Source organism: Nonomuraea sp. NPDC050680 (genome assembly GCF_040654555.1).
Taxonomy (GTDB): Bacteria; Actinomycetota; Actinomycetes; order Streptosporangiales; family Streptosporangiaceae; genus Nonomuraea.
The window spans coordinates 399753-457423 of the sequence record NZ_JBFAIF010000005.1 but is presented as its reverse complement, the minus strand read 5'-3'; the positions used below and the strand labels follow the sequence as shown (position 1 = coordinate 457423).

At 70.5% G+C, this 57671-nt stretch carries 51 protein-coding genes (2 of these 51 cut by a window edge); 16 read left to right on the top strand and 35 right to left on the bottom strand.

The window, feature by feature from the left end:
- The 4 genes from AB0H88_RS22025 to AB0H88_RS22010 form a co-directional block, all read right to left on the bottom strand.
- On the bottom strand, positions 1-808 hold the beginning of the coding sequence (locus AB0H88_RS22025; RefSeq protein WP_357647159.1) for an SDR family NAD(P)-dependent oxidoreductase. The gene continues 3053 nt to the left of window position 1, outside the view; the window shows 808 of its 3861 coding nt (coding positions 1-808); the start codon lies at positions 806-808; the stop codon falls past the left edge of the window.
- Positions 805-5517: an SDR family NAD(P)-dependent oxidoreductase gene (locus tag AB0H88_RS22020; protein ID WP_357647156.1), complete on the bottom strand. Its 4713-nt coding sequence runs from the start codon at positions 5515-5517 to the stop codon at positions 805-807. Before AB0H88_RS22020 ends, AB0H88_RS22025 begins: the two co-directional genes overlap by 4 nt.
- Before the next feature lie 84 nt (positions 5518-5601).
- Positions 5602-6423 (bottom strand): ABC transporter permease, encoded by an 822-nt coding sequence (locus AB0H88_RS22015; RefSeq protein ID WP_357647154.1) that lies wholly within the window; start codon positions 6421-6423, stop codon positions 5602-5604.
- Entirely contained in the window at positions 6413-7249 is an 837-nt protein-coding gene (locus AB0H88_RS22010; protein ID WP_357647152.1) for an ABC transporter ATP-binding protein, read from the bottom strand. Before AB0H88_RS22010 ends, AB0H88_RS22015 begins: the two co-directional genes overlap by 11 nt.
- A 295-nt stretch (positions 7250-7544) precedes the next feature.
- Here AB0H88_RS22010 and AB0H88_RS22005 point away from each other — a divergent pair, with 295 nt between their 5' ends.
- The 3 genes from AB0H88_RS22005 (at position 7545) to AB0H88_RS21995 (ending at position 10265) form a co-directional block, all read left to right on the top strand.
- Positions 7545-8261, top strand: a complete 717-nt coding sequence (locus tag AB0H88_RS22005; RefSeq protein ID WP_357647150.1) for a phosphotransferase — start codon at positions 7545-7547, stop codon at positions 8259-8261.
- Positions 8258-8737, top strand: a complete 480-nt coding sequence (locus AB0H88_RS22000; RefSeq protein ID WP_357647148.1) for a DUF1707 domain-containing protein — start codon at positions 8258-8260, stop codon at positions 8735-8737. Before AB0H88_RS22005 ends, AB0H88_RS22000 begins: the two co-directional genes overlap by 4 nt.
- Positions 8738-8807: 70 nt before the next feature.
- Positions 8808-10265: a lanthionine synthetase LanC family protein gene (locus tag AB0H88_RS21995; RefSeq protein ID WP_357647146.1), complete on the top strand. Its 1458-nt coding sequence runs from the start codon at positions 8808-8810 to the stop codon at positions 10263-10265.
- A gap of 121 nt (positions 10266-10386) precedes the next feature.
- Here the strand turns inward: AB0H88_RS21995 and AB0H88_RS21990 are convergent, their stop codons facing one another.
- The 9 genes from AB0H88_RS21990 to AB0H88_RS21950 are packed head-to-tail and all read right to left on the bottom strand — an operon-like array spanning position 10387 to position 19551.
- Positions 10387-11643 carry a phospholipase D-like domain-containing protein gene (locus tag AB0H88_RS21990; protein ID WP_357647144.1) on the bottom strand — a complete coding sequence of 419 codons (1257 nt, stop codon included), beginning with the start codon at positions 11641-11643 and terminating at the stop codon, positions 10387-10389.
- A 53-nt stretch (positions 11644-11696) separates the two neighbouring features.
- Positions 11697-12725 (bottom strand): dipeptide ABC transporter ATP-binding protein, encoded by a 1029-nt coding sequence (locus AB0H88_RS21985; protein ID WP_357647142.1) that lies wholly within the window; start codon positions 12723-12725, stop codon positions 11697-11699.
- A complete protein-coding gene (locus tag AB0H88_RS21980) occupies positions 12703-13779 on the bottom strand; it encodes an ABC transporter ATP-binding protein (protein ID WP_357647140.1) in 1077 nt (358 codons plus the stop codon). The genes AB0H88_RS21985 and AB0H88_RS21980 overlap by 23 nt, the downstream gene beginning before the upstream one ends.
- Positions 13780-13781: 2 nt before the next feature.
- Positions 13782-14684 (bottom strand): ABC transporter permease, encoded by a 903-nt coding sequence (locus tag AB0H88_RS21975; RefSeq protein ID WP_357647139.1) that lies wholly within the window; start codon positions 14682-14684, stop codon positions 13782-13784.
- Complete coding sequence (locus tag AB0H88_RS21970; RefSeq protein ID WP_357647137.1) at positions 14681-15607, bottom strand: ABC transporter permease; 927 nt, start codon at positions 15605-15607, stop codon at positions 14681-14683. Before AB0H88_RS21970 ends, AB0H88_RS21975 begins: the two co-directional genes overlap by 4 nt.
- The gene (locus AB0H88_RS21965; RefSeq protein ID WP_357647135.1) at positions 15604-16656 is read right to left on the bottom strand and encodes a LacI family DNA-binding transcriptional regulator; all 1053 of its coding nucleotides are present in this window, start codon (positions 16654-16656) and stop codon (positions 15604-15606) included. The genes AB0H88_RS21970 and AB0H88_RS21965 overlap by 4 nt, the downstream gene beginning before the upstream one ends.
- 33 nt (positions 16657-16689) lie before the next feature.
- Complete coding sequence (locus AB0H88_RS21960; protein WP_357647133.1) at positions 16690-18237, bottom strand: ABC transporter substrate-binding protein; 1548 nt, start codon at positions 18235-18237, stop codon at positions 16690-16692.
- Positions 18238-18251: 14 nt separating this feature from the next.
- Positions 18252-18581, bottom strand: coding sequence for a hypothetical protein (locus tag AB0H88_RS21955; protein WP_357647131.1), 330 nt, complete (start codon positions 18579-18581; stop codon positions 18252-18254).
- 7 nt (positions 18582-18588) lie between these two features.
- Positions 18589-19551 carry a DUF6772 family protein gene (locus tag AB0H88_RS21950; protein ID WP_357647129.1) on the bottom strand — a complete coding sequence of 321 codons (963 nt, stop codon included), beginning with the start codon at positions 19549-19551 and terminating at the stop codon, positions 18589-18591.
- Between the two features lie 460 nt (positions 19552-20011).
- Here AB0H88_RS21950 and AB0H88_RS21945 point away from each other — a divergent pair, with 460 nt between their 5' ends.
- The 3 genes from AB0H88_RS21945 (at position 20012) to AB0H88_RS21935 (ending at position 22475) form a co-directional block, all read left to right on the top strand.
- Entirely contained in the window at positions 20012-21010 is a 999-nt protein-coding gene (locus tag AB0H88_RS21945) for a winged helix-turn-helix domain-containing protein (RefSeq protein WP_357647127.1), read from the top strand.
- A 77-nt stretch (positions 21011-21087) separates the two neighbouring features.
- Complete coding sequence (locus AB0H88_RS21940) at positions 21088-21378, top strand: hypothetical protein (protein ID WP_357647125.1); 291 nt, start codon at positions 21088-21090, stop codon at positions 21376-21378.
- Complete coding sequence (locus AB0H88_RS21935) at positions 21375-22475, top strand: transglycosylase SLT domain-containing protein (RefSeq protein ID WP_357647124.1); 1101 nt, start codon at positions 21375-21377, stop codon at positions 22473-22475. The genes AB0H88_RS21940 and AB0H88_RS21935 overlap by 4 nt, the downstream gene beginning before the upstream one ends.
- Positions 22476-22563: 88 nt before the next feature.
- Here AB0H88_RS21935 and eccB read toward each other — a convergent pair whose 3' ends face one another.
- Complete coding sequence (gene eccB / locus AB0H88_RS21930) at positions 22564-23961, bottom strand: type VII secretion protein EccB (protein WP_357647122.1); 1398 nt, start codon at positions 23959-23961, stop codon at positions 22564-22566.
- Positions 23962-24211: 250 nt separating this feature from the next.
- On the opposite strand from eccB, the gene pta reads away from it, so the two are divergent.
- On the top strand, positions 24212-26290 hold the full coding sequence (gene pta / locus AB0H88_RS21925) for a phosphate acetyltransferase (protein ID WP_357647120.1): 2079 nt from the start codon (positions 24212-24214) through the stop codon (positions 26288-26290).
- A gap of 66 nt (positions 26291-26356) precedes the next feature.
- Here the strand turns inward: pta and AB0H88_RS21920 are convergent, their stop codons facing one another.
- A complete protein-coding gene (locus AB0H88_RS21920; protein ID WP_357647118.1) occupies positions 26357-26809 on the bottom strand; it encodes an ATP-binding protein in 453 nt (150 codons plus the stop codon).
- Between the two features lie 200 nt (positions 26810-27009).
- Between AB0H88_RS21920 and AB0H88_RS21915 the strand changes: the two genes are divergently transcribed.
- From AB0H88_RS21915 to AB0H88_RS21905, 3 genes are all read left to right on the top strand, one after another.
- The gene (locus tag AB0H88_RS21915) at positions 27010-27849 is read left to right on the top strand and encodes a helix-turn-helix transcriptional regulator (RefSeq protein ID WP_357647116.1); all 840 of its coding nucleotides are present in this window, start codon (positions 27010-27012) and stop codon (positions 27847-27849) included.
- Positions 27834-28049 carry a DUF397 domain-containing protein gene (locus AB0H88_RS21910; RefSeq protein WP_357647114.1) on the top strand — a complete coding sequence of 72 codons (216 nt, stop codon included), beginning with the start codon at positions 27834-27836 and terminating at the stop codon, positions 28047-28049. Before AB0H88_RS21915 ends, AB0H88_RS21910 begins: the two co-directional genes overlap by 16 nt.
- A 238-nt stretch (positions 28050-28287) precedes the next feature.
- Positions 28288-28776, top strand: a complete 489-nt coding sequence (locus AB0H88_RS21905) for an NUDIX hydrolase (RefSeq protein ID WP_357647112.1) — start codon at positions 28288-28290, stop codon at positions 28774-28776.
- An 87-nt stretch (positions 28777-28863) separates the two neighbouring features.
- Here the strand turns inward: AB0H88_RS21905 and AB0H88_RS21900 are convergent, their stop codons facing one another.
- A complete protein-coding gene (locus tag AB0H88_RS21900) occupies positions 28864-29250 on the bottom strand; it encodes a hypothetical protein (RefSeq protein WP_357647110.1) in 387 nt (128 codons plus the stop codon).
- A 56-nt stretch (positions 29251-29306) separates the two neighbouring features.
- Positions 29307-30698, bottom strand: coding sequence for a type VII secretion integral membrane protein EccD (eccD, locus tag AB0H88_RS21895; RefSeq protein ID WP_357647108.1), 1392 nt, complete (start codon positions 30696-30698; stop codon positions 29307-29309).
- Positions 30699-30828: 130 nt separating this feature from the next.
- On the opposite strand from eccD, the gene eccCa reads away from it, so the two are divergent.
- The gene (eccCa, locus tag AB0H88_RS21890; protein ID WP_357647106.1) at positions 30829-34830 is read left to right on the top strand and encodes a type VII secretion protein EccCa; all 4002 of its coding nucleotides are present in this window, start codon (positions 30829-30831) and stop codon (positions 34828-34830) included.
- A 230-nt stretch (positions 34831-35060) separates the two neighbouring features.
- Here the strand turns inward: eccCa and AB0H88_RS21885 are convergent, their stop codons facing one another.
- The 9 genes from AB0H88_RS21885 to mycP all read right to left on the bottom strand — a co-directional run bounded on the left by AB0H88_RS21885 (position 35061) and on the right by mycP (position 41316).
- Positions 35061-35981 (bottom strand): hypothetical protein, encoded by a 921-nt coding sequence (locus AB0H88_RS21885; RefSeq protein ID WP_357647104.1) that lies wholly within the window; start codon positions 35979-35981, stop codon positions 35061-35063.
- A 102-nt stretch (positions 35982-36083) separates the two neighbouring features.
- Entirely contained in the window at positions 36084-36515 is a 432-nt protein-coding gene (locus tag AB0H88_RS21880; RefSeq protein ID WP_357647102.1) for a hypothetical protein, read from the bottom strand.
- Complete coding sequence (locus AB0H88_RS21875; RefSeq protein ID WP_357647100.1) at positions 36515-37246, bottom strand: hypothetical protein; 732 nt, start codon at positions 37244-37246, stop codon at positions 36515-36517. The genes AB0H88_RS21880 and AB0H88_RS21875 overlap by 1 nt, the downstream gene beginning before the upstream one ends.
- Positions 37247-37304: 58 nt before the next feature.
- Positions 37305-37643 (bottom strand): hypothetical protein, encoded by a 339-nt coding sequence (locus AB0H88_RS21870; RefSeq protein ID WP_357647098.1) that lies wholly within the window; start codon positions 37641-37643, stop codon positions 37305-37307.
- A 2-nt stretch (positions 37644-37645) separates the two neighbouring features.
- Positions 37646-38986 carry a hypothetical protein gene (locus AB0H88_RS21865; RefSeq protein ID WP_357647097.1) on the bottom strand — a complete coding sequence of 447 codons (1341 nt, stop codon included), beginning with the start codon at positions 38984-38986 and terminating at the stop codon, positions 37646-37648.
- Positions 38987-38994: 8 nt separating this feature from the next.
- Positions 38995-39384, bottom strand: coding sequence for a hypothetical protein (locus tag AB0H88_RS21860; protein ID WP_357647095.1), 390 nt, complete (start codon positions 39382-39384; stop codon positions 38995-38997).
- 8 nt (positions 39385-39392) lie between these two features.
- Positions 39393-39692, bottom strand: coding sequence for a WXG100 family type VII secretion target (locus tag AB0H88_RS21855; protein ID WP_357647093.1), 300 nt, complete (start codon positions 39690-39692; stop codon positions 39393-39395).
- A 28-nt stretch (positions 39693-39720) separates the two neighbouring features.
- Entirely contained in the window at positions 39721-40047 is a 327-nt protein-coding gene (locus tag AB0H88_RS21850; RefSeq protein WP_357647091.1) for a WXG100 family type VII secretion target, read from the bottom strand.
- A gap of 96 nt (positions 40048-40143) precedes the next feature.
- The gene (gene mycP / locus AB0H88_RS21845) at positions 40144-41316 is read right to left on the bottom strand and encodes a type VII secretion-associated serine protease mycosin (RefSeq protein ID WP_357647089.1); all 1173 of its coding nucleotides are present in this window, start codon (positions 41314-41316) and stop codon (positions 40144-40146) included.
- A gap of 135 nt (positions 41317-41451) precedes the next feature.
- On the opposite strand from mycP, the gene AB0H88_RS21840 reads away from it, so the two are divergent.
- Genes AB0H88_RS21840 through AB0H88_RS21830 form a run of 3 tightly spaced genes read left to right on the top strand, consistent with a single transcriptional unit; the run spans position 41452 to position 45070 of the window.
- Positions 41452-42102: a hypothetical protein gene (locus tag AB0H88_RS21840; RefSeq protein WP_357647087.1), complete on the top strand. Its 651-nt coding sequence runs from the start codon at positions 41452-41454 to the stop codon at positions 42100-42102.
- Positions 42099-43310, top strand: a complete 1212-nt coding sequence (locus tag AB0H88_RS21835; RefSeq protein ID WP_357647085.1) for a hypothetical protein — start codon at positions 42099-42101, stop codon at positions 43308-43310. Before AB0H88_RS21840 ends, AB0H88_RS21835 begins: the two co-directional genes overlap by 4 nt.
- Positions 43307-45070 carry a protein kinase gene (locus AB0H88_RS21830; protein WP_357647084.1) on the top strand — a complete coding sequence of 588 codons (1764 nt, stop codon included), beginning with the start codon at positions 43307-43309 and terminating at the stop codon, positions 45068-45070. Before AB0H88_RS21835 ends, AB0H88_RS21830 begins: the two co-directional genes overlap by 4 nt.
- Here AB0H88_RS21830 and AB0H88_RS21825 read toward each other — a convergent pair whose 3' ends face one another.
- Both AB0H88_RS21825 and AB0H88_RS21820 read right to left on the bottom strand, forming a co-directional pair.
- The gene (locus AB0H88_RS21825) at positions 45071-46531 is read right to left on the bottom strand and encodes a hypothetical protein (RefSeq protein ID WP_357647082.1); all 1461 of its coding nucleotides are present in this window, start codon (positions 46529-46531) and stop codon (positions 45071-45073) included. It lies immediately after the preceding gene.
- Positions 46532-46626: 95 nt separating this feature from the next.
- The gene (locus AB0H88_RS21820) at positions 46627-47568 is read right to left on the bottom strand and encodes a DUF5996 family protein (protein ID WP_357647080.1); all 942 of its coding nucleotides are present in this window, start codon (positions 47566-47568) and stop codon (positions 46627-46629) included.
- A 140-nt stretch (positions 47569-47708) separates the two neighbouring features.
- On the opposite strand from AB0H88_RS21820, the gene AB0H88_RS21815 reads away from it, so the two are divergent.
- Positions 47709-47945, top strand: a complete 237-nt coding sequence (locus AB0H88_RS21815) for a TrfB-related DNA-binding protein (RefSeq protein ID WP_357647078.1) — start codon at positions 47709-47711, stop codon at positions 47943-47945.
- Positions 47946-47959: 14 nt separating this feature from the next.
- On the top strand, positions 47960-48676 hold the full coding sequence (locus AB0H88_RS21810) for a hypothetical protein (RefSeq protein WP_357647076.1): 717 nt from the start codon (positions 47960-47962) through the stop codon (positions 48674-48676).
- Between the two features lie 107 nt (positions 48677-48783).
- Here the strand turns inward: AB0H88_RS21810 and ilvA are convergent, their stop codons facing one another.
- From ilvA to AB0H88_RS21775, 7 genes are all read right to left on the bottom strand, one after another.
- On the bottom strand, positions 48784-50034 hold the full coding sequence (gene ilvA / locus AB0H88_RS21805; protein WP_357647074.1) for a threonine ammonia-lyase IlvA: 1251 nt from the start codon (positions 50032-50034) through the stop codon (positions 48784-48786).
- Between the two features lie 200 nt (positions 50035-50234).
- The gene (locus AB0H88_RS21800) at positions 50235-52658 is read right to left on the bottom strand and encodes a transglutaminaseTgpA domain-containing protein (RefSeq protein WP_357647072.1); all 2424 of its coding nucleotides are present in this window, start codon (positions 52656-52658) and stop codon (positions 50235-50237) included.
- Positions 52646-53767, bottom strand: a complete 1122-nt coding sequence (locus AB0H88_RS21795; RefSeq protein ID WP_357647070.1) for a DUF58 domain-containing protein — start codon at positions 53765-53767, stop codon at positions 52646-52648. The genes AB0H88_RS21800 and AB0H88_RS21795 overlap by 13 nt, the downstream gene beginning before the upstream one ends.
- Positions 53764-55929, bottom strand: coding sequence for a hypothetical protein (locus tag AB0H88_RS21790; protein ID WP_357647068.1), 2166 nt, complete (start codon positions 55927-55929; stop codon positions 53764-53766). The genes AB0H88_RS21795 and AB0H88_RS21790 overlap by 4 nt, the downstream gene beginning before the upstream one ends.
- Before the next feature lie 101 nt (positions 55930-56030).
- Complete coding sequence (locus AB0H88_RS21785; RefSeq protein ID WP_357647066.1) at positions 56031-56453, bottom strand: YbaB/EbfC family nucleoid-associated protein; 423 nt, start codon at positions 56451-56453, stop codon at positions 56031-56033.
- Positions 56454-56629: 176 nt separating this feature from the next.
- Positions 56630-57436 carry an alpha/beta fold hydrolase gene (locus AB0H88_RS21780; RefSeq protein ID WP_357647064.1) on the bottom strand — a complete coding sequence of 269 codons (807 nt, stop codon included), beginning with the start codon at positions 57434-57436 and terminating at the stop codon, positions 56630-56632.
- Between the two features lie 32 nt (positions 57437-57468).
- Positions 57469-57671 carry the final stretch of an aminotransferase class IV gene (locus tag AB0H88_RS21775; RefSeq protein ID WP_357647062.1) on the bottom strand. The gene runs 595 nt beyond the window's last position, so 203 of the gene's 798 nt are visible here — the last part of the coding sequence; the start codon falls outside the window, past its right edge — the gene reads right to left on this strand; the stop codon is at positions 57469-57471.

Sequence of the window (57671 nt, the reverse complement as noted above, 5' to 3'; positions counted from 1 at the left end):
GGATGACCGCGTGGATGACGTCGCCGTCCTTGAGCGCGTCGGACATGCGCTTGAGCGCCACCGTGCCGACGCCGCTGCCCATGACCGTGCCGCCCGCCTCGGCGTCGAAGCTGCGCACCCGGCCGTCGGGCGACATGATCCCGCCCTGCTCGTACAGGTAACCGGCGGGCTGGGGGAGGGGCGTGAACGCGCCGCCCGCCAGGGCGATGTCGCACTCGTACGTCAGCAGGCTCTGGCAGGCCAGGTGCACCGACACCAGCGAGGTGGAGCAGAAGGTCTGCACGGTGACGGCCGGGCCGCGCAGCCCGAGCTTGTAGGAGACGGTCGAGGCCAGCGAGTCGCGCTCGTTGCCGGTGGCCATGAGCAGCGCGCCGCCCGGCTGGCCGGCGAGGTGCTGGATGTTCTGGACGATGTAGTCGGGGAAGCCGCAGCCGGCGAAGACGGCGACCTGTCCCGGGGTGTCGGTCGGGCAGTAGCCGGCGCTCTCCAGCGCCTCCCACGAGCATTCGAGGAACAGCTTGTGCTGGGGGTCCATCGTCTCGGCCTCGCGCGGGTTGATCCCGAAGACCGTGGCGTCGAACTGGTCGAGGCCGTCGATCGGGCCGCCGACGCGGACGTAGCGCGGGTCGGCCACCTTGCCCGGCTCGACGCCCGACTCGGCCAGCTCCTCGTCGGTGATCTCGCGCAGCCCCTTGATCCCGGCGAGCACGTTGCGCCACAGCTCGCCGACGCTGCTCGCCCCCGGAAAGCGACCGGACATCCCGATCAGGGCGACCGCCGAGTCGTAATCCGTCTCAGTGTCCGTCATGATGCCGCCTTCCCGCGGAGCATGTTGCGTCGTTGTTCGATGCGGGACCGCCGCTGGTCAAGGGCCCCGAGGGTCTGCTGGTCCTGCTCGCCCCCCGAGGTCGCGGCTTCGGCGAGCGAGGCGACCGTGGGCGACTGGTAGAGGATGTGCGGGGGCAGGTAGGACAGTTCGAGGGCCTTGCGGACCTCGGCGATGATCTCCATGCCGAGCAGCGAGTTGCCGCCGAGCTCGAAGAAGTTGTCGTGGATGCCGACCTGTTCCAGACCGAGCGCCTCCGCCCAGACCGCGGTGATGGCCCCCTCGGCCGGTGACTGCGGCTCGACGTAGGCGGTCGACAGCTCGGGCCGCGGGTGGCGGCCGAAGGCATCGCGGATCTTCTTCACCGTGGCCTGGTGGCTCTCGATCGACGAGCGGCGGCTCATCGCGACCAGCGGGGCGAAGTCCTGCGTCGAGGTGATCACGTGGGCCTCGCCGCTGGCCAGCACCCGCAGCAGCGTCTCGTAGCCCTGGTCGAAGGTGATGCCGAAGTTCTCCCGGTACCAGGTGAAGTAGTGCTTGGAGCCCTCGTCGTAGTTCTCCAGGCCGTCGGTCCAGCCGTTCCAGGTCCACTCGCACCAGTCGATCGCCGTCACGGTCACGCCGGGCAGCGGGTCGCTGAGCGCGTACGCGTCGAGGAAGGCGTTGGCCGCGCAGTAATCGACCTGGCCGGCGCCGCCGCCGGTAGCCGATGTGGTCGAGGAGAACAGAGCGACGAAGTCGACCGGCACGTCGCGCAGCGCCTCGCCGATGGCCAGCGTGCCGGCCACCTTCGGCGCCAGCGTCCGCTGGATGTCGGCGGCCGTCTTGAACTGCATCAGGCCGACGGCCGGCACCCCGGCGCAGTGCAGCACGCCGTTGAGCTCGCCGAACGTCTCGATCGCCGCGCCGACCGCCCGCCGTACGTCATCGGGCTGGGAGACGTCACCGGCGACGGTGATGACCTCGATGCCCGCGGCCTCCAGCCGCCGCAGCCCCTCGATCCGCCTGCGTACCTCGTCGGCGGTGCGCTCCGAGGCCAGGATGGGGCCCCACTGGTCCTTGGGCGGCACGGGGGTGCGGCCCATCAGGACCAGGCGGGCCTGGTAGTGCTCGGCGAGCCGTTCGGCCATGGCCAGGCCGATGCCGCCGAGGCCGCCGGTCACGAGGTAGGTGCCGCCCCGGCGTACCTGGGCCTTGGGGGCGTCCTGGTCGATGCACGAGGCGTCGAGCACCTCGTACTCCGGGACCCAGCGCCGGCCACCGCGCAGCCCCACGACCTGGTCGGCGGGTTCGGCGCGCAGCTCGGTGAGGAGGTCGCGCGGCGACGACACCGTGTCGATGTCGATCAGGCGGGTGCGGACCCGCGGGTACTCGACCGGGATCAGGCGGGTCGGGCCGAGCAGGGTGCCGCGCTCCGGGATGACCCGGTCGCCGGGGAGCACCCGCTGGCCGCCGACGGTGACGATGTCGAGCGACCACCGCGTGATCCCCATGTCGCCCGCGGCCCGCGCGAGCGCGACCAGGGTGTGCAGGCCGCGCCGCAGGCACTCGTCGGTCGAGTCGGGGCTCTCCTCGGCGGTCCACAGGTGTACCACGCGCTCGGGCTGGAAGTCCCGCTCGGCCAGGGCCCGCAGCGCGCTGACGGCGTCCTCCGGCGAGCCGGGCCGGATCACCAGGCCGTCGGCCTCGTCGGCGAACCGCTCGCCGGGACGGATCAGCACCACCTGGTGCCCCGCCGCCTCCAGGTGGGCGCGCAGCGTGTCGGCCAGCGTGTCGGCCCGGCCCGCGTCGGTGTAGACCAGCCAGCGGCCCGCCTCCTCCTCGCGTGCCGGGCGCGGCGCGGTCTGCCGCCAGGTCGGCACGTTGATCCAGCGCTCGTCGGGCAGCCGGGGCAGGGCGTTCAGGATGCTGGTGGGGTCGCTGTCGTCGATCGCGGGCGCGCCGGTGCTCGCCGCGGTCTGGTCGATCTCCAGCCAGTAGTCCTGGTGCTCGAAGGGGTAGGTCGGCAGCGGGATCCGGCCCGGCGCCCAGCCGGCGTGCAGCGCCGCCCAGTCGACGGAGACGCCGGCCAGCCAGAGCTTGCCGACGGCCGTGGCGGTGGCGGCGTGGGTGTCGAGGCGGTCGTTCGCGGCGGGCAGCGTGGTGACGATCAGCGGCCACTGGGCGCGGTCGCACTCCGGGTGGCCGCGGGTGAGCGCGCCGAGCGACTGGCCGGGGCCGATCTCCACCAGGGTGAGGTCGCCTGTGCCGAGCACGTGCGCGAGCCCGGCGCCGAACTCCACGGTCTCGCACATGTGCCGGGACCAGTAACCGGGGTCGGTGACGACGTCCGCGGTGGCCAGGCGGCCGGTGACGTTGCTGACGTACGGGATGACCGGGGGGTGCAGGGTGACGTTGTCGCTGATCCAGGCGGTCAGCTCGGCGGCCACCGGCTCCAGCATCCGGGAGTGGAAGGCGTGCGTGGTGTCCAGGCGGCGGCAGCCGATCTTCGCCTCCACCAGCAGCGCGCCGGCCGCCTCGACCGCTGCTACGGGCCCGGCCAGGACGAGCTGTGAGCCGGTGCGCACCGCCACGTCCAGGTCGCGGGTCAGCAGGTCGCCGAGCACCGCGCGCAGCCGCCGCTCGTCGGCGGCCACCGCGAGCATGGCGCCCTCGGGCTGCGAGGTGATCAGCTTGGCCCGGTAGGCGACCAGCCGCAGCGCGTCGGGGAGCGAGAGGACGCCGGACAGGCAGGCGGCCACGTACTCGCCGAGGCTGTAGCCGACCATGATCTCGGGGGCGATGCCCCAGCGGATGAGCTGGCGGGCCAGCGCGTACTCCGCCACGAAGACGGCGGGCTGGATCAGGTGCGCCTCCACCGTGGAGCGTGGCGCCGCATCGCCGGTCCGGCCCAGGAGCCGGGCCAGGTCGCCGCCCGTGTCCTGGCGCTCGGCGGCCACGAAGACGTCGGACAGCTGCGCGGCCTCGGTGAGGCCGAGGACGGTCAGGCACTCGTCGACGTCGTCGCGGAAGGCGGGCTCGTCGGCGTAGAGCGCGGCCACCATGCCGGGGTACTGCTCGCCGACCCCGGCGATCAGGAAGCCGACCCGGCGGCCCACGGTCGCGTCGTTACGGCCCAGCCGCCCGGCCGGGTCGGCCAGCAGAGTGGCGGCGCGGCCGGTCGAGTCGGCCACGACGACCCTGCGGTGGTTGAAGACCTTGCGGCCGACCTGCAGCGTGTAGGCGACGTCGCCGAGCTCGAGGTCGGAGTCGATCTCCAGCCGGTCGGCGAGCCGGACGCAGGCGTTCTCGGCGGCCGACTCGGAGCGGGCCGACAGCGGCAGCACCTGCCAGCGGCGAGACCGCTCGGGGCGCCGCTCGGGGCGCGGGGCCTCGGTGATGATGGCGTGCGCGTTGGTGCCGCCCATGCCGAGCGAGCTGATGCCCGCGATCCGGGGCCGGTCGTCGTCACGCGGCCAAGGGGTGACCTCGGAGGTGACGCGGAACGGGCTGCTGTCGAAGTCGATCTCCCGGTTCGGGGAGGTGTAGTGCAGGGTGCCCGGGATGCGCTCGTTGCGCAGGGACTGGACGACCTTGATGAGCCCGGTGACGCCGGAGGCCCGGTCGAGGTGGCCGACGTTCGGCTTGATCGAGCCGAGCAGGCAGTACTGCTTGTCCTTGGTGGGCCCGAAGGCGCTGGTCAGGGCGGCCACCTCCATCGGGTCGCCCACCTCGGTCGCGGTGCCGTGCGCCTCGACGTACGAGATCTCCGACGGGTCGACCCCGGCCCGCTCGATCGCCCTGCTGACGCACCTGCGCTGCCCGTCGATGCTGGGCGCGAGATAGCTGAACTTGAGCGCGCCGTCGTTGTTGATCGCGGAGGCGCGGATGACGGCGAGCACGGTGTCGCGGTCGGCGATCGCGCGGTCGAGGCGCTTGAGCGCGACCACGGCGGCCCCGTCGCCGAACATGCTGCCCTTGCCCTCGGCGTCGAACGTACGCACATGGCCGTCGGGCGACTCCTGGCCGCCCTCCTCCCACAGGTACCCGACCCGGTCGGGGATGCGTACGGACACGCCGCCGGCCAGCGCGATCTCGCAGTCGCCCCGGCGCAGCGCGTCGCTCGCCAGGTGCACGGCGACGAGGGAGGTCGAGCAGAACGTCTGCACGGCCACGCTCGGGCCAGAGAGGTTGAGGCGGAAGGAGACGTTCGTGGTGAGCGCGTCCTTGTCGTTGCCGATCATCAGGGCGGACGGGTCGATGCCCATCTCGAACGCCCTCAGCCGGGTGAGCAGGTAGCCGCTGATGTTGGTGCCCGCGAACACGCCCACGCTGCCCCGCGCGTCGGGCGAGCCGTACCCGGCGGCTTCGAGGACCTCCCAAGCGACCTCAAGGAAGATCCGCTGCTGGGGATCGGCCAAGGTCGCCTCACGCGGGTTGTAACCAAAGAATCCGGCGTCGAATCCCCGGATGTCCTCGAGGATCGGCCGGCTCCTGACATAGTTCGGCTGCTGGAAGGTCGCCGGACTGACCCCCGCGTCGATCAGCTCCTGGTCGGAGAATCGGGTGAACGATTCCACACCGGTGCTGATGTTGCGCCAGAACGTTTCGACGTTGTCCGCCCCGGGGAATCGGCCGGCCATGCCGATGATCGCGATATTCGACTCGTCCGCCGAGTGTTTCGAGTCGCCGGGTGAATGCTGCTGATCCATCAACATGCCTCAATTCACTACATGTCACTGAATTACCGACAGAAAGGTGAGCGACCCGCGGCCACCTGGCCGCGGGTCGGCTCTTCAGAGCAGGTGTCCGCGCCCCCAGCCGCGCGTGAGCCTGCGGACGGCGAACGTGCCGGCGACGAGGCCGATCGCCAGCAGGACCCCGGCCGGTGCCAGGGTGCCCGCCGCGTCTCCGCGGACCGCGGCCTGCATCATCGTCAGGGCCCAGTAGCCGGGCGAGATGTGCGCGGCCACCTGGGCCCACTCGGGCATGATGCTCAACGGCACCAGGGCGCCGCCCAGCGAGCTGAGCGTCAGGGCGCCGACGTCGGAGATCACGCTGAGCTCCCCGTGGCTGCGGACGATCGTGGCCAGTGCCGCGCCGATCGAGAGCAGCGCGAAGGCCCAGATCGCGATCGCGAAGACCACGTACTGCGGGGCCCTCGGGATCGGCAGCCCGATGACGAGGCAGCCGTACACCAGCAGGATCGACTGCTGCACGACCATCACCACGAAGATCGGGATGGTCTTGCCGAGCAGCAGCTCGGTCGCCGGGGCGCGGCTGGCGCGCAGGCGGTCCCAGGTGCGCCAGGTGCGCTCGACGAGGATCGCGTTGCCCGCGATGGAGATCGCGAACACCGAGAACATCACCATCAGGCCGGTCGCCACCTGCGTGGCGCCGCCTTCGACGGCCCGGACGTACAGCGGCTTGAGCACCAGCATGAGCACCATCGGCATGGCGACGTAGCTGATCATCTGGCCCGGGTCGCGCAGCCGGATGAGCGTGTTGTGCTTGGCCAGCGCGCCGATGCGGTACGCGGCGCCGCGCAGGTTGTCGAGCAGGCCGGTGGGCGGCGGGGGTTCGACCCGGTGCTGGGTGTGCGGGGTGTCAAGGAGCATTGCTGACCGCCAGGGATCGGTAGAGGTCGTCGAGGGAGGGGTTGCGCACGTCGACGGTGCTGATCGGGCGGTCGGCACGGCTGAGCAGGTCGATCAGGGTGTTGGCGGGGTGGGTCGTCGAGACCGTGATCTCCTCTTCGTTGTCGAAGGTGAGCTGCACCTCGCCGGGCAGGCCGTCAACCAGCTCCTCGTGGGTGCCCCTGGCGATGACCCGGCCGTCCCTGACGACCGCGATCGTGGCCTGGAGCTCGGTGAGCTCGGGCAGGTAGTGGGTGGTGTAGACGACGGCGGCGCCCTCGCCCGCGCGCTGCTTGACCACGTCGAGCATCGCCTGCCTGGTCTCCAGGTCGGCGCCGGCCGTCGGCTCGTCGAGCAGCAGCAGCGCCGGCCGGTGGATGAGCGCGGTGGCCGCCTGGGTCCTGCGCTGCTGGCCGCCGGACAGGACCGCCGCGTGCCGGTCGATGAAGTCGGACAGCCGCAGGGCGGCCACGATGTCGTCGATGGCGGTGGTGAGCGCCTGGCCACGCAGCCCGGCCAGCTTGCCGAACAGCTCCAGATGCTCCCTGACGCTGACGGACGGGTAGAGCGCGATGTGCTGCGGTGCGACGCCGACCTGGCCTTTGACGCCGGACGGCGGCTTACCGTCGATGGTGACGTGGCCGCCGTCCGGACGGGTCAGGTACGACACGATCTCCACGAAGGTCGTCTTGCCCGCGCCGTTGTGCCCCACGAGCCCGACGATCTCGCCCGCGGCCACGCTCAGGCTGAACTCGTCGAGGGCTCTGACCGGGCCATAACACTTGACAAGATCGATTGCCTCCAGCAATGTGTCACCTCCTCCAGTATTCACACCGAATGCGACGTCTACCCTTTGTCGGAAATTAATCGGTTGAATACGATTAACTGGGTGTTGCTGGCAACGATAGCGGGAGCCGGCCCAGGTGGCCGATGGCAGGAAGTGGCAGGAAAGAGTAGGCCACTGGCCGGCGGCGGGGTTTGGCTGCCATAGCTGGTAAGTCCGCACTATGGACCCGCTGTCATCAAATGACGGTAATTAGCTGCCAGTGCACCGGTTATCGCACAACTAGAATGACTCATCTTTACCGCATAATCTGACCACCATGCGTGTGGGAACGTTGCTCGCGGCAGGGCAGGACTGCGACGTGTACGAGGCCGGGACCGGCAAGGTGATCCGGCGGGCCCGCGACGGCCGCAGCCTCGAACGCGAGGCGTCGGTCATGCGGCACGCCCGAAGACAGGGCTTTCCGGCGCCCGAGGTCTTCGACGCCGACGGGGCCGACATCCTCATGGAGCGGATCGTGGGCCTCAGCGTGTCGCGCGAGGCCACCCGGCGGCCGTGGCGCGCGCCCGCGTACGGGCGCCTCCTGGTGGAGCTGCTCCAGCGGCTGGCCACCGTACGCGCGCCCGGCTGGCTGCCCGCCGCCGAGGGTGCGCCCGGCAACAACCTGCTCCACCTGGACCTGCACCCCGGCAACGTGCTCGTCACCGCCGACGGCCCCTGGGTCATCGACTGGGCGAACGCCGGCCGTGGCGCGCCGGCCGCCGACGTGGCGTGTACCTGGCTGATCATCGCCGCCGCCCCCATGTCCGGACCGGTCCAGTGGGCCAGGCGCGCCCTCATGGCGAAGGCATTCGCGGACGCCGTCGACCGCCCGGCCGTGCTTCCCTACCTGGCCGCGATGGCCGCGCGCCGCCGCGACGACGACAACACCCGCGACGCCGAGCGGGCCGCCATCGACCGCCTGCTCGCCCGCGAGACGGCGACATCCTCCCCACGGCTCACGCCGAAAGACTCCACGCTCAAGGAGAACCGATGAACGAGCGGCGAAAGATCCGGGCGTCGGACGGCGATCGCGAGGTGGTCGCCGAGCGGCTCAGCTCCGCGCTGGCCGAGGGGCGTCTGAGCATGCAGGAGTACGACGACCGGCTGGGCCGGGCCTTCCAGGCGGTGACGTACGGGGAACTGGCGGATCTCCTGGGCGACCTGCCGCGCGCGAAGGCGAAACCGCAGGCCACGCCACGTGGGACGGCGGTCTCGGCCGGGCTGCTGGCCACGCTGCCAAGATGGCTCAGGATCCTCTGGGCGATCTGGGCCGTGAAGGTGTCGATCAACGTCGTGGTCTGGGTCATGCTCAGCGTCTCCGACGCGCACCTGGTGTACTTCTGGCCCATGTGGATCATCGGCCCGCCTGGTGCCGCCCTGTTCGGCCTGTCGGCCGCGACCACCATGATCCGCCGTGGCCGCGCCCCGCTGGAAGCCGCCGCGACGCCCTCGCCTCTCGACGGCGGCTGACGCGCGGCTGCCCGGAAACCGTCAATGCCAACCCTTAATTTCCTACCAAATGTGTGGGATAATGGTCGGCATGAGCTTGGATCGGACGCGCTCATCGAGCGAGCGTGCTGAGTCACCGCTGACCGCCGCCATCATGGCCGGCCGCTGGATCCGCTCGGCGGCCGTCGACGACGAGCGCGGCCGGCACTGGCGGGCCAACCCCGACCCCCGAGGCAGGTCGGCCCTCTCCGCCGAGCCGGCCTCGCTCTACGCGGGGGCGGCGGGCATCGTGCTGTTCTTCCTGGAGCTGGCCGCGGCGACGGGCCACGAGGCGTACCTCGACGAGGCCCGCGCGGGCGCCCGCTACCTCTCCGGGACCTGGGCGAACCAGACCAGCCTGTCGCTCTATCACGGTCTGTCCGGCGCCGTGGTCGCGCTGGCCGAGGCCGGTTGGGTGCTCGGGGACGGCGGGTTCGAGGAGGCCGCCGTGGCCGCCGCCGACCGGATCGTCCGCTCCGCCCGCCCGCTCGACGGCGGTCCCGGCTGGTCGCGCGATCCCGCGCAGAGCGGCGACGGCGGCGTGGTGCTCGGCCTGCTGCACGCCTCCTCGATGCTCGGCATGCCCGCCTACCAGGACCTGGCCGTCGAGGCGGGCGCCCGCATCGCCCGCCTGGCCGTGCCCGGCCACCGGTTCGGCCACTCCACGGGCCTGCCCGACGCCCTGTTGGATGACGGGACGCTGCCGGACGGGCAGACCTGGCCCGGTGACTGCTCCGACCTGCCGGGAAAGCCCGGTGACGCGGCCGGTGGCCGGGCCGATCTGCCGGTGGACGCCGTCACCCCGGGCTTCCTGTCCGGCACGGCGGGCACGGCGTTCCTGCTCGCCCGCCTGTACGGCGTCACCGGCGACCCGCTCTTCCTCGACGCGGCCCGCAGAGGCGCCGGCTTCGTCCGGATGGTCAGCGTCGAGGCCGGGAGGTGCGTCGCCGTGCCGCACCACGTGCCGCAGGGACGGGGGCTGCACTACCTGGGCTTCTGCTCGGGCTCGGCCGGGGTGGCGCGGCTGTTCTACGAGCTGTACCGGGTCACTGGCGAGGCGGACGACCTGGCCTGGTGCGAGCGGCTGGCGCACGGCATCGTCGAGAGCGGCGTCCCGCACCGGCGTACCCCCGGCTTCTGGAACGTCTCCTGCCAGTGCTGCGGAACGGCCGGGCTGGTGGAGCTGTTCGTGGGGCTGTGGGCGGCGACGGGGCGCAAGTCGTACCTGGACTTCGCGAGCGTGCTCGCCGAGCACCTGATCGGCCGCGCGGTCAACCACGACGGGCGGGGGCTGCGCTGGTATCAGGCGTATCGGCGGCTGCGACCCGGCGAGGTGTCGGCGGACACGGGCTACATGGTCGGCGCGGCGGGCATCGGCGCCGCGCTCCTGCACCTGGACGCCGCCCTCCAGGGCGACCAGGCCCGCCGCGTGATCCTGCTGCCGGACAACCCATTCCCCTCGATCCCCGTGCCCGCGCACCGCCTGGGCCGTCCCGGCGCGGACGGCTGACGGTGCACGGAGCGGATCAGGACGTGGACAGAGCGGTCAGGACGTGGACTGCGCCGTCAGGACGCGGACAGAGCGGTCAGGACGTGGACTGCGCCGTCAGGACGTGGACTGCGCGGGTCAGTCAGGACGTGGACGCCAGGGGCGCGACCGCGCGCAGCCGCTCGAAGTTGGCCACGTACTGGCGGTACATGGCCCGGTCGTCGAGCCGCAGCAGGGTCTCGTCGTTGCGGCGCAGCGAGCTCTCGATGTAGTTGTGGCTGCCCGTCAGCACGACCTGGGCATGCGCGTCGCGGTCGTAGGAGCCCTCGATGAGCAGGTATTTGGAGTGGATCCGGCCGGGCAGCGCGTCGCCGGTGCCCAGCGTGCGCAGCTCGATCCGGGGCTCGGCCAGCAGCAGCTGCTTGACCTCGTCGGCCATGATGCCGTAGACGATCTTGACCGAGCAGCCCTGGGCGGCCAGGTCGCGCAGCTTCTCGGGGATGGCGATGCGGTAGGTGTCCCATTCCGACATGCCGACGCGGATCTTCGTACCGGGAGTGCAGCGGACCCGCGCGAGGTGCTCGGCGACGGTGTCGGTGCCGGCGTCCGTCCCGGCGCGGGGGAAGAACCAGGCCTGTCCGGAACGGGTCGTGGTGGTGCGGTAGTAGTCGGGGTTCTTCCGCTCCGCCGCCAGATCCTGGAAGTAGCTGTCATACGCCCGGTACAGCTTCTTGTCCCTGGGGAGGACGACCGCGTTGTTCCAGTACGTCGCGGAGTTCAGGTCGGTGAGGTTGGCCGACGACTGCACCACCACGTCGGAGGCGTTGCCGGTCCGCGAGAACAGGTAGAACTTGTTGTGCTGGCCCTTGCTGCCGACGCAGGCCGCCGTGCCGCCCGACGGCGGGCCGGTGCAGACGTGCAGCCAGGAGCCCGTGGAGATGTCCGTGCCGAGCGCGGTCGCGAGCTGCGTGGCCACGGTCGCGCCGCGCGTGTCGCCGTCCAGGATCACCCGCACCTCGACACCCCGCTGGTGCGCCTTGATCAGTTCGCCGGCGAAGTCCGCGCCCGCCTGGCCGGACATGACGAAGTGGGCGACCTGGATCCGGGCGCCGGCGGGGGTCTGGTGGATCAGACCACAGAGGCGCCGGACGATTGCGGCCGGGTCGCCCCCCACCGGGTCGTTGAAGACCGCGCCCTTGGTTACCGGCGCGTCCGGCGCGTCGGCACAGGTGGTGGCACTCGCCGCCGCCGTGGCCGGTCCGCCCCCGACGGGCGTGGCGCTCGCTGTGGCCGGGCCGTCCCCGGCGGGCGTGGCGCTCGCTGTGGCCGGTCCGCCCCCGGCGAGCAGGGCCGTCAATATGACGGCACCCACCAGGGCGGACAGGAATCTGTTCGACATGCGATCGCTCCTTCGCGAGGCGGCCGGATCCGTCCCGTCCGCCGGGGGGCTCGTCAGGACGGGTCGGTCTCGGGGAAATGGCAGGCCACGGGGTGGCCGGTGCCGCGGTCGAGGAGCTCAGGCTCCTCCTCCCGGCATCGATCCTGGGCCCGCCAGCAGCGCGTCCGGAAACGGCAGCCTGACGGCGGGCTCAACGGTGAGGGAACATCGCCGTTCAGCACGATCTCCTGCCGCCCGCCGTCCCGCCAGTCGTCGAGACTCGGCGCCGCCGACAGCAGGGCCTGGGTGTACGGGTGGGACGGCCGCAGGTAGACGCTCTCCTTCGTGCCGATCTCCACGATCTTGCCCAGGTACATCACCGCGACCCGGTCGCAGATGTGGTGCACGACGCCCAGATCATGGGAGATGAACAGATAGGCGACCCCCAGGTCGCGCCGCAGCTCTTCGAGCAGGTTCAGGATCTGCGCCCGTACCGACACGTCCAGAGCGGACACGGCCTCGTCGCAGACGATCAGCCGCGGGCGCACGGACAGCGCGCGGGCGATGCTGATGCGTTGCCGCTGGCCTCCGGAGAACTGGTGCGGATACCTGTCGGCGTGCTCGGGACGCAGGCCCACCCGATCCAGCAGCCTGCGCACCTCCTCGTCCCACTGCTCCCGCGGCACGATCCCCGGATGGATCCGCCACGCCTCCTTGATCAGGGCGGAGACGGTCATCCGCGGGTTGAGCGAGGCGTACGGGTCCTGGAAGATCAGCTGGACGTCCTGGCGGAGCCCGCGCAGCTCCTTGGCCGGCAGCGTCGCCAGGTCGCGGCCCTCGAACAGCACCTGCCCGCTGGACGGACGCACCAGGCCGACGATGGTCCTGGCGATCGTGGACTTGCCGCAGCCGGACTCGCCCACCAGGCCGACGGTCTCCCCGGCCCGTACGTCGAGGCTCACCCCGGCCACGGCGCGCACCTCGGCGCCGGAGCGGCCGAGCCCGCCGCGCAGGCGGTAGGCGGTGACCAGATCGACCAGCTCCAGCAGGGGCGGGCCGTCGCCGTCCCGGGTGCGGGACTCAGCGAGCGCCGGTGTGGACACCCGCCATCACCTCCTCGGCGAAGTGACACGCGCTGGTCCGGCCCGGGGCCACCTCGCGTGGCTCGGGCTCGACCTCCCGGCACTTGTCACGGGCGAACGGGCAGCGGGGATGGAAGGAACAGCCGGCGGGCGGCGCGGTCGGATCGGGCGGGTGGCCGTCGATCGCCACCAGCGGCCCGCCGCCGTCGCGCGGCGCGGGCACGGCGCGCATCAGGCCCAGCGTGTACGGGTGCGCGGGCCGCTCGTACACCTCGGCCACGGTGCCCACCTCGGCGATCCGGCCCGCGTACATCACCGCCACCCGGTCGGCCGCCCGCGCGACCACTCCGAGATCGTGGCTGATGAGGATCATCCCCAGCCGTTCGGCCTGCTGACGCTGCCGCAGCAGCCGCAGGATCTGCGCCTGCACGGTGACGTCGAGCGCGGTGGTGGGCTCGTCCGCGATGAGCAGGCGGGGGTCGAGGGCGAGCGCCATCGCGATCATGACCCGCTGGCGCATGCCGCCGGAGAACCGGTGCGGATGGTCGTCCAGGCGCCGCGCGGCGTCCGGGATGCCCACCTGGACCATGAGCTCCGTGGCCAGGCGACGAGACTCCGCCCGGCCCAGACCCCGGTGCCTGCGGAACATCTCGGCGATCTGGTAGCCCACCGTCAGCGACGGGTTCAGCGCGCTCAGCGGGTCCTGGAAGATCATCGCGATGCGCTCGCCGCGGAGCCGCTGCCACTCCCGGTCCGGGAGCCCGGTGACGTCGCGGCCCTCGATCACGACGCGGCCCCCGGTGACGCGGGCCCGCTGCGGCACCAGCCCCAGCAGCGCCTGCGCCGTCACGCTCTTGCCGCTGCCGGACTCGCCGACGATCGCCAGCGTCTCGCCCTCGTCCACCTGGAAGGACACCCCGCGGACCGCCCGCAGCGGCCCCTTCGGCGTGTCGAACTCCACGGCCAGATCGTCGACTCGCAGCAGCGGCGTGACCGGCTCGGCGTCTCGCGGCGGCTGGGTCACCGGCTCGGCGTCTCGCAGTGGCTGGGCGAGCGGCTCGGCGTCTCGTTTCATCGTCAGAGCTCCGTCATCGGGTCGGAGGCGTCGCGGAGCAGGTCACCGAGGATGCCGATGCTGACCACCACCAGTGCCAGCGCGGCGCCGGGCGCCGCCGCGATCCACCACGCCGACGCCAGGTAGTCACGGCCTTGGGCGATCGTCGATCCCCAGGACGCCTGGGAGGGCGGCACACCGAGGCCGAGGAAGCTCAGCGACGCCTCGGCGACCATGGTCAGGCCGATCTGCACGGTCGCCGCCACCAGCAGCGGCGGCAGGCACGACGGCAGGATGTAGTGGATGAGGATCCGCCCGTGCGAGGCGCCCATCACCCGGGCCGAGTCCACGAACTCCCGGTCGCGGACCGCGAGCGCCGAACCCCGTACCACCCTGGCGAAGATCACCCAGCGGGTCACCGCGAGCGCGATGATCACGTTCGTCATGCTCGGGCCCAGCACGCCGGCCAGCATGATGGCCAGCAGCAGGCTGGGGAAGGCGAGCTGGATGTCGCCGAGCCGGGAGATGACCCCGTCGGCCCAGCCGCCGAAGTAGCCCGCCAGCAGCCCCATCAGCAGGCCGACCGACCCGGCGACGACCACGGTGACCAGGGCCACGGTCAGTGAGGTACGCATCCCGGCCAGCACCGCGGCCAGGATGTCCTGGCCGACCTGGTTGGTGCCGAGCCAGGCCACGGCGCCGTCGGACAGCCGGGCCCCGGGCGGCAGCAGCCGGTCGGGCGGGCTGGTCGCGGCCGCGTCGAAGGGCACCAGCAGCGGCCCCAGCACACCCGCCACCACGAACAGCAGCACCAGCCCGAGGGCGAGGTGAGCGCGCGGCGGCAGCCCGGCCAGCCGCCGGAGAGCCGCTCCGGTCCTGCCGGGCGGTAGGTCGGCGCTCCGGTCGCGGAGCTTCGGCGGCATCATGCGTTCTCCAACTGGATCCTGGGGTCGAGGTAGCCGTAGAGCACGTCGACCAGCAGGTTGAGCGTGATGTAGCAGAGCGTGATCACGGTCAGGACGGCTTCGACCACGGCGTAGTCGCGGAAGGTGATGGAGTCCACGAGCAGCCGGCCGATCCCCGGCCAGGCGAAGACCACCTCGACGATGACGCCGTTGGCGATGAAGTTGCCCATGAGCAGGCCCAGCATGGTCACCACCGGGACCAGGGTGTTGCGCAGGACGTGGATGTAGAAGACGACCCGGTCGCTCAGCCCCTTGGCGCGGGCCGTACGGACGTAGTCCTGGTTCATCTCCTCCAGCACGCCGGTCCGTACGAGGCGGCCCAGCCAGCCCACGAACGGCAGCGCGAGCGTGAAGGCGGGCAGGAGCAGGCTCGCCATGGTGCCGTCGGCCGTGCTGGGCAGGATCTGCAGCCCCCGAGCGAAGATCAGCGAGAGCATGATGCCGATCCAGAAGGGCGGCAACGCCTGGCCGACCAGCGACGACACCGAGATCAGGCGGTCGGCCAGGGAGTTGGCGTGCCGGGCCGCGTAGGAGCCGGTGAGGAAGCCCAGCACCACGGTGAACACCATGGCCCAGGCGGACAGCACCAGGGTCGGCCCCAGTCTCTCCAAGCAGGCGTCGAGAGCGCCCATGCCCTGCCGCCACGACTGGCCGAAGTCGAGGCTCAGGAGACCCTGGAGGTGGTGCAGGTATTGGACCGGCAGCGGATCGTCGAGCCCCAGTTGCGCCCGCAACCCGGCCAGCTGCTCCGGTGTCGCCTGGCTGCCCAGGATCAGCTCGGCGGGGTCGCCGGGCAGCACCCGGAGGGCGACGAAGACGATGGTGATGGCGCCCCAGATCTGCAGCAGCGCCTGGGCCAGCCGGCGCCCGACGAAGCCGGTCATCTGCCGCCTCCGCTCGACGCCCGCTCGACCAGCCGGGGCGGGAAGAGGATCTTCTCCGGCGGCCCATCCGCCGGCGGCCGAGTCAGCCGCCGGAGCATGTGGTCCACGGCGGACACGGCGATCTCCGCTGCCGGCAGCTCGACCGTGGTGAGGGAGGGGATGACGTACGGGGCGAACGGGTGGCCGCCGTAGCCGACCACCAGCACGTCCTCCGGGATCCGCAGCCCGGCCTCGTCGGCCACCCGGTAGACGCCGAGCGCGAAGTAGTCGTTGCCCGCGACGAAGGCCATCGGCCGTCGCGCCGTCCGGAGCACGTCCTTGGCCAGCCGGTAGGCCTCCCCCGGATCCCAGGGCATGGCGCTCTGCTCCAGCCGCCTGGTCGGCACCTTGATCACGGTGTCCGCCTCCACGGGCAGCCCGGCCTCGGTCATGGCCCGGTGATAGCCCGCCACGCGGTCGGTGACCGACGAGACGCCCAGGTCCTCCTCCAGGAAGCAGATCTTCCTGGCGCCCCGCGCGATGGCGTGCCGGGCGGCCTCGTAGCCGCCCAGGACGTGGTCGACGCCCACCAGATCGGTGTTCAGCTCGGGGACGTCCCGGCTGATCAGCACGAGCGGGACCCCGGCGGACCGGAATCGGCGCCAGTGCTCGGCGCCCTCCTGCACCGTCACCACGAGCACCCCGTCGACGCCGCGGCGCAGCAGCTCCTCGGCCGCGCGCCGCTCGTTGTCCAGGCTCTCCTCCGTCGCCATGAGCAGCAGCGAGTAGCCGTGTTCGCGGCAGTGCTGCTCCATGCCGCTGATGAGCTGCGCGTAGAACGGGTTGGACGGATTGGTGATCACCATGCCCAGCGTGCTCGCGGAGCCCAGCACCAGCGAGCGGGCCGTGACGTTGGGCACGTAGCCGAGCCGCTCCGCCTCGGCCTTGACGCGGTTCCTGGTCTCCACGCCGACGCTGTCCTTGTCGGACAGCGCCCGCGAGACGGTGTTGACCGACACGCCGAGGCTCTCGGCGATGTCCTTCAGGGTCGTCCGGTGGCCCTCAGGCATGGTGTCCCCAGAGTCGATGGAGGTTCACAGGCATCACTCCGCGGTCGACACCGTGCGGAACTCGGGCTGGCTGTTGGCCGCCGGGGTGAAGCCCTTGACCGTGGAGCGCAGCCCGTACGTGCTGGACAGAGCCGCGGGGAAGACGCCGACCGCGTCCCGCCAGATGATCTCGCACGCCTTGCCGTAGAGCGACTTGCGCTTGTCCTGGTCGGCGGTCGAGCGGGCCTGGGCGAGGATGCCGTCGAGCTCCTTGTTCGCGTAGCCCATGCGATTGGCCGTGCTGGTGTAGAGCCGGCCCAGGGTGTAGTCGGCGTCGCCGGTCGTCACCGTGTTGACCTGGAGCTCGATGTCCCAGTCGAGGGCCGTCAGCCGCTTGATCCAGGCCGCCTTCTCGATCTGCTGCTGCTCCACGATGACGCCCACCTTGGCCCAGGCCGAGATGAGCGACTGCGCCAGCTCGGTCGCCAGCGGGCCGGTGTCCTTGAACCACATCATCGAGGTACGGATCCCCGAGGCGTAGCCGGCCTCCGCCAGCTCCCGCTTGGCCAGCTCCGGGTCGTACGGGTAGGCCTGCTGGCTCGCGTGGCCGAAGACCGCGGCCGGGATCGGCGCGTCCATGACGGTCGCCGCCTCGCCGTACAGGTTCGCGACGATGCCCTTGATGTCGAGCGCGTGGTAGAGCGCGCGGCGGACCCGCGCGTCCGAGAACGGCTTGCGGCCGCAGTTGAACCAGGCGAGGAAGTAGTTCACGCCCGGCTTGCTCTCGACGCGCACGCCGTCCACGCCGGCCAGCCGCTTCAGCTCGTCCGGCGGGATGATCCAGGTGACGTCCACCTCGCCGTTCTGCAGCGAGGTCATCCGGGTCGAGGTCTCCGGGATGTACGGCAGGCGCAGGCCGCGCAGCGTGGGGGCGCCGCCCCAGTAGTTCGGAACCGGTTTGAGCAGCAGCTGGGAGGACGGGGTGAACGACTCGACGGCGAACGGCCCGCTGCCGATCGGCTTACGGAAGAAGTCGGCCTTGCCCAGCTGGGCGGCGGGGAGGATGAAGGCGAGCGTCAGGTTCGTCGGCAGGGTGCCGAGCGGATCGGTGGTGGTGATCCTGATGGTGTGCGGGTCGGGCGCCTCGACGGTGTCGATCGCGGTCCACAGCGGCTTCTGCGGGCCGTCGGACTTGGCCAGCCGCTCCAGCGACGCCTTCACATCGGCCGAGGTGAGCTTCGTGCCGTCGTGGAAGGTGACGTCGTCGCGGAGGGTGAACTCCCAGGTCTTGTCGTCGGGCTGGGTCCAGGACTTGGCCAGCTTCGGGGCCAGCTCCTCCCCGTTCCTGGTGACGAGCGTGTCGTAGATCTGCCGGTTGGCCAGCAGCGACGCCTCGTCCACCGCGCTCGCGCCGTGCGGGTCCAGGTCGTTGATCGGCTGGTTGAACGCGGCGCTCAGCGGCCGGCTCTTCCCCGCCGCCGATCCGCCTCCGGCGCCGCCGGGCGCGCACCCCGCGACCAGGCCGGGAAGGGAGACGCCGGCGACCCCGGCCCCGAGGAGAGACAGGAACCGGCGCCTGTCCACCTCGTCCATTGCTGCCATGTCGGTTGCTCCCGTCAGCTCTTCAGTGCCAGGTAGACGAGGATCTTCGCCTGGGGATCGCCCCCGGTCAGGTGGGCCCGCAGCCGCAGCCAGTGACCGAACTCCCGGACCCGCCAGGTCACCTGGCCCGGCTCGGTGACCACCTGCACGGGGGTCTCGTCGTCGTCGCACCAGTGCAGCCCGTCGGGGGAGACCTGGGTGACCAGGTGCAGCTCGCCCTGCAGGCCCAGGGTCCGTACGAACCAGCGCGCCTCGGTCGCCCAGCCGGCCTCGTACGGCTCGGTCGTGAAGTCGTCGGTGAAAGTGGTGTTCCGCTCCAGAACCGCGGTAAGAGCGTGCTTCATGCCGGCGTCACCAATCCACGGAAATCAGTGCGGAATCGAGGAAGAGAAAGTTGCGGACCGGAGAATGGGTGCGCACGCTCACATAGAAGTTGAGCAGGTTCTCCAGGCCCTCGTATTTGTCCGGATACTGCGGCACCGGGATCCGGCGCATGTCCATGACCCGGTCATTGACCTGGAGCTCGATATTCGTCCGGGTGCGCGTGTCGAACTGCCAGCGCAGATAATGCCAATTCACCTTGGTCGGGACCTCGTTGTAGCAGAGGTTCTGGGGGTCCTCGTCGAAGGCGTGCCAGTCGGCGGGGTCCGGCGCCGTGAAGTCCTCGGTGGGGGACAGGTTCTCCTGGTTGTGCAGGTTGTCCCTGGGCGTCGGCTCGGGCACCACCGGGTAGACCCACCGCCGGGTGAGCTTGTTGTCCAGGTCGGTGTTCTGGTAGCGAGCGACGCAGTGGTAGCGGATGCCCTCGCCGTCGCACAGGTCCGTGGCCACCGTGAACGCGCCGAACTGGGCTTCCGACGGGTGCAGGTTCCCGTCCCATGCCACGTCGCCGAAGGTGTCGCCGAGCGAGGTCTCGGCGGTCGCCGCCTCGCTCTTGTAGGTGAAGTACGTCTCGAACTGCACCACACCGCGCTGGGCCATGGTCAGCCGGCGGATCGCCACGGCGGTGTGACCCGTCACCGGCCTGGTCGCCACCTTCAGCGCGTAGTTGCCGCTCATCGCGCCGTGGGTGCCGATGTCGAAGAAATCGCAGGAGCTGAGCTGCGGCGGCCGGAAGTCGCGCATGTGGACGTCGACCTTGTCGAGATTGCCGTAGCCGTCGTGATTGCCGATGAGTTCGGTCCAGCCGTGTGTTCCGGTGTTGAACTCGTCGAAGGCGAGTATGCGGGGGAGGGGGTTGAACTTCGAAAGTCTGGGGTCCGCCGCGATCAACGCGCGTCGCAGGTCCCCGGCCGGATCATGAGTCGTCTCCACGCCCAAGACGTCCTTCCGTAGACGCTTTCAGCCGCCAGGATGAACGTTCACGTGAACGTTAATCCTAGGTTTCGAGGAAACTAACTTGTTACATCCGCGATGTCAAGGGATGTTCGTGACGGAACAGGACATCTGGCGCTCGCGGGAGCGGGGGTGATGATCACCCCGATCCGGGCCGCTCGTGGTGCTGTAAGTGACTTGTAAGTCAGATGTGAGCGTTGAGGCCTACGTTCCTTTTGCCACAACACAGGCGGAACATCCCTGAACGGAGCGCATCATGCGGCTGAGGACCAAGAGCGTCCGCATCACCTGAGCATGAGGTGACCACATAGCCGGTGGGGGCCGGAAGGTGCAGGTCCGGCCCCCACCTCATGCGCCCAAGGCGACCTGCGCCAACGGATCTTTCCAGCTTATTTGAAGCATCCATCCAGATATGTCAGGTCTGCATACAGTACGACCCGTGGGGGCTCCGGTAACCAGAACGAACGTGTGGAGCGAGCTACGAGTGACCTCCGCTCCTCAGCTGTCCGTGTCGATCTCTCCGAACCTGACCGCTCTCGCCGTGATCGCCGACGCGCTGGCCGGCCGCCGGCGTGGCCTGCCCGAGCTGTGGCGGCGCGCGGTCCAGTCGAGGGTGAGCCCGCTGGGACGCGAGGCGGTCCTTCCGCTCGCCGCTCCCGGCTACTCCGTCGTGCCCGACAGCGTCGCGCCGATCACCCCCATGGACGACATGTCCGTGGCGGCCCAGGTGAGCGCGCTGAGCGACATACCGCCCGAGTCCTTGATCAAGGACCTGGAGCAGGCGTTCGGCGACGGGGCGCTGCCGACGCACTGGAGGGCCGCCGCCGAGCGGCCCGGCCGCTGGCTGCGCGGGTACGCCACCGCGCTCAACGACGTCTGGCACACCACCGAGCCGCTCTGGCAGCGGGCGCGGCCACTGCTCGACCGGGAGATCGAGCGCGTCGGCATCACCTCCGTCCGCGGCGGCCCCGAACTGCTGCTGGGCTCACTGAACGACCGCATCCGGTACGGCGAGCGCGGCCTGCTGATCGCCGACATCGAGGCCAGCACGTACGAGCTGGGCAACCGGCGGATCATCCTGGTCCCGATGCTGGCCGGCAAGGACGCCGTGATCGTCAGCCTGGACCATCCCGACGCGGTGTGGATCGCCTACCCCGTCCCCGGCGCCGAGTCGCTGTGGCGCCGGCCCGTCGCGCCCGCCGTGGACGAGCTGTCCGCCCTGGTCGGACCGGTACGCGCCGAGCTGCTCTGCCAGCTGGAGCAGCCCATGACGATGAGCATGCTGGCCTCCAACGTCAAGATCGCGCCCAGCGGGATCACCTATCACTGCGACCGGCTGCACGCCGCGCGGCTGATCAGCAGGGAGCGACGGGGACGCGAGGTCTGGATCGCCCGCACCGACCGGGCTCAGGAACTGCTGTCGCTCTTCCGCCGCTGAGAGGGCTGAGCTTGAGACCCTGAGACGGCTGCGCTTGCGACGCCGAGAGGGCTGAGTTCCGACCGAGGAGATCTGCTGTGGTCCTGAAATATCACCGTGAAGCGCTCGACGGGTGCGGAACGGCGGCGAAGAACGCGTCCGGTGCCTTCGCCGAGGTCGCCGCGTCCGTGTCCGGCGCGGCGATCGACCAGGCCGCCTTCGCCCGGCTCGACAACTCCGGGGCGCTGGCCGCGGCGGTGAACGAGCTGAACGCGGCCGCCGGGACCACCGCGCGGACGCTCGGCGGGCACCTCCAAGCGGTGGAGCAGGCGCTGGACGCCGTGGAGCGGACCTTCACGGACGCCGACGGGGCCGCGGTGCGCCGGTGAGTGCCATCGACGACGTCCGGGGCGTCCCCGGCGGCACCGAACTGGCCACGCTGGCCGCCGCGCTGGTGGGCGACCCGGGCGCGGTCGGCCGCGTGGCGAACGCGTGGCAGTCGGCGGCCGACACCGGCCGGGGACAGACCGCCGCGGTCAGGTCGGCCGTCGGCGATCTGGACGCCGCATGGCAGGGGGCGAGCGCCGACGCGTTCGTCACGTACATGGACCGGGCCGGAAAGATCGGCGACACGCTCCAGAGTGTGCTGTCGCAGTGCGCCACACACCTGGCCACCGCCGCCGAGGCCCTGCGGACGGCCGAGTCCCAGGCGAACGCCATCTGCCAGAACTACGCCGCCGCCGTACGCGACTTCCAGGCCAGGAACCCGAAGGCCACGCAGGACCAGATCCTGGAAGGCGTGCAGGGGCTGGCCGGTGACGCCCGCAAGCAGCTGGCGGAGCAGCGGACGACCGCGAACAACGCCCTGGGCACGGCCGCGGCCGGCATCCGGGGCCTGCTGGGCGGGCTGGGTAGATCCACCGAGAACTGGCCGGAGCCGGACGCGGAGCCCTTCGCCCCAGGTCCGGGGAGGGCCCTGGACTGGACCCCGTCGCAGCAACAGAACGGCACGACCCTCGCTGAGGCGAGCGGAACGAGCGGGACGAGGGGCCAATCGCCGAGCCTGCCAGGTTTTGGCGGTTATGGTCCGAGTGGTCCGCCTCCGGCCGGTGGCGGACCCGCCCCGCAGGGGCAGGTGGCCGACTGGATCACGCAGGCCGTCAACGTCCTCAAGGCGCAGGGCTACCCGGTCGAGAAGATGAACGCCAACGACATCTGGACCATCATCCGGCACGAGTCGGGCGGCAACCCCAGCGCGATCAACAACTGGGACTCCAACGCCGCCAAGGGCACGCCGTCCAAGGGGCTCATGCAGACGATCGACCCCACGTTCAACCGGTGGAAGCTGCCTGGGCACGAGAACATCTACAACCCGGTCGACAACATCATCGCCGGGGTCCGCTACGCCATCGAGCGCTACGGCTCGGTCTCCAACGTGCCCGGCGTCGTCGGCACGAAGACCGGCGGTGGCTACCGGGGTTACTGAGCCGACTCGGAGCTGCCGAGCCGACTCGGGGCTGCCGAGCCGATTCGGGGCTGCTGAGCCGATTCGGGGCTGCTGAGCCGACTCGTGGTTACTGAGTCGGCGAGGCGGTGGCCACCGGTTTGGCGGCGCGCGCCGGGTCCAGCACCGGCCCCTCGGGGATGAGCTGCAGCACGTTGGCGGGCACCGGGGTGGCGCGCTTGGCGTCGTACCCCAGTTTGCCCAGCACGTCCGCGTTCGGCACGGCGTAGCGCCGCCCCTCGTCCGTCACCAGGTAGTACGACTGCACCGCGTCGAGCTGGCCGTCACCGGGCAGGACCCCGGCGACGATCGCCCGGCCCGGCGGCAGCCGTACCAGATCGGTGGCGTCGCCGTGGGGTGCGGGCAGCGTGCCGCCCGACATGAGCCGGGCGCGGACGGAGCCCTTGTCGGCGTCGGCGTAGACCGCGCAGAGCGGGCTCGCCGGGTCGTAGGCCGTCATCTTCGGCATCGACGCGGGCAGGCCGTCGGCCGGAAGCTTGGTGCGGGAGCGCGGGGCGGCGTTGGCCGTCGCCGCGTCGATCTTGACCTCGGCGGTCGTGCCACCGCTGTAGGCCGCCGGGTCGCTCAGCAGGAGCGTCGCCTGCGTGCGCGTGACGGGCGCCAAACCGTCGGCCAGCTGCACGTACCAGCGCGGCTCACCCCCGGCGACGGCCGTGGCCCGGAAGACCTGCCCCACGGCGGCCTTCTCGCCACCGGGCCCGGTCACCGGCCGGCCCCGCCCCACGATCGCGGGCGCGGCCAGGTCGGGCCCTTCCGGCAGGGCGTTCAGCCAGGCCACGGGCACGGCCGCCGGGTCGGTGCCGCTCAGGCCGCGCGCGATCCCGGCGGGCACCCGCATCCGCGCGCCGCGCCAGATCGCCCAGGTCTGCCCGCCGACGTCCACGAGCATCGCGCTGTCCTCGGCGAGCGGCCGATCGCCCGCCCGCCGCCCGGCGATCAGCGTCACGTACGGCTTGCGCCCCGTGTCGCTCTCGCGCTCCTGCACGCAGACCGACCAGGGACCGCCCGCGAGCCGATCGGCGGCCGGCAGTGAGTCGGGCGCCCCCGGAATGCCGACCGGCGTGCCCCGCTCGTACGAGCTCAGCGCCTCCCTGGCGACCACCCGCTCGGTGATCTGCGGTGAGTCGAGCACGAGCCGCGCCGAGGCGTAGTTGGCCACCGGGATCAGCCTGCGCTGGGGCTGGCTGTAAACGTAGCGGGCACCGGTCTCGCGTTCGATGATCAGCGTCCCCGGATCCCGCAGCGCCTTCGTCCCGCTGGGCCGCAGCAGGCCGACGACCGCGAAGCCGACGCCCAGCAGCACGGCGACCATCGCGCCGGCCATGAAGCCGATGTTCTGCCGCCGCAGCGGCCACTCGGGCTGGTTGGGCTGGGCACGCATCAGTGCCAGGCCGATCCGCTGGACCGTGAGCCGGTACGCCTGGTAGAGGTCGCGCTGGCTGTGCACGCCCACCTCCCCGGAATTCGCCCGGCCTAATTTATCCAGATAAGAACGGCCAGAGCGCGACACTTCAACAGTTCTGTAATGGACATACTCGCCGCGAATCCGCGCCCTTCACCTCCACGAGCTGAACCTGCGGGCGGGTGCCCGCGCGGTGCGGCAGGGGCCGCCCGGCTCGTCATCACAATCCGCGTCGGCGGCCGTTGCCGACAGCCCGCCGCCGAGATTGAGGAGGAGCTAACAGACAATGATGAACATGACACGTGCGGTGTACGTCGCGGCGGGCGAGGCGGAAAGCAACAAGGGCACGGTCGCCCTGGGCATGGTGGAGCTGCTGTCCCGGCAGGTGAAGACCGTGGGCGTGTTCCGGCCGGTGGTGCGGGCAGGCTGTGAAGACAACCTGATCAACACCATCCGGAGCAGGTTCCAGCTCAGCCTGCCCTACGAGACGTACGCCGGCGTCACCTACGACGAGGTGCACGCCGACGCCGAGCGTGCGGCCGGTGACATCGTGGCTCGTTACCGCGCGCTCGCGGGGCGATGCGACGCGGTGGTCGTGGTCGGGACCGATTACACCGATGTGGGCGCGCCGACCGAGTTCGAGTTCAACGCCAGGCTTGCCGCGGACCTGGGAACGCCCGTGCTGAACGTGGTGAGAGGGAGAGCCAGGACGGTCTCGGAGATCAGCGCCGCGGTCGAGCTGTCGTCCCGGCAATTGGCGCAGCACCACGCCCAGGAACTGGCGGTCGTGGTCACCCGGGCAGCTGCCGAGCGCATCGCGATCGACCACCCTACGCCGGTGTTCGTACTGCCCGAGGCTCCCTCCCTGCGCGCCCCCACCGTCGCCGACCTGCTGAATGCCTGCGACGGCAGGTTCTTCCTCGGCGAGCGCGACGGGCTGGGCCGGGAGGCGAGCGCGTTGATGGTGGGCGCGATGTCACTGCCCGGCATCCTGGACCGCTACACCGAGGGCGCCGCGGTGATCATCCCGTCCGATCGGGCCGCCGCGCTACTCCCAGGGCTGATCGCGGCACACGCGGCGCCGGGCTTCCCCGCCCTGTCGGCGGTGATCATGACGGGTGGCACGGATCTGCCCGCCCCGGCGGACCGGCTGCTGCGCAGCATGGCCATTCCCCTGCCGGTCATCGCCACCGACCATGACACCTTCGACACCGCGACCCGCCTGTCGGCGGTGGAGGGCCGGTTCACCCCCGAAGCCGGCGGGAAGATCGACACAGCGCTGCGGCTGTTCGCCGAGCACGTCGACGGCCGGCTGCTGCTCGATCGGCTGGCCATCGCCAAGACCGACGTCGTCACGCCGCTGATGTTCGAGTACGAGCTGCTGGATCGGGCACGTACCCGGCGACGGCACATCGTGCTGCCAGAGGGCGAGGAGCCACGCATCCTGCGCGCGGCCGACATCCTGCTGCGCCGTGGCGTGGCCGAGCTCACTCTGCTCGGCGACGAGGAGCGGATCAGGGTACAGGCCGCCCAGCTCGGCCTGGACCTGGACGAGGCCAGGGTGCTCAGCCCGTTCGACGCGCAGCTGCGCGAGCGGTTCGCCCGCGAGTACGCGAGAGTCCGGGCGCACCGGGGAATGACCACCGAACTGGCCCGCGACACCGTCACCGACGTGTCCTACTTCGGCACGCTGATGGTCCACACCGGCATGGCCGACGGCATGGTCTCGGGCGCGGCGCACACCACCGCGCACACCATCAGGCCGGCGTTCGAGATCCTGCGCCTGGGGCTGGTCTCCAGCGTGTTCTTCATGTGCCTGGCCGATCGGGTGCTGGTCTACGGCGACTGCGCGGTCAACCCCGATCCGAGCGCGGAGCAGCTCGCCGACATCGCGATCTCCTCGGCTCGCACCGCCGCCCTGTTCGGCGTCGACCCTAAGATCGCCATGCTGTCGTACTCGACGGGTGCCTCGGGTGCCGGCGCCGATGTCGACAAGGTCCGCACCGCCACCGAGCTGGTCCGCGAGCGCCGTCCCGACGTGATGGTGGAGGGGCCGATCCAGTACGACGCCGCAGTCGACCCCTCGGTGGCGCGGACCAAGATGCCCGACAGCCAGGTGGCCGGCCACGCCACCGTCTTCGTGGTGCCCGACCTCAACACCGGCAACAATCTCTACAAGGCCGTCCAGCGCAGCGCCGGCGCCGTCGCGGTGGGACCGGTGCTGCAAGGACTGCGCAAGCCCGTGAACGACCTGTCTCGCGGTGCCACCGTCGCCGACATCGTCACCACCGTGGCCATCACCGCCGCCCAGGTACGCGACGACGAGTCAACCGCCGACCGCGAGGACGCGGTGGAAACGGCAACATGGCGCTGACTCACTCTCCAGCAGCTCTCCTCCCCACGGCAGGCAGAGGCACCGTCGTACCGACCGTGGGGATGTCTAGCGGTGGGGCACCAGAGCCCAAACGACCTGCTCGTTCTGGGTGTTGTAGTAGTGACCCCACGACCCCTCGGTGATCTTGTGCACTACCTGCAGCCCACGGCCGAACTCGATCGCCGCGTCCTCGTCGTCGGGACCGGGGTCGTTCACGGGCTGTCGAAGCTGAGGGAAGGTATTGGCGTGTCCAGGATCGACCACGACCAGGCGGATGAAGCCTTTCTCCGGCTCTAGCCTCATGCGCACCCACCGCGCCGCGGGCATGGTCCCGAGACCGTACCTGATGGCGTTGGTGACCAACTCCGTAGCGAGCGTCTGAAGGTCATACGCCCGGGGGTGGTCCGCCCCCACCCACGACGTGATGGTGTCGCGCGCTCTGGCGGGGATCGCGCGGGGATCCAGATCCTTTATCTCGAAGGTGTGGCATTGGGTGGGGGAGTGGATCGCCGCATTCATGATTATTCACCGACTTTGTCTGTGCCGTTCTCGCCTCTGGGTTTCTTCAGGCTGTGTCACCACGAGTGGAGGGGTGTGGTGAATCGCTAGCCAGAATGGCACTGGAGGGGTATTTTTCTAAGCGATCAGCAAAGTCTGTAGCGACACAGTTTCCGGGCCACCGAGTTTCACCGCAGTGGTACAGAAGGAGGGAGCGGGGCATGGGAATCGAGGTGGAACTGGACCCCGAAACAAGTCCAGAGGCGCGATATGGTTATGAATTGCGTAAACGGCGCAAAGAGGCGGGATTGACGTTGGCTCAGCTGGGAGCCCGGGTCGCTCTCACGGGTCAGCAGATCGGCAACATCGAGCGGGCCGACCGCCGGATGGATGAAAACAGGGCGCGCCGGTGCGAGGAAGTCATGGGACTCCCGCCAGGTGATCTCGTGCAGCACCTTCCCCGTAGGTCTCGGAGCAACGTGACCTTCCGCAACTTCCTGCCGTGGCTGGACAGGGAGAAGCGGGCCACGGAACTGTGCGCCTATGAAGGGTTGATCGTTCCTGGCCTGCTCCAAACTCGGGAGTACGCGGAAGCTGTCTGCCGGGGTAAGCCCGGTACAACTCCTGAGCAAGTGAAAGAAGCCGTAGAGGCGCGGATGCAGCGACAAGCCATTTTGCGCCGGGACAACCCTCCGTTCCTATATGCCGTTCTCGACCAGTGCGCACTGCTACGCCCCGTAGGAAGTGAGGAAATCACCCGGGATCAGCTTCAACATCTCCTCATAATGGGTAGAAGTCCGAACATAGTGATGCAGATCGTCCCCCTACGCGCTATGTCTACGGGTGGCTTGGTGGCAGGGTTCGTGATCGCTCGGACGGCTGGAGATGGCGACGAGGCCGCCTTCATCGACTCCCCTGGTGGGGGCCGCATGGTGGACCAGCTTGAGGCTGTGGAGAAGCTTAAGGCTCGGTTTCAGACGATCAGGGCGGATGCGCTGCCCCGGGCAGACTCGATGGCGCTGATCGAAGAGAGGTTGAAACAAGAATGGATCTGGCACTGAGCGAAGAACTCAGGAACGCGGCGTGGCGGAAGAGCCCTCTCTCTGACGCCGAGGGGAACTGCGTACAGGTAGCTCGCCTGTCGGCCGGACGCGTCGCGGTGAGGGACAGCAAGGACCCCGATGGGCCTGCTCTGGTGTTCACCGATCCAGAGTGGAAGGCGTTCGCCGGTGGGGTGAAAGAGGGAGCATTCGACTTCTAGACACCGGTGCAGGGGGCCTGGCCTTCGGCCAGGCTCCCTCCAGGTTGGGAGAAACAGAGCGTCGTGCCGTCGAGTACGACGACCTCTCAGACAGCAGCAGCGAACCCGGCATTATCGAGTGGGTGAATTACCGTAAAGCCGCCGATTCTCTGCGGGTTGCTCGATGTAGCGGGAACAGATTCCGAGGAGATCGGTCAAGTCGCGGGCGGGCGGGCCGTGCGGGGGTAGCGTGGACGAGGTGAGTCAGACCTATCTGCCGCCCGAGCAGTGGTATGCGAGCCTGCCCACCGTTCACCTCTCCGCGTGCATGCTGCTCACCGACGATGCCGATCGCGTCCTGCTGGTCAAACCCAACTACCGCCCCTATTGGGCCGTGCCCGGCGGGATGGTGGACGAAGGCGAGCCTCCGCATGTGTGCGCCGTGCGCGAGGTCGGCGAGGAACTCGGCCTGCAGGTCGAGCTGGGCGCGTTGCTCGTGATCGACTGGATTCCCGCCATGGGCGATCGGCGGCGGCCGATGGTGAACTTCATCTTCGACGGCGGGATCGTTACCGACCCGTCGCGGATCCGGCTGCAGACCGACGAACTCGACGCCGCCCAGTTCTGGCTCTGGGATGAGGCGGCCACCAAACTGCCCGCGGACACCGCCGCCCGCATCCCGGCCGCCCGTGCCGCCCGCAAGAGCCAGCACACGATCTTTCTGCCGGCCGAGCGGCATTGGGGCTAGATCACCCGCACACCATCTCCCTGGACGTGAACGCAATGAATGTGCCGTGCGGGCGCCCGATGTGTTGTCCGCACAGCACGTTTGGTGCTACAGAAGGGGAATTTCCTGCTGTGTTGCCTGGTCCACCAAATGGCGCCCTGCAAGTGACCCCTTGAGGTGGAACTGATAGTTGCGCGCAAAGCCAAGGTTCGTTGATATGCGTCCATCTTCCCACGGAAAGGTCGGCTCACAATCGTCGTGAACCTTGATTCCCAGAACCACCTGCTCCGACGTTTCTGACACCTCGGTATCGGTGACCCGTTCACAGGACCTTCCATCGGAGCCCGGCCTGCCGGTGAGGATCACGGCGGTTATCGTGCGACCGCCAGGGTCGACAGCAGCGGACTCGATGGGATACCAGTGTGCTTGCCCGGCGCACCCGGCAGTCAGCAGGACGCTGATAGCCGCTAACGCCATTCCCCGGCGCTTCGCCATGATCCACTCCAGCTGCACTCAGGTGGTCTTGCATTTTTGCGAATAGGCCCTGCGCCTTAGCTGACCAGCCCGCGAATCGTCTCGTACACATCCAGTACGGCCAGCGCCAGCGGCAGCAGGGCGATCATCAGCACGATGTCGAGGATGTCGGCCAGCCGCCCCCAGAACGGAGTGGGCCGTGACGCGGTGAGCCAGAGCGCCACCCCGGCCACCAGCAGGGCGAGCACCACGAGCGCGGGCACCACGCCGAACAGCACCACTTCACGTGACGACCCCACCGCCACGGCCAGGATCGGCAGGCCGGCGCCGAGCAGGGCCGAGGTCAGCAGCCACATCCGCTGGGTCCGGCCTTCGAAGACGCGGGCGCGTAGCAGCAGGGCGGCCGAGAGCGACAGGCTCATCGCGATCGCCGGCCAGGTGCCGGCCACCGCCAGGAGTACCTGGGCGCCGAGCGTGAGGAGCGAGACCCCGCCGAGCAGGCCCGTGCAGAAGGCGTCCGCGACGACCGTCCGGTCGATCACCATCCGGCCGTCCAGGTCGCCGCCCTCGCGGCGCAGCTCGTCGGCGGTCGTCGGCAGGGCGGGCAGCGGCAGCCCGGCCAGCCTGAACGAGACCGACGGCACCACCGTCGTCAGGCCCACGGCCAGTGTGGCCAGCAGCGCGGCCACCCCGGCCGCCGGTACGGCGAGGACCATGACCGCCAGTGCGCCGAGCAGGCCGCAGAACGCGGCGAAGGCCACCCCGAGGAACGTCGGCAACCCCTGGGCCACGGCGAACCCGATGGCCGTGGCCAGCATCAACGTGACCCCGAACGCCGCCAGCAGGTGCGGCGCGCCCAGCCCGGTCAGGCCGGTCGGGGAATCGGGGCCGAGCAGCCCGGCGACGAACCCGTACGGCAGGGCCGCGTACCCGATCGCCGCTCCCGCGCCCGCGTCGCCCAGGGCCCGTGACAGCGCCGCCGCGGCCAGCAGCAGCACCAGCGCGATGCCCGCCGCGACGATGGCGGCGGGCGTCCACGGCGGGCCGGTCAGCAGCAGGGCGGCGGCGCCCGCGCCCAGCGCCAGCGCGGCGGTCCGCAGCCCGTACGACCTGGTGGCGGCGGGCTGCCACCGGCTGGTGCGTTCGAGTACGCCGGTCGCGACGGCGTCGGCCACGTCGTCGAAGACGGTCTCGGGCAGCTCGTGCCCCCGGGGCCGCAGGTGCAGCAGCTCTCCGTCGTGTACGGCCAGGTCAGAGAGCGTGACGTTCACGTCGAACGGCTGCCCGCCCACGCGCTGGAGCACCCAGCCGCCATGGGCCAGCCCTGCCTCCGCCAGCCCCTCGCCCGCGATGCGCAGCAGCGTCGGCAGCATGCTCGCCAGCGGCATGTCCGAGGGCAGGCCGAGATCGAGGGACCCCCGAGGGGTGACGATCGTGACCCGGCACAGGTCGGTTCCGGTGGCGCTCACTTGGAGGAGTGTATGGACTGGCTTCCCGCCGTGCCGCCGTAAATATGTCGAGAAAATTTGAAATGTCGCTGAATACGTGGTCTGACGGGCTTTTATGAGGGGTGTTGGGTGGCCGGTTCGGTGAGGTGTGGTGAGCGGCAACACATGGGTGGTGCGTCGGCCCGACCGGCGCAGGCCGCCGGAGCAGCCGAGCGGTGAGGTCCTGCTGGAACCGCCACCCGAGATCCCCGAGACGGTCACGGGCGGTGGCCTGACCCAGATACTGACGTACCTGCCGATGATCGCCGGGGCGGGCGCGATGGCGCTCATGTTCACCGGCGGCGGCACGGGCAACCCGATCATGATGGTCTCCAGCGGCCTGTTCGCCGTCTCGATGGTGGGCATGACGATGGGCCAGATGCTCAGGAACACCGGCGAGCGCAAGAACCGCGTCAACGGCCAGCGCCGCGACTACTACCGCTACCTGGAGCAGGTACGCAAGCGCGTACGCAAGGCCGCCGAGCAGCAGCGCAAGGCGATGACCTGGAACCATCCCGACCCCGTCACGCTGTGGTCGCTGGTCATGACCTCGCGGCTGTGGGAGCGGCGCCCCCGCGACGACGACTTCGGCCAGCTGCGGATCGCCACCTCCGCGCAGCGTCTCGCGCTGCCGCTCATCCCGCCGGAGAGCAGGCCGATCGAGGACCTCGACCCGATGTCCGCCGGGGCGCTGCGCCGCTTCGTCCGCACCCACGCCACGGTCCCCGGCCTGCCGGTCGCGCTGGCGCTGCACTCCTTCGCCCGGATCACGCTCGCGGGCGAGGCCGAGGCCGTCCGCGGCCTGGTCCGCGCCGCGCTGGCCCAGGCGGTGGCCCTGCACTCGCCCGAGGACCTGCGGGTTTCGGTGTGCACCGGGCCCGAGCACGCGGCCGAGTGGGAGTGGGTCAAGTGGCTGCCGCACGCCTTCCACCCCGAGGAGGAGGACGGCGCGGGCCCGGTCAGGCTGGTCACCAGGGACCTCGGGGAGCTCGACGACCTGCTCGGGTTCGAGCTGAAGGACCGGCCGAGGTTCAGCAGGGGCCTGTCGCAGGACGTACTGCCGTACCACGTGGTGATCCTGGACGGCGGCCGGGTGCCCGCGGGCAGTCAGCTCGGCACCGACGCCATCGAGGGCGTGACCGTGATCGACCTCAGCGGGTCGGCGGGACAGGTGCCCGCGCCGCTCTCGCTGTATCTCGACGTCACGGCCGACGAGGTGGTCCGGGTCGTCGAGGACGACATGGGCAAGCAGGTCAGGACCACGCTCGGCCGGCCGGACGTGCTGGGTCTGCCCGCGTTCGCCGCGCTGGCCAGGCAGCTCGCGCCCATGCGGGCGGGCGCGGCCGGCGGGGCGGAGGAGGAGGGCGATGCGTTCGCCACCAACACCACGCTCACCGACCTGCTGCGCATCGGCGACGCCCGCCGGATCTCGGCCGCCGTGACCTGGCAGGCACGACCGGTCAGGAACCGGCTGCGGGTGCCGCTCGGCCTGGGCGCCGACGGCCGGCCGGTCGAGCTCGACATCAAAGAGGCCGCGCAGGGCGGCATGGGCCCGCACGGGCTCGTGGTCGGCGCGACCGGCTCCGGCAAGAGCGAGCTGCTGCGTACGCTGGTGCTCGCGCTGGCGATCACCCACTCCTCCGAGGTGCTGAACTTCGTCCTGGTCGACTTCAAGGGCGGCGCGACGTTCCTGGGCCTGGACACGCTGCCGCACGTCTCGGCGGTCATCACCAACCTGGAGGACGAGCTCCCGCTGGTCGACCGCATGCACGACGCGCTGCACGGCGAGCTGGTACGCCGCCAGGAGCTGCTGCGCTCGGCCGGCAACTACGCCTCGGTACGCGACTACGAGCAGGCCCGCGAGCAGGGCGCCCGGTTGAGCCCGCTGCCGACGCTGTTCATCGTGCTGGATGAGTTCAGCGAGCTGCTGTCGGCCAAGCCGGAGTTCATCGAGCTGTTCGTGATGATCGGGCGGCTGGGCCGCTCACTCGGCGTGCACCTGCTGCTCGCGTCCCAGCGGCTGGAGTCGGGACGGCTGCGCGGCCTGGACACGCACCTGTCGTACCGGATCGGGCTGCGGACGTTCTCGGCGGCCGAGAGCCGGGCGGTGCTGGGCGTCGCCGACGCGTACTCGCTGCCGCCCGAGCCGGGCAACGCCTACCTGATGTTCGAGACGACCGGGATGACCAGGTTCAAGGCCGCCTACGTGTCCGGCCCCTACCAGGCGGCGCAGCGGGAGAACCGCGCGGTCGCCGCCCGACCGGGCCACCAGGGCAAGATCGTCTGGTACGGCACCGAACGGGTGCCGCTGCCGCCGCCGCCCGCGGTCGAGCCCGAGCCCGTCGCCGAGGACCGGGAGCAACAGGACAGCCTGCTCAACATCGTGGTCGACCGCCTGAACGGGCAGGGGCCGGCGGCTCACCGGATCTGGCTGCCCCCGCTCAAGGAGCCGGCCTCGCTCGACCGGCTGCTGCCGCCGGTCCAGGCGACCACGTCGCACGGGCTCACCGCCGCCGGCACCGGCCAGAACCGCCCCGGCCGGCTGCACGCCGTGGTGGGCATCGTGGACAGCCCCTTCGACCAGCGGCGCGACCCGTACTGGCTGGATCTGTCGGGCGCGGCGGGCAACGCCGCGATCATCGGATCGCCGCAGACGGGCAAGAGCACCTTGCTCCGTACGCTGATCGCCTCGCTCGCGATCACCCACACGCCCAAGGAGGTGCAGTTCTACTGCCTGGACTTCGGCGGCGGCACGCTGTCGGCGCTGGCCGGGCTGCCGCACGTCGGCGGCGTGGCGACCAGATTGGACACCAACCGGGTCCGGCGAACGGTGGCGGAGATGACGGCCCTGCTGGCGCGCAGGGAGCGACTGTTCGTGGAGCGGGGCATCGACTCGGTCGCCACCTACCGCCGTCTCGTGGCCGCGGGCGAGTACGAGGGCGACGGCTGGGGCGACGTCTTCCTCGTCGTGGACGGCTGGGCCACGCTGCGCCAGGAGTTCGAGTCGCTGGAGGCGCCGCTGAGCGAGCTGGTCTCCCGAGGGCTCGGCTTCGGCATCCACGTCGTCGGCACGGCCAACAAGTGGTCGGAGTTCCGGTCCAACGTACGCGACATGTTCTCCACCAGGCTGGAGCTCAGGCTGGGCGACTCCTTCGAGTCGGAGATCGACCGGAAGGCCGCCGCCAACGTGCCCGAGGGCGCGCCGGGCCGCGGCCTGACCCGTGAGGCGCTGCACTTCCTCGCCGCGCTGCCCCGCGTGGACGGCAAGGCCACCGTGGACGACCTGGCCGAAGGGGTCGCCGCGCTGGTGGCGGACGCGGCGAGCGCCTGGCACGAGCCACCGGCGCCGCCCGTACGGCTGCTGCCCGACCTGTTCCCCGTACACACCCTGCCCGGACCGGACCAGAGCGGTCCGCGCATCCCGATCGGCATCGACGAGGCCGCCCTGGCGCCCGTCTCGCTCGACTTCGACGCCGACCCGCACTTCGTCGTCTTCGGCGACACCGAGAGCGGCAAGACCAACCTGCTGCGCGTCGTCGCGGAGGGCATCGTCGACAGGTTCACGCCGCTGGAGGCGCGGATCGTCATCATCGACTACCGGCGCTCACTGCTCGACACGGCCGACAACGAGCACCGGATTGGTTACGCCGCCTCCAGCACCGCCGCGGCCACCGTGCTCAAGGGCATCCACGAGGTCATGCAGACCCGGCTGCCGCCGCCCGACCTCACCTCCGAGCAACTGCGTACCAGGAGCTGGTGGACCGGCCAGGACCTGTACGTGATCGTGGACGACTACGACCTGGTGGCCACGTCCGCCAATCCGCTGGCCGTACTTGGTGATCTGCTGCCACAGGCCCGCGACATCGGGCTGCACCTCATCCTGGGGCGGGCCATGGGCGGCGCGGGGCGCAGCCTGCTCGACCCGGTCGTGCGGCGGTTGAAGGAGATGAACACCCCGGCTGTGCTGCTGTCGGGGCCTCGGGACGAGGGGGCGCTGTTCGGTAACGTGCGGCCGCAGCAGCTTCCGCCTGGGCGGGGGTTCTATGTGGACCGGCGTTCGGGGGCGCGGCTCATCCAGACGGCGTATCTGACGCCGCCGGAAGCGGGCTGGTAATCCAGTGACACTTCACGATCATGGTTAGGATCTGCGCTGGTAGTGACAGCGTCGAGCGGTGGCTTGATGGCTGTAGCGGATGAGCACGCCGAACACGCTGGCCGCTCCGTGCCGCACCTCACGGGAGTCGGTACGCCTGCCGGAGCAGCCGCCAGCCCAGGGCCCAGGATCCGGTCAAGGTCATCGTAGGGAGCAGGTGGTCGAGCCGGCGCCGACCAGGTGGCCGGCATTCAGCCCACTTCGTCGAACAGCCCTTGGAGGGTCTGGGCGGTGGCCGCTCGGGCGAGCCAGGTCTCGAGTTGGGCAAGGTCCGTGCAGGTGACGATCCGGGTGCTCACCTCGTCGGGAACGTTGAAGCCACGGGCAGCCAGCACGAGCAGCACCGACCTACCAGCCTCTTCCGCCTTGCCCTCTGCCTTGCCCTCTGCCTTACCTTCGGCCTTACCTTCGGCCATGCCTTCTGCTTTGCCGCGGCCGAAGTGCTCGCGGGCGAAGGGGCTGTAGACCGGCCATTTGGTGGACGCGGACTTCATGATCTCCTCCATGAGGTGGCGGATCTCGGGCGCGGACATGTTGTAAGCGTATTCATAGTAATCCGGAGCGTGTTCGTCGGTCACGTCCGGCAGCGCGGCGGTGAACGCCTCGATGACCTTGCGGTCGCGTCCGTGGACCATGACCGACAGGGCCGCCAGGTCCAGGTGGGCGGCGGCCTCTTGGGGGTCGGTGATGGCCGGGATGCCGTCCGGCCCCAGCACCCAAGGCCGCAGGCGAAAACCGGTCAGCCCGGACTCGATCGGCTGCGCGTAGTGGGCGGCGACGTTGCGGTCGGGGCAGATGACCAGGACCGAGACGTCGCAGCCCAGCATGAGCCACAGAGCTGCGGCGTAGCGGGCGAGCTGCCGGGGATCCTTGGACTTGTCCTGCTGGATCTCCACGATGATGGCGTGGGCGGGCGTTTGCGGTGGGCCCAGCACGAGGACCAGGTCGGCCTCGATGTCGTCGGAAGGGCGGGTGTTGAAGGTGCTCGCCTCCCGCCGGATCAGCGGGGTGGCGGGCAGGTCCGCACCCAGGAAGTCGCGCAGGATCTCCACCGCCAGTTCAGGGCGGTCGGCGAACAGCTTGATGAGGGTGTCATGTCGGGGGGACGGCATGGCACCCATTGTTACATCGCAAGCACGTAAAGTGACGATCATTCGCCTACCTCCGTGGCGACTGCCCGGACATCAAGGCACCACAACGTGTCGGCCGTCCTCTTAGGAACCGTCCACGCGTCGGTGGATGCGGGCGAGTTCGGCCATCGCGTTCTCCATGGCCCTGTCATAGGTGTCCTGCGCGTTCTGCAGGCGCAGCGCGGCCGGGTTGCCCTCTTCGGTGAGGTCCGGCGGGGCCGCGCCCCACCGCTCGGCCATGAGCGCGTTCGACTTCTGCTGCAGGTCGGCCAGTGACGCGCCGATCAGCTCCAGGATCGTGGTGGCGAGCTTGTCCGAGCCCCAGCGCAGCGCGCGCGGGTTGATGTCCAGCGCGGTGACACCCTGGGTGGAGCACTCCACCGTCACCAGCTTCTCCGCGTCCTGGGCGAACCCCTGCACGGCCAGGACCTGCTCGTACAGCCCCGCGAACCCGTCCAGGGGGCGCTGGGTGTCGGCGATCATGCGGTCGATGGCCGCTTCGTCGAAAGCCGGCATCACACTTCCTTCGGGTTCGGCAGGTTGCGCTGCGTCGGATTCGGCTGGTTGCCCCGAGGGAGGGACGCCTCGGTGAGGTCGTCGGCCGCTGCCGAATTGGCGACCATCCCGCCGCCTATCGCCGTCGCGCCGCCGAAGAGCAGCTTCGTGGTGGGCGACACCTCGGCGAACCGGCCGGCGATCTTTCCGGCCAGGCTCTCCGATCCCCTAAGGAACGTCTGCAGCTTGATGGCGCCTTGCCCTGCCTGCTGGTCGGCCCGGCGGCCGAATATCGTCGCCGCCACCTCCGCGGCGGGCCGGACATAAGGGTTGATCCGCCCGAGCTGGTAGATCGTCCCCGCCAGGAGGATGGCGGCGCCCACGTCGAACATCAGGTTCCCAGCGAAGTCGAGAGCGTCGGCCGAGGTGCGCATGGAGTCCGCCGTGGCCTGCGGCAGGTCCGCCTTGTCGGCGACCTCGTCGCTGTGCGTGTCGACCGTCTGCTGGAACAGCTCGGCGCTTGTCGCCATCCAGTGCACATCCTTGACGGAGTCTTGGACCAGCCCGGGGTGCTCGCGTAGCCCTGCCGACAGTTCCTCCCATTGGTGCGCGGCCCGCCGCAGCTCCGGGGCGTCGGCGACCGTGAGAGTAATGATCATCGCCGCGTATTTCGCGCGGCCGCCGCCCAGGAGCGCCGAACCTAGCTGGGCCATGCCCGCGCCCGCGATCACGGAGTCCGGTTGTGTCGGCATGTGTCCTCACTCTCAGACTTGCTCTCGGACGACCAGACTTGCTCTCAAATGACGGCTCTCAGACGGCTGTGATGCCGGCAGCCGCCCCGGTGGCCGCGCCGTCGCCCTGGACGGCGGTGTTGGCCGTGTCGAACGCCTTCGACTCCATCTCGGCCAGCTCGTGTCTGGTCGCCGACACGTACTGGTGGGCAGCCAGCTTGACTTGGTCGAGCGCGTCCGCCAGCGACGAGCCGAAGAAGCCGAACAGGCCGTACGCGCCGGAGTGCACGTTGAGCCCCGCGACGACGCGGGTCATGTCGTTGAGGCGCTGCATGGGCTTGCCGGCGATGTTGCGGCCGACCTCACGGACGGAGTCGGCGTTCATCTCCATGCGTTTGAGGTCGCTGTCGGATGTCATGGTCAGTCCACCACCGGTTGGCCGGGATCGTACGCGGGACGGAACAGGCCCGGCTCATCAGGGGGCGGCGGGGCCGTCCGGTGCGCGACCGGCGCACCCTCGTACCCGGCCGGGCCGCCGCCCATCGGCATGAACGGCATGCCACCGGTACCGGCGGCCGCCCCTGTGGGGCCGCCGGACGATGTGGGATTCGTGGCGGGCCATGTCCCGTCCACGACCGGCACGACGCCGGGCCGTACGGACGGGCCGGTCTCGCGGGGGAGGCCACCGAGCGGGCTGCGGGCCTGGTCGGCGATGGGGCTCTCGTCAAGGACGTCAAGGGCGGAGCGCATGGGGCCGGACCGGTACGGGTCATCGGTCCGCGCGCCGTCGGTCCGCGCGTCGTCTGTTCGCGGGTCACCGGTCCGCATGGGGTCGGTCCGCATGGGGTCGGTCCGCGCGGCGTCGGGTCGGGTGCCGGTCAGGGAGCGTGTCGGCTCGCCCGTCGTGGGATGAGTCCCGGTCGGCGTGGGGCCGGTCGTCGGCGGGTACCCGGTGAGCTGGGCCACGGAGGGGGTTCCGCCCGTTGACGTGATCAGCCCGGGGACCTGGCCCGGCGTCGTCCCGAGGGTCGGGGGAGTGGCGGGTCCAGGGACCGCCGCCGCGAGTGGCGCTCCCGAAGCTGTCGCCGGTACGGATGCCGGGGTTGCGGGCGGCGCCGCTGGATCCACACTGGCCAGCCGGGCGACCGGGCGCGTGGACTCCAGGTCGATCCCGCCACCGGTCGGCGTGCTGTCGCGCACGACCGGTGCCGGCAGGTACGGCGCGCTGGAAGCCAGGTCGGCGTCCCATTGCAGGCGCGCGGGAAGGGTCCCGTGCGCGTCCGCCAGGCGGCCGTTCAGATCGGCGAGGAAACGCCGGGCGTCGGCGTCGGGGTCGTTGCTCAGCTCCCGGGAGATGTACGAGCCGGTGTCCACCGTGGCGTACTGCTCCCGGGTGGCCTGCTCGAACTGCTCCTTCGCCGTGGCCAGCGCACGACTGGCCTGCTGGACGGATGACGGGATGTCGCCGATCTGGCTCCGCAGCGTGCCGAGATACGACTGCACCCGCGCCATCCGCCCGAGCATGGCCCGCGCCGACTCGCCGCCCCAGTTTCCATCGGCGACGAGACGTGAGGCGTAGTGGGACAACTCCTTGATCGTCTGGTCGAGGAGCGTGCCCGCCGACTGGTAGGCGTCCGCGACCCCGCCGAACTCCTCCGGCCGGGTGCTCATGATCAACCGTCGGATCGAGTCGCGCCCGCCGTAGCTCTCGGGCGCGCCCGCCGGCAGCGCGCCCTCCTTGATCGGCTTCGGTTCTCCCACGCGGCCCTCTATCCGGCAGATCCGGCAGGTCCGGAAGACCCGGTTCGGCGAGCGGTTTCGCCGGCCCGCTGGTCGGCGTCCCTGACGGTGTTCGCGGTGGCGACGAGGTCCTCGACGACCCTGCTGACCAACTCGGTCACGAACCCCATCGTGTCCACCGTGGCAATGCGCGCCCGTTGCATGGTCTCGGCGTACCCCCGTGCCACATCCCAGTCGCCGACGGCCGTGAACGACAGGTCGGGCACCCGGTGCCCGGCCGACTCGAGCCGGGGCAGCAGATCCCTCGACATCGCTCCCGCGACGTCCAGCAGCGCGTCCGGCCGGCACATCGCCTGGTCACCGGCCGCCGCCGGGTCGATGACCAGCTCGGCGGGTATCCCGTTGTCGCCTTCAGCCATCGTTCGGCTCAGGTGCCCCAGCGCCGGACGTTGGCCTGCTCGGCGTCGCGCATGATCTCGGTCGCGTCGTGCAGGGCCGGGCCGAAGCGCTGCATGGTGTCACCCATCGTCACCACGGCCTCGTTCCACTGGCGCTTGGCCTCCAGGTAGACGCCCTTCGCGGAGCCGTCCCAGGTTTCCAGGATCTTCAGGTCGTTCTCGAGGTCGGTCAGCTCGCCGACGAGGTTGGCGTACGCCCGGCCGAGCTCGGCCGCGATCTCTTCCATCTCGTCGAAATCGGCGAGGATGATGTCTCCGCCACCGGTCATTGAGATCCTTCCCTGACGTCGATCCCGCTCATTTGACGGCACCGCCGTTGAGCGCGGCCATGAGGTTCTTCGTGACGGCCTGGGTGGAGGTGCTGGCCTCCTCGTACTCGATCCCCGAGCCCTTGAGGTTCTCGGCGATCTGGTGGAGGGCGTCGATGACCTTTTTGAACTGCGGGTTCCACTCGTTGAGAACCTGCGTGTAGACGGTCGCCGACTCGCCCTTCCAGGAGCCGCCGAGCTGCTCGGGGATCTGGAGCAGTCTGTTGTGGATCTGCGTGATGTGCTCGTGCGCGGTCAGCGCGCGAGCGGCCGCGTCGTGCTGACTGCCCTGCTGATAAGTGGTCGGCTGCGCCACGGTTCACCTCCCGGTATCGAACATGGGACAACGCGAGCACCATAAGCCGGTGCGCCGGAGGGCCGACCTGACTTCAACATTCCTGGAAATGTTGGATCACCCGGCGCGCCAGCCCCGGCGCCTGGCCCTGGGGAGCATGATCGCCGCGAACACCACCAGCCCGGTCACCGCGACCGTGCCTCCCGCGATGCCCACGGCCAGCCCGCGCGTGCGCGGGTCGGGGGCGGTGGCCTTGGCCACGACGACCGGCGCCCCGCCGCCCGCCTTCTCCACCGCGTCGGGCAGTACGGCGGTGACCGCGAGCAGCGGGTTGACCAGGCCCGCGCCGGTCCCGGTGGCGCCGCCGCCCTCGGCCGTCAGTTCCACTCTGCGCTTGACCTGCCACAGGTCGAGCTCCGGATGTCTGGCCCTGACCAGCGCCACGACCCCCGACACGTACGGCGCGGCGAAACTGGTGCCGTCCAGGTCCGTACGGTAGCCGCCGCCCGTCCACGTGCTGGTGATCCCGGAGCCGGGGGCGGTGACGGAGACCCTGGTGGTGCCGTTGGAGAACGCCGACTTCGTGCCGTCGGGTGAGGCCGCGCCCACCGCGATCACACCGGGGTAGTCGGCCGGGAAGGAGGGCGTCACCTCGCCGTCCTCACGCTTCACGTTGCCTGCCGCCGCGACGATCACCGCGTCCCTGCTCTGCGCGTAGGCGACGGCCGACTTGAGCTCCGGCTGGTCGTGCGCCTCCACCGACACGTTGATGACCTTCGCGCCGAGCTCGGCGGCCCGCCTGATGCCCCGGGCCAGCAGTGACACCTCGCCGTCCGGCGTCTCGGTCTGCTTGATCGACAGGATCCGCGCGCCCGGCGCGACACCGAGGAACGGTACGCCGCGCGAGGTGAGGTCGCGGCCGGCGATGATCCCCGCCACGGCCGTACCGTGGCCCACGCAGTCGCGCTGGTCCGTGCCCGTCAGGTCCTCGGAGGTCGTGATCGCCCCGGCGAGCTGCGGATGCCGCGCGTCCACGCCGCTGTCGACCACGGCGACGGTGACGCCTTCGCCCCGGGTCAGCCGCCACACCCGCTGGAAGCGCAGCCGCTCCTGCGGCCAGGGCTTGCCGCTGACGTCCTGGACCCCGGCCTCCGGATTGCAGGGGGGAGCGGCCTCCGCCCACGCGGCGGTGAGGGGAGCGACGGCGGTGGCATCCGCTCTCGCGGCGGTGAAGGGCGTGACGGCGAGCACCAGGGCGAGGGCGGCCGTGCCGCTCCAGGACATGGGCATGGGATGGGATTTTGCACCATTTATCGGTGCTTGCAGGGGAAGCTGGCTTCCGTTCCAAATATTTTGAAGTGACGCCGTGATGCGGCCCGCGCGGGATACAGAGGACATGCAGACCGACGTGCGGGGGAGAGATTCATGCCGAAACCTGATGAAGGCGGCACCACGGACGGGCGCCCCATGCCCGGTGTCGGCACCCCGAGTGACGAGCGCGAACCGCAGAACAACGGTGAAGCCGGCTACGCGAACTCCACGGAGGACTACTACGCCGACTACCTCGCCAGGCCCAAGACGGACCCGAACGTCCACGACGAGAACATCGAGTGGCACCGCATCGGCGACTACCCGTCCGAGGCGCCTCCCGGCGCGCCGTCGGCTGAAGAGCGTGACGCCCTGCTCGCCCCGAACCGCGTGGATCCGGGCACGGTGAAGAAGGAGATGTTCATCAAGATCGCCGACTTCGTGGACCCGGAGACCGGCAAACCGCGTCCCGACTCACCCGTGGAGAAGCTCCGCGCCGACCTGGACCGGCTCCGGGGAATGGGTGACCTGCCGAGCCTGGAGGCCCTCGTCACCCGCGCCACGCTGACCGATCGCCACCTGGGCACCTGGCAGGCGGCCGCGGATCTGCGGGCCACCACCGACAAGGCGCAGCACAACATGCAGCTCGCCGTCACCCAGCTCTGCTCGGTCTACGAGGCCATCGTGGAGACGCTCGACCAGACCGTGAAGACGGCCATGGACGCCGACAGCACCGTGGCGGACGGCCTGCGCAAGGCCGCGACATGAGCGGCTACACCCTTTACCAGCTCAGAGAGGCCAACCGCCCGCTGGTCGACGACATCGCCGCGGTCGGGGGCGGCGACAGCGATTCCAGCGAGGGCATCGTCGACCTGATCCTCAACCACACCGACCCTGGCAGGGTCGTGGAGGCCGGCAACAGCTATGTGACCATCGCCGACTCGGTCGCGACATCGATCAAGAACCTGCACGACGAGGCCCAGCGCCTCGCCGGATCCATGGGCGGGGCGACCCTGGAGGGCGTCTTCAAGAAGATCGACGAGCTCCAGAAGGACATGGCCGCGGTGAACTACGGTGCTCAGACCGTCGGGCGCCCGCTCGTCTGGTACGGCCAGCAGGTGCTGCCGTTCTTCCGCGACAACGTCCCCCAAGTCGGCGACGTTGGCCTGGATGACGACATAGGCGACACCTTCGGCACTGATGGCAACGCCCACGCCCTGGCCCGCCATCATCTGAAGCAGCTCAACAGGTTCATGGGAGAGGTCTACGACCACATCTCCCCTGAGATGGAGCAGCGCGCGGCCCCTCCTCAGGGCGGTGGCGTCAACCCCGGCCCGATGCCGAGACTCGGCGGTACGGGCAACGGCCGGCTGGGTGGCGGCGTCCCGGATCCGTACACGGGCCTCGGCAGCCCGTACTCCAGCCTGTCCGGCCTGACCGACCCCACGTCGTCCGGTATCGGCGACCCGTCCGGCCTGACCGACCCGAACCAGCGCCCGACCGATGCCGGTACGAACCTCCCGGACCCCAACAGCGCTCAGACTCCGGGCGTTCCAGGACTCGACCAGACCGGCGTGAAGACCCCTGACCTTCAGACCCCACAGACCCCGGACCTGAAGAATCCCGGCGACCTCAAAACCCCCGGCCTGCCCGACACCAGGGCGAACCTGGCCGGCTTCCCGGACACCATGTCGCCCGACCTGGCCCACAGGGTGAACACGGGCGTGCCCTCCACCGGCCCGCTGAGCCCCTCGGGGACCGGCACCGCCACGACGGCCGCACAGGGCGCGGGCGGCCTGACGGCGGGTGGGGCCGCGCGGGGCGGGGCCGGTGGGATGCCGATGGGCATGTACCCGCCTGGCATGGGAGGTGGCGGCCAAGACCAGGAACAGGACCGCGAACGGACCCGGTTCCCGATGGTCGAGGACGAGGCGTTCGAGACCGATGACCTGGGCGGTCCCGCAGTGATCGCATGACGGTGACGGAGAAGGTCCGTGGTTACCGGCTCCAGGAGCGGGCCGGGCAGGACGGGCCGTGGAGCGCGTACCTCGCGACGGCCGACCGCGACGGCGCCTCGGTGCTGCTGCGGTCCCTGGCCTGCCGCCGCGTGGACAAGCGCCGGCTCAAGCCGCTGCTGCGCGGCTTCCGCTTCCCCGATAGCCTCGCTGCCCATCCGAACGTGATCCCGGTACTCGACATCGGCACCACCGCCGACGGCCGCCCGTACCTGGTGACCGAGCTGCACGGGGGCTACACGCTGGCCGAGCGACCCGGCCGGACCCTGCCGGCGCCGCCGGGCGAGGCGCTGCGCGTCGCGCGCGCGGTGGCCGCCGCGCTCGCGGCCACCCACGCGGCGGGCGGGGTGCACGGCGACGTACGGCCGGAGAACGTGGTCCTGCCCGAGAACGGCGAGCCCAGACTGACCGGGTTCGGCATGAGCGGGCTGATGTCACTGGCCGAGCTGCCCGACGGGACGTCCGTATCCGTCCACACCCCGCCTGAGCTGCTCGAAGGCCGCTCGGCCAGTCCGGCGTCGGACGTGTACTCGCTCGGGTCGATGCTGTACGAACTGCTCGCCGGGCGGCCCGCGTTCGCCCTGGACGGCCCGGACACCTCGGCCCGGTTCGTCTTCGGCGTACTGAGCGAGGAGCCGCTGCCCCTGGCGTCCCCCGGCCTGCCGCCCGACCTCGTGGACGCCGTCCACCAGGCGATGGCCAAGTCCCCAGACTCCCGCCCCACGGCCGCCGATCTCGCCACCCGCTTCGCCCACGCCGCCCTGGACCAGTTGGCCCCACCCAACGACCACCAAGCGGCCCCATCCACCTACAAACTGGTCGTCCCGAGTTCCCGCCTGACGCCCTCGCAGACCGGGCCTGGAGACTCGCCACCAGCGCTGGCGGTGCCGTCGTCGGCGGTGGCCGCTGAGACGTCGATACCGCGCGCTCTCGTCTGGACCGTCGACCCCGACCGCTCGGCTTCACTTCCCCGACCGCCTCGCCCGCTCTATCCGTCCTCCCACCAGCCGGGTACGGCGCAGCCGCAGGCACCGGCGGAGCCGAGGCGCAGGAGCAGGAAGGTCCCTCTGTTCATCGCCGGCACCTCCGGCCTGGCCGTACTGATCGGCGCGGCCAGCGTCGCCGCCGCCATGAACGGCCGCCCGTCGACCCCACCGCGGATCACCCTGGAGCCCCAGTCCGCCACGACCGGAGGCACGGACGCCGGGACCGGAGGCACCGACCCCACAACGGGCAACGCGCACTCCACGACGACCGCCAAGCCATCCGACTCGACCGCCGCGACATCGCCACCCAGCGCCCTGCCGTCCGTCCTGCCTTCCACCGGGCCGTCCATCGCCCGCCCCGCCAAGACCCGGGACGCGGCGGCGATGAGCGCGCAGCGACCCAAGGACCTCAGGCTGGTGACCGATAACGGCACAACCGTGACGCTGTCCTGGAAGCAGCAGCGCAAGAGCGACTTCCCCATGGTGCTCCAGCAGTCGCCCGGTGATCGCGTGCTGTCGATGGGGAGCGGCAGCAGCACGTTCACGGTCGGCGCCCTGGACGCGGCCACGGGCTACTGCTTCAAGGTCGGCACGGTGGTCAGACTCGGCCAGCCGTCGTCCGTCGCCTGGTCACCGTCCCTGTGCATCCGCGGCGCGGTGGAAACCGACCCAGGCGGCCGGGACGAACAGGTCCAACCCCCCATCGTCCTCCCCTTGGCCACCCCACCCACCTGATCACGGAGTAGCGGTCGGCTCACCGCCGGCTTGCTCACGCGCGAGGAGTCCGCCCAGGGCGGCGGCGAGGACGGGCAGTCCGACGGCCACCGCCGCGATCACCGGCCACGGGGTCTCCCAGGGCACCCGTGGCGGCGACTCCCATGAGTTCGACGCCGTCAAAGGCCATAGCAGCAACATCCCGATGGGGCACCCGGCGACCGCGCCCAACACCGTTCCGCACAGCGTGCTCAGCCCCGCACGGCAAGCGGCGAACCACCGGAAAGTCGCGGCCGATCCGTCGCCGGCCCGCCTCAGCACCCGACTCGCTCGCGAACTCGTATCTTTACCGTCCCCGGCGGCCCATACACCGCAGAGGGCGATGAGGAGCGTCGCCGCGGCGACGACCAGCCAGGTGGTCTCAGCCTGGAACCCCCGCTCGACATAGGTTTCCGCGACGTCGCCCAGCCGGCTGTCGAGCCGCGCCTGTTCGCCCGCCGAGATGCGATGGAGGGAGGGATCGACGATCAGCTCGCCCGGCTCCAGTTGATATCCGAGATCCCGGACGACCTTCGCCGGGACGAAGATCGTCTGCATGTTCGGGTCGACGGTTCTGGCGGCGATCGCCGGGATGGTCTTGGTCGCCAGCGGGCCGTTGTTCCCGGTCACGTCGTAGCCGATCTCGACCGAGTCGACCTTCACGTCGGCGTTCATGACCACCACGGCCTTGCCCTCGTCGTAGGGCGTCGACTGGTCGCCCGTGATGTACCGCAGCAGTGCCTCGTCGCCGATGACTTCGTGCGGGTAGACGGACTCTTCCAGCAGGCCGACGTTCTCGGCATACGTGTTGAAGTGTCGGTATTCACGCGGACTCTCACTCTGGGCGATGGGAACCCCGGGTAACTCCCGCTGGATCGCCGCACGTACGGCATCGGCCTGCTCCGCCGAGAAATACCTCACCACGAGGGTGCCGGGCCGGGCGCTGGGGGAGTAGGCGGCCCTGTCCTGCGCCGTCATGCCGACCGCGACGATCGTCAGCGCGATGCCGAAGCTCGTCGCCATCATCGTCACGGTGATCGCGGGAGCCGTGGTCGGGCGACGACCGGCCAGGTCGCGGGCCGCCAGGCGAACGGGCAGCGGCAGCCGTTCCGCGTACCGACCGAGGATTTCCAGCAGCCACGAGGCGAACGGGCCGAAACCGAAGAGCAGCAGACCTCCGCCTATGAGGGTCACCAGCATGATCCCGATCGAGTAGATGGCGCCGTAGCGCGTATCTGCACGCGCCGACCACGCACCGAATGCCATCATCCCGACGCCGATGAACGACAGGAACAATCCCCCGACCACATGTCGCCGGCGTATGCGTACGTGGCGATTCCATGGGGCGGACTGCCCCGCGATCGCCACAGACGCGCAGGCGAACACCGCGGGAATGGCCATGGCCAGGCCGATTCTCAGGAGTATCGAAAGGTCGAAGATCATGGCCGAATGGTAATGAGCTTCAGCCGTCGCCGTACGGGCGCTTTGACGGCGTCGAACAGGACTCCGCACCAGCTGCCCGCCAAGTGCGCGGCCCGTCACCTTCCGGCGCTCAGCTCCGGATCGGTGACCCCGCCGGGGCAGGCGAGCCGGGCGATGTCCCAGCCGGCGCGCCGGGCTCCGGCCTGGTAGGCGCTGTCGTAGAAGGCGAGGACGGCGGCGCGCGGATCGGCCTCGGCCAGGGCGTCGGCGTGGCGCAGCACGGCCAGATGGCCGCCTCGCTGCTCGATCCACCGCGCGGCCGCGGGGTTCAGGGGTTCGTTGTCCAGGCCTTCGGGCTCGGGAGCGGTGTAGGAGTAGAAGGCCGGGTCTGAAAAGGCGTCGTCGCCGAACCAGAAGCCGGAGCTGATCACCTCCCGCGAGTACGCTTCCCGCGTCACCGGGTCGGCTCCGGGCGGCTGGTCGATCGTCCGGTCGGAGAAGCGGCTGCAGGCGATGTCGAAGGTGTGCCAGAAATGGTGCACCGGACTGATCTTGCCCGAGAAGCCCGCGGAGAACTCCTCCAGCAGGAGGTTCACCTGGCTGAGGACCTGCCAGTAGCGGGTGACCTCGGCCGGATCGTAGTGCGCGTGCTCGGTGTCGTCGGCGAACGGCCGGTCGGAGTCGGGCAGGTCGAACGGCCGCGGCACGGGGATGTCCACTCGCACGTCCAGGGCCGTCAGTGCCCGCATGGTGTGCTGGTAGAAGGACGCCACCGACTGGCCGGGGAGCGCGAACGACACTGCCCTGCCGTCCACCGTGCTGACGAGTAGCTGGTGGCCGACGAAGTCGAAGTCGATCGTGAAGATCGGGTTGCCGTCGGCCTGTCCCATCGGACGGGTGGTGATCCCTCGCCCGGTGACGTGGAACGGCGCGTTCCACCAGTGGTTGCGCCGGATCGTCGAGGCGAGCCGGATCTTGCCCACTACCTGGCAGAACCGGTGCAGCGTCGCCTTGGTGTCCCGCCACTCGGCGGACGGCGCGGCGGTGTACAACTCCATGACGCCATCGTTCCCAAACGGTCGCGGCGCTACCCACGCAACGGCAGGACCCGGCGATGACAAGATCACAATTTGCCGCCGGCAGCCCCTGCGACAACGGGGGGTTGACAGTGACAACTGGGGGTTGTCATTCTGGCCGGGTGAGTAAATACATCGAATCACCGGCGCACGCGCAGCTCATCGCGAAGCTCAAGGAGGTCCGGGCCGCAGCCATCGAGCATGCGCGCATCGCGCGGGAGCTGGCTCGCGAGCGACGGCAGCTCATCGACGCCCTGCTGGCCGAGGGTTTCTCCCAGTCTGACCTGGCCCGTGAGCTGGGAGTGACTCGTCAGGCGATACAGAAGATGGTCGCAGCCGGCGAAGACAGGTCGCGGTGATGAGGCGCAAGGGCGTGCTCTACGACGTAGGCAGGGTGCTGGGCGTCAATTGGCGCCCCGTCTTCGATCCGAAGATCGTGCGCCGCGAACTGGAGATCATCCGGCACGATCTCCATTGCAATGCGGTCAAAATCTGCGGCCGGGACCTGGACCGTCTCACGTTCGCCGCCGAGGCGGCCCTGGCGCTCGGCTTGGAGGTCTGGTTTTCGCCCGAGTTATGGGACAAAGGCGCCAAAGATACGCTGGAACATATCACCGCGGCCGCTCAGGAGGCCGAACGGCTGCGCCGTCGATCACCCGACCGGCTGGTGTTCAGCGTGGCCACGGAGTCCACTCTGTTCATGCGTGGCATCATCGCGGGCCGAACGTTTCGCCGACGGCTTGCGAACCTTCTCAGCGAAGTCCGGGCCGGTCGGCACCTCGCGCCGCTGGAGGCGTTCCTGGCGCACGCCAATCCATCCCCGATTGGCGAAGGGCGACCATGTCCGAGACGAAGCCCTGCAAGCGAGGAGAATCGCCGAGGATTTGGTGATCCTCGACACCGCAGGCGTCGACGGGGCGTTCGTCTGCACCTTCGTCGAACCGTTGTCCACCCCTTTGCCTATCCGTACCCCTTGGCGGTTGACGGCGACGGTCCCACACACCACAAGGTCGATCGGCCGCATGTCTTCCGTGCCCACAAGCGGGCTGTTCGCGGCAGCGGCCCCGCTCGTCGCGGCCTCCGTCGGTGACATCCGCGATCGAGCCGGATCGATCAGATAGAACGGCTGCACAGTCGCGATCTTCGGAACAGCCATGTAGAGCAGCTTGTTCACCGCCAGCACGCCGTGGCGGGAGGTCAGAGAAGGAAGGTGAACAGCGGCGAGCCAGGTGGGACTCGCTCCACCGTGAGCGGGCTGGCCTTCATGCGGAACAGGAGACTGTCGAGATCGCTGGCCCGCTCGAGCTCGATGCCGACGAGCGCCGGGCCGGTTTCGCGGTTGTTCTTCTTGACGTACTCGAAGGCGATGATGTCCTCGCCATCGCCCAGTACCTCGTCCAGGAAGTGCCGCAGAGCGCCGGGACGCTGCGGGAAGGTCACCAGGAAGTAGTGCCGCAGCCCGATGTGCACGAGAGAGCGCTCCAGCACCTCGCCGTACCGGCTGACGTCGTTGTTGCCGCCCGACACCACGCACACCAGCGGCCCTCCGGAGGAGTACGGCAGCAGCTCACGGGCCGCCGCCCCCGCGAGGGCTCCGGCGGGCTCGGCGATGATGCCGTCGGTCTGGTACAGATCCAGCATCTCGGTGCACACCGCACCCTCATCGACCGCGACGACCTCATCCACCAAGTCCTTGACCAGGGGGAACGTGGCGTCTCCCACCCTTCCGACGGCGGCGCCGTCCACGAAGGTGTCCAGCTCGGGCAGGGCGAGGGGGCCGCCATTGTCGAGGGCGGCGCGCATGCTGGCCGCTCCGGCGGGTTCGGCGCCGACGATGCGGGTGCGGGGTGAGTGCTCGCGCAGCCAGACGGCGATGCCGCTGATCAGACCGCCGCCACCGACCGGGACGACCACGGTGTGCGGCGCCTCCCCGGACTGCGCCAGGATCTCCAGGCCGACCGTGCCCTGCCCGGCCATCGTCCTGACATCGTCGAACGGATGCACATAGATCGCACCGGTGTGCTCGCTGTCGGCGTGCGCGGCGGTGCTCGCCTCGTCGTAGGTGCCGCCGCCGACCACGACCTCCACCCGGTCGCCGCCGAGCGCCGCGATGCGCTCGCGTTTCTGCCGTGGTGTGGTGGACGGTACGTACACACGCCCGCCTATCCCGAGACGCGCGCAGGCGAACGCCACTCCCTGCCCGTGGTTGCCCGCGCTCGCACAGACCACACCGCGCCGCCGCTCCTCATCCGTGAGCGAGGCGATCAGGTTGAACGCTCCGCGCACCTTGTACGAGCGGCAGACCTGCGCGTCCTCGCGCTTGAGCAGCACCTGACCGCCGAGCAGGTCGGACAGCCGCTGGTTCGGCTCCAGGGCGGTGCGACGTACGACCGGCCGCAACCGTTCGGCCGCCTGACTGATCAGCGCGGTGGTGAGACGGTCGGTCATGCACACTCCAGGCGCAGCGGTTGATCAAGGGATGTTAGCAAGGCGTCGCGTGGTGGTGACGACGGCAGCCGTATAGAGGATCACTGGGAACGGTGCCCGTCGCCAAGCGAGCACACTGGTCACAACGATCCCACCAGGCCGTGCGATTCCCGCAGCGCCCGTCTCCCTTGACCAGACAGTGATCGACTCAGCCGACCCCCTCAGCGGAGCAGCGAGCCGGGTGCCAGGCGATGGGCCAGTCGGCGCGGGATCGCGACCTTCTGTCTGACCAGCACGTCGACGTCCGCGTAGTGCCGCCAGGCCGTGTCCGCGGCTGCCTGGTCCACGGGGGCGTCACCGAAGCGAGTGAGGTTCGCCAGGTCCGCCAGCGCCGTCAGCGGTTCGTACGCAGGGGCGCCCAAAGCCGTCACCCCCAGCGTGGCCACCTCACGAGCCGTCAGGACGCGCGACGAAGCCGGAACTCCGGCGGCGCGCAGCCGTACCACCGTCTGCCGCCACGCGCCCGCCACTCGCGCCCGCGGATCGCCCGCCCGGCGGCGTCGGCGGCGCAGAGGCGGCAGGACGGTCACCGCCAGCAGGTAGCCGCCCAGCAGGCCCCCGGCCACGGCGCCCGCGACCGGCAGCCAGGCGATCCTCGCCTTCTTCTGGCGGGCCGACGGCTTCGGCGTGGGTCGGTGGGGCGTAGGCGTGGGAGCGGGTTCCGCGTTCTCGCTGCTGATCTCCTGCTCGACCTCCTGGCGCTGCTTGGACACGCCCTCGGCCACGTCGCCGCTCTGGCCCGCGTGGCTGCGCGCCGGGGTCGGGTAGAACGGCACCCAGCCGATCCCCTTGAACTCCACCTCCGCCCAGGCGAGCACATCACCCGCCAGCACCTGCCGTACGCCGCCGCCCTCCGCCTTGCCCGGACCGAAGCCGACGACCACCCGGCTGGGCAGGCCGAGCGAGCGGGCGAGCAGCGCGTACGACGCCGCGAACTGCTCGGTCGTGCCCTTCTTCGCCTCAGTGAGGAAGAACTCGATGCTGCGATAGCTGTGCCCCGGCGGGGAGTTGACGTCGTACTGGGCGTGCTTGCGCAGGTAGGCGGCCAGTCGGACGGCCTGCTGCATGGGGCTGGTGGCACCGGCCGTGGCCTTGCGTGCGATGGCGGCGAGGCGGCCCCGCTGCGGGGGAGTACGGCCGTCGGGGCCGTTGGGCAGCGCCAGAGCGGCCTGGTCAGCGGCGGGGACCGCCTCGCGCAGCTCTGCGGCGGAGTAGCGGCGGATGCCCGAGATGACCCGGTACGTGATGCCCTCGCGAGCGGGGGCGGCGGCAGTACTCGCCAGCATTCCGGTGGCCGGGTCGGCCATCAGGCCGGCCGCGGATCCGCTCGTGGTGTCGCCTGTGGCGCTGATCGTGGTGCTGTTCGTGGGGACGGGCGCCGGTCCGGTGAAGCTCACCTGCTGCGGGCGGTCCGCCGCGGGCAGCCAGGGCCCGGTCAGCTTCTGCAGCGTGAACTGCTGCTCGACGATGTCGAGGGAGCCTGCGGCCCCCTCGCCGGGGACTCGGCCGCCCGTTGGCAGGTATCCGGCGCCGGAGGTCCATGTGACGCCGTCGAAGCGGTCCAGTACGGCCAGCCGCCAGTTCGCCTCGGTCGTGGACTTGACGGTGAAGAGCTGGCGGTAGGGGTTCTGGAGCCAGGCCGACACCTGGTCCAGCGGGCTCACTCCGGCGAGCGGGCGCGGGGGCGGCTGAGCCACCAACTGCCGCACGTCGTACGGCTTGGCGGCGAACGGCAGCACCGGCCCGGCCGCGACGGCGATCAGCACGAGGACGGCCAGCAGCGGCACGCCCGCCGCGAACGTCCTGGCCGCTCGGGCCGCCCGGACCAGGGCGAGGGCCAGGGCCAGCCCGACGAGGACGGCCGGCGTCGGCAGCCGCGACCCGGGACCGGACACGCCCAGCACGACGGCGGCGGCCAGCACCGGTACGGCCGGGGCCGCGGGCAGCGCCACCGCCCTGGTCCGCAGGGCCAGCTCGGCCCCGGCCACCGCCGCCGCCCAGACCAGGAAGTGCGCCAGCACGATCGTCCTGCCGTCCCCCTCGGCCGGCAGAATGGTCGTGAGCAGCGCCTTCCCCGAGTCGCGCACCCCGAGCAGCGCGGCCCGCACACTGGTCGGACTCGGCAGGAACCCGGCCAGGGCCTGCGCCCTGAACAGCATCGCCGACACCGCCACCAGCCAGGCCAGGAGATTCACGGCCAGAGACGCCCAGAGCGGCAAGATCCTGGCCAGCGCGTACGACACCACCCCCGGCACGACCGCCGCCACGGTCACCACGGGGAGCAGGGCGCTCAGAGTGAACACCCCGTCGAACGCCAGCCCGGCCGTACCCGCCAGCAGGATCACGATGACGACCGACACCACCCGCCGCCACTCGGGCACAGGCGGCAGCGGTACGGCCTCGGACACCCCAGGCCGCACGTCCGACCGCATGGGCCGCACGTCTGGCATGGCCCGCACGTCTGGCATGGCCCGCACGTCCGGCATGGCCCGCACGTCCGGCATGGCCCGCACGTCCGGCGTAGGTGGCACGTCCGGCGAGGGCTGAGCGACCGGCCGGTCCGGCGGGGTGGTCAGCGCGGCCATGCCGCCGCCAGTTCGGCCAGTTCGCCGATCTCGATGACCGTCACACCGGGCACCATCGGCGGTCTGTCGCCTGAGGAGGCCCCGACCCAGACACAGACCACCTGGTCGAAGCGCCGCCGCACCGACGCGACGCTCGACAGCGCGGTCCGCGCCCCGGTGACCAGGATCAGCGCCCCGCCGGAGCCCGCGCGGCGTACCGCGTCCACCGGCGTCTCCGCGTCGGCCGTCCGCTCGACCAGGGCCAGCCGGTCGAGCACCTCCTCGGCCTCCTCGGCGCCGCCCTTGGCGGACAGCAGCTCGCCGGCGCCGGTCAGCAGCCGTACGGGGAAGCGGCGGCGGCTCGCCGACCAGGCGACCGACGCGGCCGCGTCCACCGCCAGCTCGAACTCGTCGTCGTCGCCGTAGGAGTCGGCGCGCGTGTCGAGGATCGTGGTCGTGTACGGCAGGCTGACGTCCTCCAGCTCCTTGACCATGAGGGTCCCGGTACGCGCCGTGGAGCGCCAGTGGATGTGCCGCAGGTCGTCGCCGATCACGTAGTCGCGGACGCCGTTGAAGGTGATCGTGCCGCTCGGCGAGCGGGAGGCGGAGCCGTCGAGGTGGCGTCGCCTGCCGGAGTTCAGCGGCTCCAGCGGCACCGTACGCGGCCGGACCAGCAGCAGGTCCGCCTGACCGTACGAGGTCGTGCGCCGGGCCAGGCCGAACGGGTCGGCCCGGTCGAGCCGCAGCGGGCCCACCGGGGTCTCGCCGCGCCTGCGGGTGGGCAGCCGGTACGACACGGTTCCGGTGGAGTTCCTGGCCAGAGGCGGTACGCCGACCACGATCGCGGTGTCCCGGCAGGTGTCGTGGGCCTCCAGGGCGTCGCGCCGCCAGCGGCCCCTGTTGGTGACGCGCAGCATCGCGATGGCCGCCTCGCCCCTGGCGACCTTGACGGGCGTGACCTCGCGGCGTACCTCCAGGCGTGGCCGGCGCAGCGTCCACAGCAGACCGGCGCCCACGGCGGCGATACCGCCGACCGACAGCGCGCCCGCCTGCTGGTAGCCGAGCGGCGCCGCCACGGCGTACAGCAGCACGGAGGCGGCCAGGGTGCCCCAGCCGGCTCTGGTGATCATTCGCACTCCCAGAGGGGGGCGGCGGGGAATCCCCCCTTCGGGGTGTCCATCAGCACGTCGTTCAGCCAGCCGCTGCCCCGGCTGGACTCCACCTTGTTCCAGACGTCGCTGCTCATGCCCGTGTCGTCGTCGGTGTAGCCCGCGCCCTTGGTCTGGCAGATCACGGTCATGGTGATGTACTCGCCCTGGGGGATGCGGCCGGACTCCGCCCCCGCCGAGGGGCCGGACCGGATCAGGGTGTCCCTGTTGTCGTTGTGCGCGTTGCGGAACTGTGCCGACGGCGGCTGCAGCCCGGCCTTGGCCTCGGCGCGCTCCTGGCCCTCGCCGGCGCCGTTCTTGGCGCGCAATGTCCAGGTGTAGTCCTGGCCGTTCTTCAGGCCGGTCACCTCCGCGCCGGTCCCGTCGAGCGTGCCGGGGTGCTGGCCGGGGCCTTCGAGGACGTAGCTGACGCCGCCGTCCTTGGCGTTGTCGGGAGCCGACCAGGTGAGGTCGGCGCCGTGGTTCTTGCCCTTGGCCTCGAAGCTCGCCGGTCTGCCCGGGGCGACGCAGGGGCGTACCGGGATGGTGGGGTCGGAGACGGACTCGCCGCCGTCGTACTGGGCCGCGACGCGGAAGGTGTACTCCTGGTCGCACCGGCCTCCGGTGACCCGGAACTGGAAGGGGCCGTCGGACCGTACGCGGTCCGGGGTCACGTTCGCGCTGTCCGGGGCGCCCTTGAGTGTGTAGCCGGTGGCCTTGCCCTGGCTCGACGGGGTGAACACGATCTCCATCCAGCCGGGTCCCGAGTTCGCCGTTACGGTGCCCGGCGGGCCGGGGGTCTGCGTCGGTGTGGGCGTGGGTGTCGGGGTCGGAGTAGGCGTCGGGGTGCTGGTCGGGGACGGGCTGGGGGTCTCCGAGCGCTTCGTCGGGGTGGGTTTCGGGGTACGCGTGACCGTCACCGTGGGGCGTGCCGTGGGCTGGGTGGTCTGCCGGGTCGGGACGGTGGTCGGCAGCGCCATGGTGGGCGTGCCGGTGGGTACGGGCAGCGGCGTGGGGGTGTCCTTCTGGCCGAGTGCCTCGTCGTACTTGCCGACCCGGTGCGCCCTGCCGTCCTGCTCGACGACGAGCGCGGTCTCGCTGAACTGGTCGTTGACCCAGAGCAGGCCGTCCTTGACGAACACCTCCAGCGGGCCCGCCTTACCGGTGATCACCTTCTCGGCGTCGAACCTCTTGGCCACCGTGTCGTACACGATGAGCCGCCCGGTGCTCTCGTCGGCGATGTAGACGCGGCGGCCGAGAGCCTGCGGCGGCCCGAGCTTGCCGCCCTTCACCGACACGGTGCTCAGCGCGCCGCTCGCGGTGTCCACGAGCACCAGCGCGCCCTGCTTGGGCGCGAGCATCGGGACGATCGTGGCCTCGGCGACGGCGGGCATCAGCATGCCGCCGCGCCCTGCCTCGGTCACCGTGCTGGGCAGGCTCACCGTGAGCCGCGTACCGGTAGAGCCGATGACCATCGCCGACGCGGCGGCGGAGTTGGTGACCAGCGGTACGCCGTCCGCCATGGTCAGCGTGAGCGGGTCGCCCGGCTCGCCCACGGTCACGGCCTTGCCCTGCTGGGCGCCGTTGATCTGGGCCAGCGTGCCCTCTTCCGGTACGGGCACCCAGAGGGTTCCGTTCTTGTCGATGCCCGCCTGGCCGAGCGGGCCCTTGAGCGTGATCGCGGCGCCGATCGTGTCCACGGTCAGGGGGTTCACCTGCTGGACGGTGCCCGCCCGCGGGTCGATCGCGTACGCCTTGCCCGCACCCATGACCAGCTGCGTGCCGCCGGCGCCCAGGCTCTTGGTCTGGGCGACTTCGAGCTGGGTGGGGTCGATGCGGCTGACCTGGCCGGTCGACTCGTCGACGACGAGCACGCTGTTGCCGTCCTGGACCACCTTGAGCTCGTCGCCCTTCGCGGCGGCCAGGTCCACCCGGCCATCTATCTGGCCGGACAGGCCGTTGGCGTGGACGACCTCACCGTTGAGCGCGCTGGCGAGCCACGCGCCGATGTCGGCGAGCTTGGGCCGGGCGCTGGACACACCCGTGCCCAGGAAGAACCCGATGCCCGTGAGCGCGGCGACGACCGTGAGCGCGACGAGGCCCGCCACCCTCCGCCGTGCCGCCTTCTGCCACCGAATGGCCACCAAATTCACATCCCGCGACATTTGCGCACATGCATACCCGCCGACACCCTAGAGCGGCGGGGTCGGCTGGGAGCATTCTTCAAACAACCTCGAAGTGTCGGTCAGGTCGTGTCCCGGCGCCGCTCGTCGATGGCCCGCATGCGCTCGTCCATCGACGATTCGAAGGACTCGAGGATCTGGCTGAACCGGTCGTCGAGCTCCCGCTGGGTCGGCATCGACTCGCCGAGCGTGTCGGCCATGACCGCCCTGGCCTTCCTGTCGGCTTCGTCATGCGCCTGCTGGGCGGCCCGCAGCAGCTCCTCGGCGAGCTTCTGGCTGTCCAGGCGCATCGCACGCGGGGCGATGACCAGCTCGACGAGCCGCCCGTCGGCGCCGGCGGCCACCCGTACCTGCCCGTCCGCGCCGGTGCCCCGGCCGACGACCACGTCGACCTCCTTGCGAACCCCTTCGACGCGGAGCAGCATCTGCTCCGCCTGGGCGGTGATCCGTTCGAGGTCTTCGGGGCGGAATTCCGCAGCGTCCATGCTGGGATGATCGCCGACACTTCACCTACGGTGGCGATATTTCGGGAAAGGTCGAAGCGACGGCAGGGTTCCGGAGGCTCGGCTGCGCGAAAGAGCTACGCGAGATCCTCGCGCAGCCGTCACTACGCGAGATCCTCGCGCAGCCGTCACAACGCGAGGACCTCGCGCAGCCGTCACTACGAGAGGACCTCGCGTAGTGAGGCCGCGTACGCCCTGGGGTGCGAGGTGTTGCCGTTGTGGCCGCCTGGGAAGTGCACAAGTTCGGTGCCGAGCAGCCGCGCCAGCTCTTCGGCGCACCGGCGGTCGAAGACCGTGTGCGGCGTGGCGCGACCGGCGACGGGCACGATCGGGGCGCCCTTCAGCGTGGCCGGGGCCAGCTGGTCGGCGATGATCGCCGTCCAGTCGTGCTCCACGAAGTAGCCGAAGTTGGCGATCCGCCGCTCGGTCATCGGCTGCGGGGTCAGGTCCGGCTCGACGTCCTTGGCGGCGAGGTCGATGCCGAGCGTCCTGCTGATCTCCTTGAGCAGGGCGGGCAGACCGTCACGCCGATAGATCTCCTGCCCCTCGGCCAGTTCCCGCCGGTGGCCGAGGCACTCGTCAGGGGGGAGCAGCCATGGCGCGACGGGCTCGTGCGCGATCAGCCTGCTCAGCCGGCCGCTGGCCATCAGGTGGAGCCCGATGGTGGCGCCGAAGCTCATGCCCAGCATCGTCACCGGCTCGCCGGTCAGGTGGTCGAGCAGGCGCAGGACGTCGTCGGCGTGCTCCTCGACGGTCGCGCCCCGGGCCGGGTCGTCCAGGGTGCTGCGGGAGAGCCCGCGCCGGTCGTACGTGATCACCGTGTGGTCGGAGACGAGCCGGTCCACGAGGTCGACGCTGCGTCCGGCGTCACCCTCGCCGCTCTGCGAGATCAGCAGGACAGGGCCGGTGCCCCGTAGCTCGAAGTAGAGGTGCGCGCCGGCCACCCGCAACATGCCAGTTTCCATGGCACTCACCTTAATGCATCAAGAATGATGTATCAAGAATGATTGATTTCCTCCCATGGCATGCCCTCGAAGTAGCCGATCAGCCGGCCCATCGCCGCCTCGTCCACCTTCAGCGTCAGATCGTCGACCTGCCCCACGGCCACGACGCCGTGCGAGTTGGTCAGGAACACCGTCTCGAAGTCCGGCAGATCCGCCACCCGCAACACCCGGCTCTCGTACGGCACGCCCGCCTGAG

Coding starts and splice junctions, on each gene's coding strand:
- AB0H88_RS21965 (WP_357647135.1), bottom strand. CDS start 16,656: ATGCCTGAGGGCCACCGGACGACCCTGAAGGACATCGCCGAGAGCCTC.
- AB0H88_RS21970 (WP_357647137.1), bottom strand. CDS start 15,607: ATGACCGGCTTCGTCGGGCGCCGGCTGGCCCAGGCGCTGCTGCAGATC.
- AB0H88_RS21995 (WP_357647146.1), top strand. CDS start 8,808: ATGAGCTTGGATCGGACGCGCTCATCGAGCGAGCGTGCTGAGTCACCG.
- AB0H88_RS21780 (WP_357647064.1), bottom strand. CDS start 57,436: ATGGAAACTGGCATGTTGCGGGTGGCCGGCGCGCACCTCTACTTCGAG.
- AB0H88_RS21840 (WP_357647087.1), top strand. CDS start 41,452: ATGCCGAAACCTGATGAAGGCGGCACCACGGACGGGCGCCCCATGCCC.
- AB0H88_RS21990 (WP_357647144.1), bottom strand. CDS start 11,643: ATGTCGAACAGATTCCTGTCCGCCCTGGTGGGTGCCGTCATATTGACG.
- AB0H88_RS21975 (WP_357647139.1), bottom strand. CDS start 14,684: ATGATGCCGCCGAAGCTCCGCGACCGGAGCGCCGACCTACCGCCCGGC.
- AB0H88_RS21835 (WP_357647085.1), top strand. CDS start 42,099: ATGAGCGGCTACACCCTTTACCAGCTCAGAGAGGCCAACCGCCCGCTG.
- AB0H88_RS21960 (WP_357647133.1), bottom strand. CDS start 18,237: ATGGCAGCAATGGACGAGGTGGACAGGCGCCGGTTCCTGTCTCTCCTC.
- AB0H88_RS21885 (WP_357647104.1), bottom strand. CDS start 35,981: ATGCCGTCCCCCCGACATGACACCCTCATCAAGCTGTTCGCCGACCGC.
- mycP (WP_357647089.1), bottom strand. CDS start 41,316: ATGCCCATGTCCTGGAGCGGCACGGCCGCCCTCGCCCTGGTGCTCGCC.
- AB0H88_RS22020 (WP_357647156.1), bottom strand. CDS start 5,517: ATGGATCAGCAGCATTCACCCGGCGACTCGAAACACTCGGCGGACGAG.
- AB0H88_RS21880 (WP_357647102.1), bottom strand. CDS start 36,515: ATGCCGGCTTTCGACGAAGCGGCCATCGACCGCATGATCGCCGACACC.
- AB0H88_RS21855 (WP_357647093.1), bottom strand. CDS start 39,692: ATGACCGGTGGCGGAGACATCATCCTCGCCGATTTCGACGAGATGGAA.
- AB0H88_RS21980 (WP_357647140.1), bottom strand. CDS start 13,779: ATGAAACGAGACGCCGAGCCGCTCGCCCAGCCACTGCGAGACGCCGAG.
- AB0H88_RS21795 (WP_357647070.1), bottom strand. CDS start 53,767: ATGATCACCAGAGCCGGCTGGGGCACCCTGGCCGCCTCCGTGCTGCTG.
- AB0H88_RS22015 (WP_357647154.1), bottom strand. CDS start 6,423: ATGCTCCTTGACACCCCGCACACCCAGCACCGGGTCGAACCCCCGCCG.
- AB0H88_RS21860 (WP_357647095.1), bottom strand. CDS start 39,384: ATGGCTGAAGGCGACAACGGGATACCCGCCGAGCTGGTCATCGACCCG.
- AB0H88_RS21830 (WP_357647084.1), top strand. CDS start 43,307: ATGACGGTGACGGAGAAGGTCCGTGGTTACCGGCTCCAGGAGCGGGCC.
- AB0H88_RS22005 (WP_357647150.1), top strand. CDS start 7,545: ATGCGTGTGGGAACGTTGCTCGCGGCAGGGCAGGACTGCGACGTGTAC.
- AB0H88_RS21910 (WP_357647114.1), top strand. CDS start 27,834: ATGGATCTGGCACTGAGCGAAGAACTCAGGAACGCGGCGTGGCGGAAG.
- AB0H88_RS21900 (WP_357647110.1), bottom strand. CDS start 29,250: ATGGCGAAGCGCCGGGGAATGGCGTTAGCGGCTATCAGCGTCCTGCTG.
- AB0H88_RS21785 (WP_357647066.1), bottom strand. CDS start 56,453: ATGGACGCTGCGGAATTCCGCCCCGAAGACCTCGAACGGATCACCGCC.
- AB0H88_RS21825 (WP_357647082.1), bottom strand. CDS start 46,531: ATGATCTTCGACCTTTCGATACTCCTGAGAATCGGCCTGGCCATGGCC.
- AB0H88_RS21820 (WP_357647080.1), bottom strand. CDS start 47,568: ATGGAGTTGTACACCGCCGCGCCGTCCGCCGAGTGGCGGGACACCAAG.
- ilvA (WP_357647074.1), bottom strand. CDS start 50,034: ATGACCGACCGTCTCACCACCGCGCTGATCAGTCAGGCGGCCGAACGG.
- AB0H88_RS21920 (WP_357647118.1), bottom strand. CDS start 26,809: ATGAATGCGGCGATCCACTCCCCCACCCAATGCCACACCTTCGAGATA.
- AB0H88_RS21955 (WP_357647131.1), bottom strand. CDS start 18,581: ATGAAGCACGCTCTTACCGCGGTTCTGGAGCGGAACACCACTTTCACC.
- AB0H88_RS21915 (WP_357647116.1), top strand. CDS start 27,010: ATGGGAATCGAGGTGGAACTGGACCCCGAAACAAGTCCAGAGGCGCGA.
- AB0H88_RS21875 (WP_357647100.1), bottom strand. CDS start 37,246: ATGCCGACACAACCGGACTCCGTGATCGCGGGCGCGGGCATGGCCCAG.
- AB0H88_RS22000 (WP_357647148.1), top strand. CDS start 8,258: ATGAACGAGCGGCGAAAGATCCGGGCGTCGGACGGCGATCGCGAGGTG.
- AB0H88_RS21800 (WP_357647072.1), bottom strand. CDS start 52,658: ATGGCCGCGCTGACCACCCCGCCGGACCGGCCGGTCGCTCAGCCCTCG.
- pta (WP_357647120.1), top strand. CDS start 24,212: ATGACACGTGCGGTGTACGTCGCGGCGGGCGAGGCGGAAAGCAACAAG.
- AB0H88_RS21870 (WP_357647098.1), bottom strand. CDS start 37,643: ATGACATCCGACAGCGACCTCAAACGCATGGAGATGAACGCCGACTCC.